Source organism: Acidaminococcus fermentans, assembly GCF_009696675.1.
Taxonomy (GTDB): domain Bacteria; phylum Bacillota; class Negativicutes; order Acidaminococcales; family Acidaminococcaceae; genus Acidaminococcus.
This window is the reverse complement of record NZ_VULN01000015.1, coordinates 1-56,373: the sequence shown is the minus strand read 5'-3', so window position 1 is coordinate 56,373 and position 56,373 is coordinate 1. Positions and strand designations below refer to the sequence as shown.

Genomic DNA, 56,373 nt, shown 5'->3' with positions numbered 1-56,373 from the left:
GGTGCTGGTGATTGCCAGTCTGTTCACCAGCCGGATCTATGAGCTCAGTTCCCTGTTCCTGGGCTTCTCCATTTTCTCCCTGCCCCTCATTATCAAGGAAGAAAAGGAATGCCTCCGGCGTACCAGCAGGATCATCTACATGATCCTGGGGATCGTGCTGGTACTGGTGATTGCTGCAGTGAACCCCACCGGTGGCCAGGGTACCAATGTGGAAATCGCCCATCTGACGCCCTTTTTGGGCGGATACATTTTCGTCTGTGCCATGATCGCCATCTGTGCCATGGTGCTGCCGGGGATTTCCGGATCCACCATGCTGCTTATTTTCGGGCTGTATGTGCCCATCATCAGCGCTATCAAGGAATTCCTCCACATGAACCTGTCCTATTTCCCGGTGCTGTGCATCTTCGGATTTGGGGTGCTGGCCGGGATCGTAGGGATCATCAAGCTGGTGAAGAACGCCCTGGACAACCACCGGGCCGCCATGGTGTACTTCATCCTTGGGCTGATGGTCGGATCCCTGTACGCCATTGCCCAGGGCCCCACCACCCTGAAAGTGCCCCAGCCTGCCATGACCTGGGAAACTTTCCACATTTTCTGGTTCCTCATGGGCGGCGTGTTCCTGGCAGCCCTCAATGGATTGAAGGCGTTTACGGAAAAGAAACTGAAGCCGGAGGAATAAAAAAGGGCTGTTGCATGAGCAACAGCCCTTTTTTGCTATTTTTGTTGACTCTTTCGTTAGTGTGTGCTAACATATCACGTATGAGGATTAGGTTTCATAAATAAATTGTGAAAAGAGGTAGCATCATGCCTTTGACATTTGCCGACGCTGGCAGGGACCTGACCGTCCTGCGGGTAGGCGGTTCCCCCAAGGTCCGTACCCACCTGGAAAACCTGGGCATCACCCAGGGTGCGGTGATCTCCATTGTCCAGCATACCCCCAGCGGGCTGATCCTGAACATCCGGGAATCCCGGGTGGCCATCAGTATGGAAATGGCCGCCAAAATCACAGTACAGTAACAGCAGGAGGAACATCAGAATGACAACTCTGAAAGACGCCTTGACAGGCAAAGATTACGAAGTGGTAAAACTCCATGGCACCGGAGCCATCAAGCGCCGGATCATGGATATGGGCATCACCAAAGGGACTCCGGTGCACATCCGGAAGGTGGCGCCTCTGGGAGATCCGGTGGAACTCAACGTGCGGGGCTATGAACTGTCCCTGCGAAAAGCCGATGCGGAAATGGTGGAAGTGAAAGAACTGTAATTTTTTATCTTTTTATTAGCTTTTTCTAACTGATTTTAAAATTAGTAATAGATGGGAAAGAAGGTCACGATTTATGGAATTCAAGATTGCCCTTGCCGGGAACCCCAATACCGGCAAGACCACCCTGTTCAACGCCCTGACGGGTTCCAATCAGTTCGTCGGGAACTGGCCCGGGGTTACCGTTGAGAAAAAAGAAGGAAAACTCATGGGCCATCCGGATGTGATCATCCAGGACCTGCCCGGCATTTATTCCCTCTCCCCCTACACCCTGGAAGAAGTGGTTTCCCGGACCTATCTGGTCAAGGAACGGCCGGATGCCATCCTAAACATTGTGGACGGGACCAACCTGGAACGGAACCTGTATCTCAGCACCCAGCTGGCTGAACTGGGGATCCCCATGGTGATGGCCGTAAACATGATGGACATGGTCCGGAAAAACGGGGACATCATCAATATCGACAAGCTGTCCCAGAAAATGGGCTGTCAGGTGATCGAAATCTCCGCCCGTACCGGGGAAGGGATCAAGGAAGCCGCAGACCTGGCCGCCAAGGTGGCCAAACACCAGCAGGTGATGGTGGCCAGACATTCCTTCGACGGCCCTGTGGAACACGCCCTGGCCCACATTGAAGAAGCCACCCAGGGAATGCTCCCGGCCCATCAGGAACGGTGGTATGGCATCAAACTGTTCGAACGGGATGAAAAAGTCCAAGAAGCCTTGAAGCTGCCCCAGTCCGTCATCGACCACATCGACGGGGACATTGAAGCGGTGGAACAGGAAATGGACGACGATGCGGAAAGCATCATCACCAACGAACGGTACAAATACATCAGCTCCATTATCCATGAATGCAACATCAAAAAGAGCAAAGGCAAACTGACCACCTCCGATAAAATCGACAAGATCGTCACCAACCGGTGGCTGGCCCTCCCTATTTTTGCCGCCATTATGTTCCTGGTCTATTACGTATCGGTGACCACCATCGGGACGGATGCTACGGACTGGGTCAATGACACCCTGTTTGGAGACATGATCATCCCGGCTGCCCATGATCTGATGGAAAGCCTGGAAGTGGCTGACTGGCTGGACGGGCTGATCGTGGACGGAATCATTTCCGGGGTGGGCGCCGTGCTGGGCTTTGTGCCCCAGATGGTGGTGCTGTTCATCTTCCTGGCCTTTTTGGAAGCCTGCGGCTATATGGCCCGTATCGCTTTCATCCTGGACCGGGCTTTCCGGAAGTTCGGCCTGTCCGGGAAATCCTTCATCCCCATGCTGATCGGCTCCGGCTGCGGCGTGCCCGGGATCATGGCTTCCCGTACCATTGAAAACGAATCCGACCGGCGGATGACCATCATGACCACCACCATGATCCCCTGCTCCGCCAAGATGCCCATTATCGCCCTGATCGCCGGGGCTTACTTCCACGGAGAATGGTGGGTGGCTCCTTCCGCTTACTTTGTGGGGATCTTCTCCATCATCCTTTCCGGGATCATCCTGAAAAAGACCAAACTGTTTGCCGGTGATCCGGCTCCCTTCGTTATGGAACTGCCCCCCTACCACATGCCCACCCTGGGGAACATCGGCCGCAGCGTCTGGGAACGGAGCTCCTCCTTCATCAAGAAGGCCGGCACTGTGATCCTGCTGTCCACCATCCTGGTGTGGTTCCTGTCCAGCTTTGGCTGGGACGACGGTGCCTTCACCATGCTGGAGGAAGATGCCCTGAACGAAAGTATCCTGGCCTTCATTGGTTCCAAAGTGGCCTGGATCTTCGCTCCCCTGGGCTGGGGTGACTGGAAAGCTGCTGTGGCTGCCTTCACCGGGCTGATTGCCAAGGAAAACCTGGTAGGGACCTTCGGGATCCTGTACGGGCTGGCAGATGCCGCAGAAGACGGCCAGGAATTCTGGGGCACCTTTGCCCAGGACTTCTCGGTGCTCAGCGCCTACTCCTTCCTGGTGTTCAACCTGCTGTGCGCTCCCTGTGTGGCTGCCATGGGCGCCATCAAACGGGAAATGAACAACGGCCGCTGGACCCTGATCGCCATCGGCTACCAGTGCGGTTTCGCCTACTGCATGGCCCTGATGTTCTATCAGTTCGGCAGCTTCGTTTCCACCGGCACCTTCACCCTGGGTACGGCAGCCGCCTGTGTGGTACTGGCCATCATGGTCTACCTGCTGTGCCGTCCGGCTCCCAAGTACAACGGAGAAATCCAGATCAAAGATGCGGCGGATGTAACGGAATAAGGTATAATGGGGGTGTGGGGATTCCACACCCCCGTTTTGTCAACAGTCAGCTGTCAACGGTCAGCGACCGAAGGAAGGCAGATGCAAAGCGTCTGCCAATGCATAAAAGGAGAAATGACCTATGGGTACATTTGTTGTGGGCCTGGTGCTCTTTCTCATCGTTGCGGCAGTGATCCGCAAGATGTACAAAGACCACAAGGCAGGGAAAAGTTGCTGCGGAGGAAACTGCGGAAGCTGTGGACTTTGCAGGGGGAAGAAATAAAAAACGGGGCTGTTGCATAAGCAACAGCCCCGTTTTTTATTTCACTCCCAAACTCTTCACCCAGTCCTTCACCTGGCTGTCCTGGATGGTGCCGGTAAAACAGCGTCCCTGGAGCCAGGTGCCTTTGCTGCCGGCCATTTCCTTCAGCTGGTCGGCGCTGCTGCCCAGGCCGGAACTGTAGGCGGTGGCAAAGGGGATCACCGCCTTGCCGGTAAAATCGTTGCTCTTTACGAAGGTATCCATGGGCCAGGCGGCAATGCCCCACCAGATGGGATAGCCCACGAATACGGTGTCATAGTCCTGCCAGTTGGCCGGTTTGGCGTTCTTCAGAGCCACGTTCCGCAGACTGGCGTCATCATGTTCCTTGTAGACCCGGGCGCTTTTGTTGTTGTAATCCAGATCTGCCGGCGTATAGGGCTTTTCCAGATCCAGCAGGTACAGATCCCCGCCGGTTTCCCCGGCAATGGTCTTGGCCACCTGTTCCGTCCGGTGGGTATTGGTGTAATAGACCACCAGCACCTTTTTGGCCTTGGCCGGGGCCTTTTCCGCAGCCGCCGTACCCGCTGCCTTGCCCCCGCCATTCTGGGCAGCCTGCTGTCCGCCGCAGGCCGTAACCGCCAGCAGAGACAGCGCCATGCAGACGATAGAGATTGCTTTTTTCCACTTCATATTGTTTTCCTCCTTACCTTCTCCACGTTATTTTTATTGTATACCGGCAGTCACTGCCATGAGAAGGAACGTTTTAGGATTCCTACACACCGAATCTTTTCATCCCCTCATTGATCACCTGAGCCATTTCCTGTTTCATATTCCAGTCGCCGTGGATTCCGTCCAGGGCCAGTTCCGTAGGCAGGTCTCCCCCATTTTCAAAGGAGGCCGCCACGTCGATATGGTCCCGGTTGCGGATGTAGGCATTCACCTGGGCAAAGGACTGACGCCAATTGTCGGCGGTGGGTTCGTCAAAAGCTTTCTGGATGTTGGCGGGATTGATGGGCGGCAGGGTGAGATAGATGGGACGGATACCCAGGGCTTCCGCCTTCCGGCCGATCTCGTCCAGATCATGGATCACTTCTTCTGCCGGCACCCCTGCCCGGAGGCTGTTGGTGCCTCCCAGGATCAGCAGGTACTTCAGAGGGAAGGACCGCACATCCCGTTCGAACCGCTCCACCATCATGGCGCTGGTATCCCCGCTTTCCGAAAGGTTCACTGTAGGAAAGGCCAGATAATGGCTGTAGCTGTAGGCATAATCCACGGGACTGAAAGAAAGATGTCCTCCTCCGTGGGAAATGCTGTCACCGTAGATGCCCACCCGGATTTTCCGGGAAGGCAGGGTGGTGAACTTCTGGGGCAGGCTCCACTGGCCCACCGGATTCCCCTCCTTGTCCATGCCCCGGACCCGCCAGTAATAGGTCCCCAGCCGGGGTGCCTCGTCATACAGATCCGTAAGAGAGGTGACCTGGGCAAAGACCCGATACCGGGAAGGTGCGGTCCCTTCCGTATTCTCTGGCATCCGGTCCGTTACTTCCACTTCGTACTGGACTGCTCCCGGGTTCCCGGTATAGGCATAGACAGGATAAAGCAGCAGGGAGCCATTGGTATCCTCCATCCGGCTCCGAGGCACCGGGGCATTCCGTTCCACTTTCCGCAGGCTGCTCTCAACGGCCGCCGGCTGGGAATAGTTCCCCAGAGGCCGGCCATCCAGGTCAAAAGCCCGTACCCGGTAATACAGGACGCCGGTCGTCTGTTTCTTCCGTAGTTCCTCCAGAGGCAGCAGGGCCTGGGCGGAATAGACCCGGCTGTTCCGATATAAGGCATGGTCTGCTTCCCGGGCGGGATCCAGATTTAGAGGAATCCCGTCCAAAAGTTCCAGTTCATACCGGACAGCATCCAACTGTTCCGGCCAGGTGAGTAGGCCCAGATTCGCCCGGGACGCTTCCACCATTGCCTGGCGGTTCATCGCTGCCACAGGGGAAAGCCCTGCTGCCCGGCGCACCGTACAGGAACTGACCAGGATCACCGGAACGGCCGCCAGTGCCAGAAGACTCATGCCCAGGGCCTTTTTTTCCAGGCCGGGCAGTATTTTTCTTTCCATGATGCTTTCCCCTTTCACAGCTTTACTCTGTTTGCTTTACATCCAGCGGCGCAGACCGCGGCCAATGGGATGCTTACTTCCATCCCTGTACTTTCCGGATCCACTCTTCCACTTTGTCCTGGCTGGTCACCTGACGGCTGCCGCCGGTGGAATCGAACTGGATGGTCAGTTCCGGACCGAAAGAAGCCCCTTTACAGGCTTTTTCCATATCCTTCAGGGCATGGCCGGGCCAGCCTCCGTGGGTGGCAAAAAAGGTCGCTTTCTTCCCGGTGAAATCCTGGCTTTCCAGGAAGGTCTTCATGGCCGGAGCCATGGTATACCACCAGGTAGGGGTGCCCACCGCCACCGTGTCGTAGTCCTTCAGGTGGAAATACAGAGGGGCCAGTTCCGGCTTGTACCCTTTGGCGATATCCTTTTCCGATTCCCAGACTACTTCATCGTAGCTTTGATTCTTGTAGGCACTCAGGGTATCGATCCTGGCAAGATCGGCCCCGGTTGCCTTCTGCAGTTCTTCCGCAATCTTTTTCGTATTCCCGTTGGACCAGGAATAATAGACAATCAGCATCTTGGACATATTTTTCCCGCTTTCCTTTATTCTTCTCCCTGCTGTCATTTTTCCATATGGTACAGCAGATAATCCACATTGGTGAGTTTCTCCTGCTCCCGGTGGAGCTTGGCCAGGATTTCCTTCCGGTACTGGCGGAGACACCGGCACTGGCACCGGTCATTCTTTTCCTGGAGGATCTTCCGGATGGTCTCTTCCGGACAGCCTGCCGCCTGGAGCTCTGCCTGGCTCAGTGCCGTCTTTTTGAGGCTTTCCGCCTCCTTCTCATTCATTTCCGTATACCTCTTTGGCATACCGGAACGCCGCCCAGGCTTTGGGCCAGCCGGCGTAGAACCCCAGCTGGGTGATGGCCTGGACCATTTCTTCCCGGGTCACCCCGTTCTTTTTGGCGGTGGCCATGTGATACTGGAGGGAGCTGTCCGTCAGCCCCTGGGCGATAAGAGCCGTCACCGTCACCAGGCTCCGGTCGTGGAGGCTCAATTTATCGTTGGCGCTCCACACTTCTCCAAAAAGGATGTCATCATTGTACCGGGCAAAATCCGGGGCAAAACTCCCCAGCTGATCCCGTCCTGCAGTCTGTACCACCTTGACCGGTTCTTTTTTCTGTTCCATGGCCAAAACCTCCCCTGTCTGCAATCCAATTCCGCTTATCGTCACAACCGCCAGAATCCCTGCTGTCATGTGCCAAAACCATTGTTTCCGTTCCATGGGGCCTCCTTTTATTTCAGTTTCCCGTATTCTTCTGGATCCACCCCTTCACACCATTCATTGCTGGTGCCTTCTCCGGGCACTTCCAGGGCAAGGTGCTGGAAGGCGGAATCCGGGGCCGCCCCGTGCCAGTGCTTCACTTCCGGAGGGATGTTCACCACGTCTCCGGCTTTCAGCTCCCGGGCAGGTTTCCCCCATTCCTGGTAATAGCCCCGGCCGGCGGTGACGATGAGGATCTGTCCCCCTCCTTTGGCTGCATGGTGGATGTGCCAGTGGTTCCGGCAGCCCGGTTCAAAGGTCACCACAGCAGTGGGCACCTGTTCCAGGGTCAGCATATTCAGATAACTCTTTCCATCAAAATATTGGGCATAGCCCGTATTTTCTTCCCCCAGGGCAAAGGGGCTCATTTTTTCCAGTTCTTCCAGATCCATAGGTTGATCTCTCCTTTCCTGTTCTTCCTGTATTGTATTCCAAACTCTTTAAGATGTATAATACTTATAGCAACTACTTACAAATGCGTTTTTTCTATTGCAGGAGGGAACCATGGAAATCCGTACCCTGAAATATTTTCTGGCGGTGGCCCGGGAACAGAACATGACCGAAGCCGCCAATGTGCTGTTCGTCACCCAGCCCACCCTGTCCCGGCAGATGGCGGACCTGGAAAAGGAACTGGGCAAAAAGCTCTTTGTCCGGACCAACCGGAGCACTACCCTGACGGAAGAAGGGATGCACCTGCGCCAGCGGGCAGAAGAGATCCTGGCCCTGGTGGACCAGACCAAAGAAGAGATCCGGGAAGACGACATGGACCTTTCCGGCTGCATCCGGATCGGTGCCGGAGAAACCCGGGCCATGCATTGGATCACCGACACTTTCGGGGAACTCCATCAGGAATATCCCAGTCTCACCATCGAACTGTTCACCAACAACGCGGACGGGGTCCAGGAACGGCTGGAACACGGGCTGCTGGATTTTGGTCTGTTCATCGAACCCTTCAACCCGGAAAAATACAACTTTCTCCATCTCCCGGAACCGGACCGGGTGGGCATCGTCACCAGTCTCCACAGTCCCTGGGCCCATCTGGAAAAAGTGACCCCCAAAGATCTCCTGGCCATGCCCCTTCTCATTTCCTCCCGGACCACCCAGAAGACCTTTGATTTTTCCCGCTGGTCCGGCGGTCAGGTGACCCTGGATAATCTCCAGGTGGCAGGCCGTTTCGACCTGATCGGCAACGCATCCCTGCTGGTCCGTACCGGTCAGATCAATGCTCTGGGTCTGGACAATCTGCTCCAAATCGAAACCCAGGGGCTGAAATTCATCCCTCTGGATCCGCCCCTATCCGCCGGCAGTCTGGTGGCCTGGAAGAAGTTCCGTCTCCTGTCCCGGTCCAGCCAGGTGTTCCTGGACCGGTTAAAGCAGAAACTTTCTGATTTTTCCCATTGACAAACGTATATGAAAAGTGTACCATTGAATCATATAAAGATAGAATTATTATTAAAATAATTTTATTTTTAAATTGGTATGTTGTGACTAACTGAAGGTTCTGACAAACTGATTTTCCAAGACAGAGGAGGTACGCGTATGTTATTCACCACCACACAGGAACATGAAGAATTCCGCGCCAAAGTACGGGGGTTTGCGGAAGCCAAGATCAAACCCATTGCGTTCATGCTGGACAAGGAAAACAAGTTCCCTGATGAACAGGTCAAAGAAATGGGCGAACTGGGATGGATGGGCATCCCCTTCCCCAAAGAATATGGCGGTGCCGGGCTGGACTACATCAGCTACGCCATTGCCGTGGAAGAACTGGCCCGGGTGGACGGAGGCGCCGGTGTTATCCTGTCCGCCCATGTGTCCCTGGGCTCCTATCCCATCTTCGCCTTCGGCACCGAAGAACAGAAACGGAAATACCTGGTGCCCCTGGCTTCCGGGAAAAAAATCGGGGCTTTCGGCCTGACGGAACCCAACGCCGGTTCTGACGCCGGGGAAACGGAAACCACCGCGGAATTCGATGGTACCCACTGGATCCTCAACGGGAACAAGATTTTCATCACCAACGCAGGGAAAGCCGATACCTATGTGGTGTTTGCCGTCACTGAACCGGGGAAAGGCACTCGGGGCATCAGCGCCTTCATCGTGGAAAAAGGCATGCCGGGCTTCACCTTCGGTGACCATTATGACAAACTGGGGATCCGTTCTTCTGCCACGGCGGAACTGATCTTCAACAATGTGAAGCTGCCCAAGGAAAATCTGCTGGGCAAACGGGGCCAGGGCTTCAAGATTGCCATGGCTACCCTGGACGGCGGCCGGATCGGGATCGCGGCCCAGGCCCTGGGAATCGCCCAGGGTGCCTATGAAGCGGCTTTGAACTACTCCAAGGAACGGATCCAGTTCAATGCTCCCATCTGCCAGAACCAGGGTGTTTCCTTCAAGCTGGCGGATATGGCCACCAAACTCCGGGTTGCCCGGTTCCTGGTATACAGCGCTGCGGAACTGAAGCAGGAACACCAGGATTACGGCATGGAAAGCGCCATGGCCAAGATGTACGCTTCCGATGCGGCAGTCTCCATCACCAACGATGCCCTCCAGATCTTCGGCGGCACCGGTTACCTGAAAGGCATGGATGTGGAACGTTTCTACCGGGATGCCAAGATTACCACCATCTACGAAGGCACCAACGAAATCCAGCGGGTGGTCATTGCCTCCCACATTACGGATAAGATGTCCGTGGCCAAGCATGGGGGCGCTCCCAAGCAGAATGCAGCCATTACCGGGGCCCGGAAGAAACAGATCTTCAAGGACGGCACCCCGGAAGAACAGGTGGCTGCCCTGGTGGAAGCCCTGAAGAACGACGGCTATGACTTTACCGTGGGCATCCCTCTGGATACTCCCATCTCCGATGCGGAACGGGTGGTCAGCGCCGGCAAGGGCATCGGGGAAAAGGCCAACATGAAGCTGATCGAAGAACTGGCCCGCCAGGCCGGGGCTGCGGTAGGTTCCTCCCGTCCTGTGGCGGAAACCCTCCAGTATGTACCCATTGACCGGTATGTGGGCATGAGCGGCCAGAAGTTCAACGGCAACCTGTACATTGCCTGCGGCATCTCCGGTGCAGTCCAGCACCTGAAGGGCATCAAGAACGCCACCACCATTGTGGCCATCAACATCAACGCCGGGGCCCCCATCTTCAAGAACTGCGACTACGGCATCGTAGGGGACGTGAAGGTGATCCTGCCGCTCCTGGCCAAGGCCCTGAACAACGGCCAGCCCAAGAAACCCGCTCCTCCCATGGTCAAGATGAAGAGACCTCTGATCCTGAAAGACATGCCGGAAGGCCGCTATGTCTGCAAGGGCTGCGGTTATGAATACAACCCGGATCTGGGCGACCCGGATGCGGATGTGAAGCCGGGAACCAAGTTCCAGGATCTGCCGGAAGACTGGGTATGCCCGCTGTGCAACTCCGCCAAGACTGAATTCGTACCCGTAAAGTGAGAAAAGGAGCATAACTATGGAATGTGTAAGAAAATTAACCAATGACTTATACTGGGTAGGGGCGGATGACCGCCGGCTGGCACTGTTTGAAAACATCCATCCCATTCCCCGGGGCGTTTCCTACAACTCCTATCTGCTGCTGGACGAAAAGACCGTGCTGTTCGACACTGCGGACTGGTCCGTATGCAAGCAGTTCCTGGAAAACGTGGAAGGGGTCCTGAAAGGCCGGAAACTGGACTACCTGATCATCAACCATGTGGAACCGGACCATGCGGCTTCCATCGAAGAAGTGCTGCTCCGGCACCCGGAAACCACGGTGATCAGCAATGAACAGGCCTTCACCCTGATGGACCAGTTCGGCTACCGGGTGGAAGGGGAAAAACAGATCGTGGTGAAAGAGGGCGACACCCAGAAGTTCGGGAAGCACACCATCGCTTTTGTGGCCGCTCCCATGGTCCACTGGCCGGAAGCCATGGTCTCCTTCGACCTGACCACCGGTACCCTGTTCTCCGCCGATGCCTTCGGTTCCTTCGGAGCCCTGGGCGGCCGGATCTTCAACGACGAAGTGAACTTCGACCGGGACTGGCTGGATGATGCCCGCCGGTACTACACCAACATCGTAGGGAAATACGGACCCTTCGTCATGGACCTTCTGGGCAAGGCCAGCCAGCTGGACATCAAGATGATCTGCCCTCTCCACGGGCCGGTATGGCGGAACAACATCAAATACATCGTAGACAAGTACATCCATTGGGCCACCTATGAACCGGAAGAAAAAGGTGTGCTCCTGGTCTATGCCTCCATGTACGGCAACACCGAAAGCACTGCTTCCGTACTGGCGGCCAAGCTGGCGGAAAAGGGCATGACCAACATCCATATGTACGATGTGTCCAAAACGGACATTTCCTACCTGATCTCCGATGCCTTCAAATACAGCCATCTGGTGCTGGCTTCCGTCACCTACAACCTGGGAATCTATCCCAAGATGCTGAACTTCCTGGAAGACATGAAGGCCCTGAACCTGCAGAAACGGATCGTGGGGATCATCGAAAACGGATCCTGGGCCTGCACCGTAGGCGGTCTCATGACGGAATTCCTGGAAAACAACATGAAGGCCATGACCGTCCTCCAGGACGGGGTGACCATCAACTCCCGGATGACCGGAGGCCAGGAACGGAGCATGAACGATCTGGTGGATGCCATTTTGAATTCCATGAAAGAAGCGTGAAAAAAGGGGCTGTTGCTTATGCAACAGCCCCTTTTTTTATTCCCCCAGCTTCAAACTGGGATCTGCGTTCAGGTCCAGGTTGGCGAAGTCCTGGTTCAGATACTGGTAGTAGCCCCGTACGCCGATCATCACCGCGTTGTCGGTGCAGAGTATGGGGGTGGGATGGACCAGTTCTGCTCCCGCTTCCCGGGCCCCCTGGGCCAGGGCTTCCTGGAGGCATTTGTTGGCGGACACCCCGCCGGCCAAGACAATCTTTTTCAGGCCTGTGGCCTGGATGGCTTCCTGGCTTTTCTTCACCAGCACGTCCACAATGGCCTGCTGGAAGGAGGCCGCCACATCTTCCCGGCGGAAGCCGCTTTTCCGCTGTTCTTCCGTATGGATGTGGTTGATCACGGCGCTTTTCAGGCCGCTGAAGCTGAAATCATAGCAGCCGGGCAGCAAAGGCCGGGGAAAATCCACCGCTGCCGGATTCCCGTTCCGGGCCAGCCGTTCGATTTCCGGGCCTCCCGGATAGGGCAGCCCCATGAACCGGGCGATTTTGTCAAAGGCCTCCCCTGCCGCATCGTCCCGGGTCTGGCCCAGGAGCCGGAAGGTGTTGTAATCTTCCACCACCAGAAGGGAGGTATGTCCCCCGCTGACCACCAGGGCCAGGAAGGGAGGCTTCAGATCCGGATCCGCCAGGAAATTGGCGAATACATGGCCTTCCAGATGGTTCACCCCGATGAGAGGCTTCCCGCTGCCCAGGGCCAGCCCCTTGGCGGCAGAAAGGCCCACCAGCAGGGCGCCCACCAGCCCCGGTCCGTAGGTCACGGCAATGGCGTCCACGTCCTGGAGGGTCATTTTGGCGTCGGTAAGGGCCTTGTGGATCACCGGCATCACATGTTCGATATGTTTCCGGGAAGCGATTTCCGGCACCACGCCCCCGAACTTCCGGTGGACCAGGATCTGGGTGGATACCACATTGGACAATACCTCCCGTCCGTTCCGGATCACCGCTGCCGCCGTTTCGTCACAGCTGCTTTCGATTCCCAATATATTGATTGCTTTTTCCGTCATAATCTCCTCGATTTACAGGTCCCGGCGCATAAGCACCGCCGCTTCCCCGTTGTCTCCATAATACCCCGGCCGCCGGCCGCATTCGGTAAAGCCCAGATGGTCATAGGTCCGCCGGGCCGGGGTGTTCCCTTCCCGGACTTCCAGGGTCATTTCCACCGCTTCCAGACGGAGGGCTTCCGCCACCATGGCTTCCACCAGGGCCAGCCCCAGTTTTTCTCCCCGGCGCCGGGGATCCACCGCCAGGCGCATGACTTGGGCTTCTCCCGCCACCAGCCAGAAGCCCCCGAAAGCCACCGGCACTCCTCCTTCTTCCAGGGCGATGTAATGGCTCAGCCGGCCTTCCAGTTCGTCCCCCCAGGTTTCTTCTGTCCAGGGTTCTCCGAAGGATCCTGCGTCCAGAGGCAGCAGCCAGGGCAGATCTTCCCGGGTCAGAGGTCTTACCGTCCTTCCGGATGTCTCTTTTCCCATAGTTCCTCCGCTTCCGACCGGCGAATGTAGAAAGGATCCATACCGAAATAGCTGTGGATGTCCCCTTCCGGCACATATTGGGCCGCACCCAGGATGGCCACGGAAGACCCTCTGGGCAGCCGGGCGCTTTCCGGGGCCAGGGTCACCCGGTCACAGGCTTCCGTCCCGGGCACCCGGTGGCATTCTCCCATAAGGATGGCCGGCTCCGAGCCCTCCTGGAGCTGGGCGGCCAGTTCTTTGGCAGGTGCAATCCGCACCGGTTCCATTTCTTCCAAATGGTCCCCGTTCCACCGGTAGCTGCCCACATACAGATTCCCCTTCTGGGCATCCAGCACCGGAGTCAACCGGACTCCAGCCACCGGCAGGTTATAGGCAATGGCTGCCAGGGTATCCACCGCCACCAGAGGCCGTTCCAGGGCGTAGGCCATGGCTTCTGCAGTGGCCATACCGATCCGCAGACCGGTGAAAGAACCCGGGCCCCGGCTTACCGCCAAAAGGTCCAGATCCTCTTTTTTCACCCGGGCCATGGCCAGCAGGGTTTCCAGCTGGGGCACCAGACCTTCAGAATGGGTAAGCCCCACATTCACATCCAGGCTCCCCAGGATTTTCTTTCCGTCACAGACGGCCACGGAACACACCCGGGTCGCCGTATCAATTCCCAATGTCAGCACGATTTCAACCTTCCCGGCCCTTGGGAGCAAGGAGCGCCCGGGCCAATTCCTCATACCGTCTGCCGTGAGGGAGCAGTTCCACTTCCCGTCCCTCACCCTTGCGGGTAAATTTCAGTTCCAGATTTTCTTCCGGCATATAGTCCGGAAACAGTTCCGCCCATTCGATGAATGTGACCCCGTCTCCCCCGGCATATTCAGAGAACCCGATGTCTTCCAGTTCTTCCGGCCAGTTGATCCGGTACAGGTCGAAATGCTTGATGTTCAGCGTCTTCCCATGGTACACATTCATCAGGGAAAAAGTAGGGGAGGTGACTTCCTGAGGATCCACTCCCAGAGCCGTGGAGGCTGCGGTCACCAGACAGGTCTTGCCGGTCCCCAGGTCTCCGTTCAGCAGGAACACATCCCCTTCCCGGCACAGAGCCCCCAGGTTCCGTCCCAGAGTCTCTGTGGCCGCCGTATCCGCACAATAGACAGTTTCCGCCATACACTCACCGTCCTTCCAGTTCATTGCAATTTATAATTATAGCATAAAAAAAAGAGGGACGCACCTGCGTCCCTCTTTTTTTGTCAATGGTCAATAGGGGAAAGCTCCCCCTTCCCGCTTATTTCACCACCGGTCCGGCGGAGGCGATGTCTTCGGTTACTTCTCCCTGGAATTTCTTGAAGTTTTCCTGGAAGAGACGGGCCAGTTTCCGGGCGGTTTCGTCGTAAGCTCCCTTGTCTTCCCATGTGCTCCGGGGATTCAGCACGTTGCTGGGCACATTGGGGCAGGATTTGGGGATGGAGACCCCGAACATGGGCATGGTGGTCCAGCCTTCCTTGCCCAGTTCCCCGTCCAGAGCCGCGTGGATCATGGCCCGGGTGTAGGCCAGCTTCATCCGTTTGCCAACCCCGTAGGGGCCGCCGCTCCAGCCGGTGTTCACCAGGTACACGTTGGTTTCATGCTTGGCGATCCGTTCTCCCAGCAGCTTGGCATAGGTCAGGGGAGGCAGCGGCAGGAAAGGCGCCCCGAAGGCCGTAGAGAAGGTGGCCTGGGGTTCCGTGATTCCCCGTTCCGTACCGGCCACCTTGCTGGTGTAGCCGGTAAGATAATGGTACATGGCCTGTTCTTTGGTGAGTTTGGAGATGGGAGGCAGCACCCCGAAAGCATCGGCGGTCAGGAAGATGATGTTCTTGGGATGGCCGGCCATGCTGGGCAGCTTGGCGTTGGGGATGTAGTTCAGGGGATAAGCCACCCGGGTGTTTTCCGTAATGCTGTTGTCGGAGAAATCCGGCACCCCGTTCTTGGGATCCACCACCACGTTTTCCATTACCGCACCGAACCGGACAGCCCGGTAAATTTCCGGCTGGCTGTCTTCCGTCAGGTCGATGCACTTGGCATAGCAGCCCCCTTCGATATTGAACACCCCGTTGTCTCCCCAGCCGTGTTCGTCATCCCCGATCAGGGAACGCTGAGGATCGGCGGACAGGGTGGTCTTGCCGGTACCGGACAGGCCGAAGAACAGGGCCACATCTCCTTTGTTCCCTTCGTTGCAGGAACAGTGCATGGTCAGGATGCCCTGACGGGGCAGCAGGTAGTTCATCACGGAGAAAATGGATTTCTTCAGTTCCCCGGCGTACATGCCACCGCCGATCAGGACCACTTTCTTGTCGAAGTTCAGGATGATGAAGGTTTCAGAATGGGTATGGTCCGTGGCCGGATCCGCTTCCACGCTGGGCAGGGAGATTACCGTGAAATCTTCCTGGACGGTGCTGGGTTCATCGGTCTTGATGAACAGCTGGCTGACGAAAACGGTCTGCCAGGCCATTTCGTTGATGAATTTCACCCGGATCTGGTATTTGGGGTCTGCCCCCGCCTTCACGTTCTTCACATAGACCTTGTGGGTCTTGATGAATTCTTCGCATTTGGCATAGAGCCGGTCGAAAGTTTCCTGGCTGCAGGGCTGGTTGTTGTTCCAGTTCACCACATCATGGGTCAGAGGGGTGTCCACAATGAATTTGTCCTTGGGAGAACGGCCCGTATGGGTCCCGGTGGTTACCCGCAGCGCACCCCGGTCGGAAAAGGTCCCTTCTCCGTTACGGATGGCTTCTTCAATCAATTCACGAACGCTCAAATCTCTTACAGTTTCTTTCGCTTCCGCTAACAATCCGGCACTGATCATTTGTTTTTTCCTCTCCTATATCCATCGATTGGACTCCATAGACGGAGGAGCCGCTTTATTGTATACATAGAACATTATAAGATATTTTGCCTGCCTTGACAACAGCGGTATTCAGAAAATTACAGCAGAAAAGGGCTGCTGCCCACGCAGCAACCCCTTTTCCTCAGTACAGAATCTTGTTTGCAATGACCATCCGCTGGATCTGGTTGGTGCCTTCGTAGATCTGGAGGATCTTGGCATCCCGCATTTTCTTTTCCATGGGATAATCTTTCATATAGCCGTAGCCGCCCATGATCTGGACCGCATCGGTAGCCACTTCCATGGCCACATCGGAAGCGAAGCATTTGCTCATGGCTGCTTCCTTGCCGAATTCCACGCCCTGGTCACGCATCCAGCAGGCTTTGTGGACCATGAGACGGGCGGTTTCCACTTTCATGGCCATATCGGCGATCATGGCCTGGACCATCTGGAAGGAAGCGATGGGCTGGCCGAACTGTCTCCGTTCCCGGGCGTAATGGGCGGCAATGTCCAGACAGGACTGGGCCAGCCCCACAGCCACAGCGGCCACGAAAGGACGGGCGCTGTCCAGAGTGTTCATGGCAATGCGGAAGCCCTGGCCTTCCCGGCCCACCCGCATGGATTCCGGAACCACCACATCTTCCAGGATCAGTTCACAGGTGTTGGAGGGACGGATCCCCATTTTGTCTTCTTTCCGGCCCACGCTGAAGCCCGGAGTGTCTTTGGGAACGATGAAAGCGGTCAGACCCCGGATGCCGCCGGTTTTCCGGGTGTTGGCGAACACCAGGAAGCTGTCGGCAATACCCCCGTTGGTGATGAACACTTTGTTCCCGTTCAGTACATAGTGATCCCCGTCTTTCACGGCTTTGGTGGCCACAGCCCCGGCATCAGAACCGGCTCCCGGTTCGGTAAGGGCGAAGGCGGCCAGTTTCCCGTCGTTGAGCAGGTCGCACTGATATTTTTTCTGTTCTTCATTGCCAGCCAGCAGAATGGGATAGGAAGCCAGTGCATTGGCGGCAATGGAGGTGGCGATGCCGGCGCAGCCTTTGCCCAGTTCTTCATAGATGGTGGCAATAGTAATGCTGTCCAGTCCAGGCCCGCCGTATTCTTCCGGAACAACCAGGTTCAGCAGGCCCATATCCCCTGCCTTCTTGAAGATTTCCGGTCTTGCATGATTTTCCCGGTCCATTTCTTCGGTATAGGGAACGATTTCCTTATCCACGAAATCCTTCACCATCGCCTGCAATTCCTGTTGCTCTTCGGTTAATGCGAAATCCATAAGGGTCCTCCTGTTTTATGGTTTATTCTCAATTTTAAGCCTAAATGTATGAATATTTTACCACTTTTTGGGTATTTCGTCAAAATGACCGACGACGAACATGGTCCCTGTTACATCGGCCATTTCCTTCCCGGTATGGTCATAGATCATTACCCGGGTCACCAGGGTGGAACGGCCGGCATGGATCAGGGAGGCTCTGGCCCAGACCTTTTCTTTGGCACTGGAATTGCTGATGAAGTTGATGGAACTGGACAGGGTGACCACCTTGCAGCCGATGCTGTAGCCCACCGCCCCCATGGCCGTATCCGCCAGGGTAAACAGGGCTCCTCCGTGGATCACTCCGTACCGGTTCCCGTGTTTGTGTTCCGGGTCCGCGTCCATGCTCAGTTCACAGTAGCCGCACTCCACTTTTTCCAGTTTCACGTCAGCCAGTTTCATGAAGCTGTTTTCTTCGAATTTTTTGACCATCCAGTTGGGGATTTCTTTTGCTGTCAGCACTGGTTCCACTCCTTTATTCCTGCTGTTTTGTCCGCTTTTTACAGTATATACACACGTACCCGCCGACGGCCCCATTCCAGCGCCTGTCCGCGGTTGTCAAAAGCCAGGTCGATCTTGTTGCCCTTGATGGCAGAGCCAATATCACAGGCAAGTCCTTCGCCGTAGCCCATTATGTACAGTCTTGTGCCCAGAGGGATCAGTACCGGATCCACTGCCACCACACCCCGGCGCATCATGGCACCTGTGTAGGTGACTCCTGTGACCCCGGGATCCTGAGGACTGTATCCTGTGGATTCCATGATCCAGATTTTCCGGAAATGACCGAAACTCAGGCCACTCTGTTTGCTCATTAAATTGTAAATGGACCAGGTCACATCCCCGGTCTGCGGTTTCCGATTCTTCTGTTGGAATTTTTTTACTGCAATCTGTGTCCCTGTTCCGAACTCTCCATCTATATCGCCGTTGTAGTAGTGCAGTTTGGACAACATAGCTTGTACTTCTTCCACCTTCTGACCCTTGGACCCCAGGACTGCCACCGGTTTTACGGCGGCAGCCCTGCCAGTCAGGGGCATCAGGAAGAGAAGCAGGAGCGCCAGCAGGAGACCAAAGGTCTTGCGTTGCACAGCGCGGCAGCCTCCTTTTCCATGGTCTTACAGGATGTTGTTTTTATAATCGGTGTACAGGCCTTCCAGTTCTTCCATCTTGGCATCCAGAGTCTTCTGGAGGTCGGAAGCCTTGTCAAAGTCACCGGCAGCAAAGGCTTTGGCAATCTGGGTGAACAGGCTGGTGCTGGTGTCCGTATCTTTGGCGATCAGGACCCGCAGTTCCTGGACTCTCTGCCACATGCCGTCATCCCAGGCGGTGCTGCTTTCGCTGGTCACCGGTTTCATGGCCACCACTTTGGCCCGGTAGTCAGGGATGATGTGTTTCAGCAGTTCGGTCTGCCAACGGATCAGGGCACCCTCTTCGAAGGATTTCAGGTAAACCGGTTTGATGATGTCGCCGGCAGTGAGCACGGCCACCTTTTCCGGATACTTGTCGAAAGCCTTGCAGTTTTCCCAAACCGTTGCAGGGGGAGCTCCGAAGTATTTGTTCCGTTCTTCTTCGGTGTAGTCTTCGAATACATCGTTTTCAGAACGGTATTCTCTGTCTTTTTCCAGATAGAAGCCGTCTTCACCGGACTTCTTGGACAGTTCCGCACACAGTTCATCCGTGCTCTTGCCGGAAGCCAGGGCAGCCTTGATGCCGTCCAGGGCAGCCATGTAGAAGCCTGCCAGAGCCATGTAGGTGTTGGTGAAGGGGTTGGGAGCCCGCATTTCGAAACGGGTGGCCTTGGGGTTGTCCAGGTCGCGGATCAGGCCGGCCAGGATGGTACGGTTCCGGGAGGGGACGTCCGGAGCGATGCCCAGGGAGGTTACGATGCAGATAGGAGCTTCGAACCCGGGTTTCAGCCGTTTGAAAGCGTCGGTGGTGCAGGAAACGATGGGGTTCAGCACTTCATAGTTCTTCAGGATGCCCATCAGTGCCCCATATCCTACAGCGGACAGGAAATCTTTGGTCATGTCGGCCGGGCTCATCAGGTTGTAGAATTTGCCATCCTTGGTGAGGCAGCCCAGGCCCACATGGGTGTGTTCGCCGCTGCCGGCAACCCCCACGATGGGTTTGGCCAGGAAGGAAACTTCCAGTCCGTTGGCACGGAACACTTCCTTCACAATGGTGCGAACCAGGATTTCGTTGTCAGCAGCCTGGAGGCCGTTGGAATATTTCCAGTCGATTTCCAGCTGTTCATTGACGTGGGTCATGTTGCCGTTGGCATCCAGCTGGCCCCGGACGCCGCCCACTTCTTTGTGGCCCATTTCCGGTTCCAGGCCATAGTAGCCCAGGATCTCCACAGCCTGTTCCAGAGCGGTACGAACGTTGCCCCGGGTACGGGCCCAGTACTGTTCCTGCATGATCTGAGAGGAGGACAGGGCTTCGGTGGAAACGTCTTCCGTAGGGGTCTTCACCCAGAATTCCAGTTCCGTAGCGGAAGTGGAAGTGATCTTTTCCACATCTTCCGGAGCAAAGGCCAGGCCGGGGACTTTCCCTTCGGCTTTCATGGCTTTCAGGATTTCATCGCCTACATAGCGGAGGGTTTCCTTCAGCAGGTACCGGGAATCCACAAATTCCCCATTGTGTTTCAGGAAGCAGGGAACACGCAGGGTGCCCACCATTTTCCCGGTCTCCGGATCGATGTGTTCCATGTTGTAGTCCACGAACCAGTTCACGGACAGGTCTGCCACCATGTCCACCCGGGCATCGTTCAGAGAGGCAACCCCGGGCAGCACTACGGAAGAACCGTCAGTCTGGGCGGTATGGCTGTAGAGCATGGTTTCCATGTTGTCCAGCAGTGCGCTGATGGGTACCTTTTCGTCGGTGTCGTTGCCGGCGAAGTCAATGCCCATGAAGGACACAAATTTAATCTCAGGATGTTGAGCGAGCAGTACGCGTAAGGTTTCCGGTTCCAATTCACTGGGTTTAATCACGTAAAGCAGATCTTTTTCGTACATAATCATGTACCCCTTTCCCCTCGAAAGTTCTTTTTGAATACCTGGCCTGGACTGGAACAGAGCTCCTGTTTGCAGGTGTGTCTCCATCCCTTTTGAATCTTGCCTTACCAAAACCTGTATCCTTTGGTCTTTGATTACGTGGTTTATTATAACACAAAAGTTTCCCATCGCCTAGAGGAAAATGGGATTTTCTCGAATAATTTTATTCATCAATATATGATTGTTCGAATTTACGTCTTTTCAAGAGAAATTTTACAATTTTTTCAGGATGAAAAGAGGTCGAATAGGGAGAACTCCGAACTTTAGTAGAGTAAAAAGGGGCTGCTGCAATGCAGCATCCCCGGTCGTGGGCCACTACTTCCCCACTATCTGCCGGTAATGCTGGCGGGCGTCACGGTAGGCGGCCAGGATGGCCTTTCCGGAGGAGCCGAAATACCGCCGGGTCACTTCCTGTTCCAGGAACTGGGATTCCTCCAGGATGGAATGGTTCAGGAACAGTTTCCGGATGAAGTTCCGGGTCAGCTCCAGGGTGGCGTTGCAGTCCACCTCCACGATTTCCCCGGTCTGTTCCACCACCTCAAAGGCCATGTAGAACACCCCGTAGATCTTGGTAATGGCATTGTCCATATTGGTCCGGGCTTCCCCGGTAAGGTAAAGGGTTCGTTTGTCCATGTGACTGTGCTCCTTTGGTTGCACTGGTACTGTAAAGGCAGCAGGCGTCAGCCCCGGCAGATATCCGCCCTTTTCAAGGGCGGGGAACCGTTGCGCTTGCGCAATGGTGGTGGGTTAGCAGCCGCTGGCTGCGTTTCCATTCGAAAAATTTGCCTGCAAATTTTTACATCCGGCCGCTGACCGCTGACAAATAAAGGGGTGCTGCACCCAACGTGCAGCACCCCTTTATTATACCAATTACGCCATCATTTTCAAAACATACCCGCAGATCAGTCCGGCGAAGTTCCCTATGGCAGCCCCCAGGACCCCCATCAGGACCCCGATGCCGGCATAGGATTCGTTGTAGGCGGACGCCACGATAGGTGCGGAGGCCGCCCCGCCGATGTTGGCCAGGGAGGCGGTGGAAACCATGCACAGATCCCAGTGGAACAGCTTGGACAGGATGTACATGCCGATCACATGGACCACCAGGATGAAGAACCCGTACACCACCCACATGGGAGCACTCAACAGGTCCGTTACGGAAGCAGTGGAAGCCAGCAGGGACACCACTGCATACAGGTACACACTGGAAAGTTCTTCCACAGCAGGGACCTTGCCCAGAGGGCTCATGGCACAAATCAGGCCCAGGACAGTGACGAACACGGTGGTCATGGTCCCTTTGTCGAACATGGCCAGTCCCACACCCTTCAGCATGGTGTTGAGAGAAGCCCCCACGCTCTGGGCAATGGCAGACACCAGCAGGGAAACACCGATCAGGAAGATCCAGTCAGCCGCCGATGCCTTTTTCTTTTCCTTGGCCACTTCCGCAGCTGCTGCATCAGCCACTGCCTGGAGTTTGGACGTATCCGCCTTCACCGAGTTGTTCCATTTGTCCGCATGTTTCACCATCAGGAGCAGCAGGGCGATCCACACGGAATAGCACACGGTATCCAGGGCCAGGGCGCAGCTGTAGGCACCCGCATCCACCGGCAGTGCCGCCTGCATGGCCGCCATGTTGGCGGAGCCCCCTACCCAGGAAGCGTACAGGGCCGCCACAGCGCCCCAGGTGTCATGGCCCAGGAAGCCTTTGAAAATGGGGTAGCCCACCACAAAGCCGATGAACAATGTCACGGAGCAGCCCAGGAAGATGGCCACCATCCGGCCTCCCAGTTTGGCCAGTTTCCGGAAGTCGCACCGAAGCAGCATCACAAAGATCATGGCATACAGCAGGTTGTTCTTCAGGGCCTTGTAGGCTGCGGACACTTCCTTGGAATGGTACAGGCCCATGGTGCAGAAAATCATGTTCAGCACATAGATCCACACCAGAGGGGGCACCAGGTTGAAGATCTTCCACTTGGTATACTTTTCCAGTGCCAGCAGGACCCCTGCCAGGCACATGAGGAAGGCAATGTAGGTAAAACCGTTGGTGATGACCATAGAAATCTCCCCTTTCTTTTCCCCGTCAGGAGGCTAGTCGTCCAGATACCGGATGCCCCGGACCCCGGTGACACCCAGCCCCGGCCCGTCGCTGACCGTGATTTCCTTTTCGTTGAAGACGGCGCCGCCTTCCACCGGATCTTCGGAACAGAGCACCGGCCCGTCCAGATCCACCCGGGTAATGATTTTCCGGGCACAGGCCAGGTGCACCGCCGCATTGACGCTGACCTTGGCCTCCAGCATGCATCCGATCATGCACTCCACCCCGCAGACTTCCGCCAGGGTGGCGATTTTCAGGGCGTTGGTAAGACCGCCGCATTTCATCAATTTGATGTTGATCAGGTCCGCCGCCTGCATCTGGACGATTTTCAGAGCGTCCTCTACGGAGAACACCGCTTCGTCGGCCAGTACCGGCACATAGGACCGTTCCGTGACGTATTTCAGCCCTTCCAGGTCGTGGGCCTTTACCGGCTGTTCCACCAGTTCGATATCCAGGCCCTTTTCCTGCATCTGGTTCAGCAGGCGTACTGCCTGTTTGGGGCTCCAGGCCTGGTTGGCATCGATGCGGATCCGGATGTCCGGCCCCACAGCCTTCCGGATGGCGGCCAGCCGGGCCACATCCAGGGACGGATCGATGCCCACCTTCACTTTCAGGGTGTCATAGCCCCGTTCCAGGGCATTCACTGCATCCCGGGCCATTTCTTCTGGGGGATTCACGCTGATGGTGATGTCCGTAACGATCTTGTTCCGGGCGCCTCCCAGCATTTTGTACACCGGAATCCCGTACTTCTTGCCGTACAGGTCCCACAGGGCCATGTCCGCCGCAGCCTTGGCACTGGAATTCTTCACGATGCAGTCCTGGACCGCCCGGGTGATATCTTCGAAGTCATCCACGTCCCGGCCCACCAGGGTCTTGCTGATATGATCCTGGAAGGCGCCAATGATGGCTCCGGTGGTATCTCCGGTAATGACTCCCGTTGGGGGCGCTTCCCCGAATCCCACCTCACCGGTATCCGTGTGGATCTCCACAATGATATCCTCCACACTGTTGACCTGCCGCAAAGCGGTTTTGAACGGTACCCGAAGGGGAACGGAAATCCGTCCCAGGCGAACTTTCGTGATTTTCATTGGCTTTCCCTCCTTAATTGCACAACCATTGTTCTTCATTGAAAGCCAGCGAGACTGGCTTCCTCCGGCCGCTGACCGTTGACAGCTGACCGCCTTTATTTCGCCAGCCGGTACAGAGCCTCCGCATAGATCTTGGCGTTGAGCACCAGTTTGTCGATTTCCCAGTATTCATTAGGCAGGTGTTCCCGCACTGCATCCCCCGGGAAAATAGGCCCGAAGGCCACAATATTGGGGATGCTCTTGGCGTAGGTGCCGCCTCCGATGCAGATGGTCTTCGGTTCAAAGTCCGTCAGTTCTCCGTACACCTGGAGCAGGGTCTGGATGTAGTCGGTTTTGGGATCCACATACAGGGATTTCTTGTGGGTTTCGCCGACCTTCCGGAACCCGGCTTCTGCGAACTGGGCATCCAGTTTGGGAGCACAGTCCTCATAGGATTTGGTCACCGGATACCGGTAGTTGATCTTCAAGGTCAGTTTCCCAGCGTCTCCGGCAATAACCCCCAGGTTGAAGGACAGCTTCCCGGAATCCGGATCCTCCAGGCAGATGCCCAGGGATTCCCCGTGGATCTCCGTACCGATCTTTTGACCCAGGAACGCCAGTGCCTGATGGAGATCATCCCCAAAGGGCAGTTCCGCCAGAGCAGCCAGGAGACGGCCGATGGCATTTTCTCCCTTTTCCGGAGAAGCTGCATGGGCCTGGACTCCCTGGGCAGTGACTTTCAACCCTTCCGGGATTACTTCCCACTGGACCTTGGGATCCTTTTCTCCATATTTTTCCAGGATCTTGGCGGCTTCTGCAGGCGCGCACTGGATGGTGGCGGAAGCCAGGGCCGGCACCACGTTGAAGGCGGAGCCCCCTTTGATTTCCTTCAGAACCAGACCACCCTCCTGGGTGTAGGCCCGTTCAAAGGTTACGTTGATGATGCCTTTTTCCCCGTTGATCACCGGGTATTCTCCATCGGGGGTGAACCCGCACACAGGGATTTCCCCGCCTTTTTCCAGGTAATGCTTCATGTCCTGGCTGCCGGTTTCCTCGTTGGTACCAAAGAGGATCCGGATCCGCCGTTTCAGGGGAGCCCCGCTGTCCTTCAGGGCCTTCAGGGCATAGAGGGCGGCGGTGGTGGGGCCTTTGTCATCCATGGTGCCCCGGCCGTAGACGTTTTCTCCGTCCGCTTCCCCGCTGTAGGGATCCTTCGTCCAGCCGTCCCCTTCCGGCACCACATCCAGATGCCCCAGGACGGCTACCATTTCCGGTCCTTCCCCGTATTCACACCAGCCCATATAGTTGTCCACATTTTCCGTGCGGAAGCCCATTTTGGCCGCTTCTTCCAGCATATAGGCCAGGCATCGGGCCGGACCTTCCCCGAAAGGCTTGCCGGGCACAGCCGGTTCCTGGACACTTTTGATCCGGACGGCTTCCTGCAGGGTTTTCACCATGGCTTCCCGATTGTTGTCTACCAGTTTTGCTAAATTCATTGTACGACCTCCTGATGTTTTTCCCTCAGAGCCTGCTGCCGGGGTACAAAAAAGCCCAGCAAAGGCGCAGCAAAACCACTCTGCCCCATGCTGGGTCTCACAATGCTCCCTGAGCTATTGGCCATAGCCCACACAAAATGAAACAGCATTCTCTATGGGTCTTACAACTTAAGTTTACCGTATCCGCCCGTCTACTGTCAATGAAGTATTCCGATTTTTTAACATTATATAGTATGCTGTATACATGTTGACTGTCTTTTTGTTCACCGGTATAATGGGTACTGGTAGTGACGGAAAAGCCTGATTTTTCCGTCGAAATTCCGGAACTGTTCAAAGGAGGTCTTTTTATGCAAACGAAGCACCATCTGAAATGGCTGGCGGCCCTGGGGCTGTGTGCCGCCGTGCTCATGCCCCAGTACGCCCTGGCCCGGAAGGCCATGGATCCCAAGGCGGCCAAAGCCCTGTCCGCCCAGCTGGATGAAATGGTGGGCCATGACGGCACCCATGTACCCGGCCTGGGAGTGGAAGTGTACAAGAACGGAAAGAAAGTCTACACCCATTTTGCCGGACACCGGTATTTTGCAGAAAAGCCCGGCCAGAAAGACCTGCCCATCACTCCGGATACCCGGTTCCGGGCGGCCTCCGTCTCCAAGATGTTCACCGGCTTTACCATCATGCAGCTGGTGGATGAGGGGAAGCTCCGGCTGGACCAGGATGTAAGCGAGATCCTGGGCTTCCCTCTCTGGAATCCCAACTATCCGGACACCCCCATTACCGTCCGGATGCTCCTAAGCCACACCTCCAGTCTCCGGGACGGGAAGCTCTATGCCATTCCCCCGGAATACTCCGTCCGGGAATTTTTCGTGAAGGACGGGAAGTTCTATGAAAACGGGGACCATTTTGCTCCCGCCGGCCAGGCTCCCCGGGAATACTTCAAGTACTCCAACATCAACTACGGCCTTCTGGGTACCATCATCGAAAAAGTCACCGGGGAACGGTTCGATCTGTACCAGAAAAAGCACATCCTGAAGGACCTGGACATCAAGGCGGACTACACTGTGGGGAACCTTTCCAAAGGAGCCTTCAAAAACCTGGGGGTGATCTACCAGAAGAACAGCAATGGGAAATGGGATGAACAGGGGCCCTGGATCCCTCAGATTGATGACTACCAGGGGAAACAGCCTCCCAAAGACCAGGTGAAGGTCCAGAACCCGGACCACCGGGACCTGGATGCCTTCTACAGCCTGAAGGACTACCAGCCCGGCACCAACGCCACCTTCTTCTCCCCGCAGGGGGGCCTGCGGATCTCCTACGACGAACTGGGCCATGCCCTCCAGATGGTCCTGAACAACGGGAAGTACAAAGGTAGACAGGTGCTCCGGCCCGGGGCCCTGCGGGAAATGATGACCACCCAGTGGACCTGGGATCCGGCCAGGAAGAACGGGAACACCTACGGAGGCTCCATCGAGGCCTACGGCCTGGCCATGTATCCCATCAAGGGCAGCGGCACCTCCCGGGTGGTGAAAGACCATGAACTGGACCTGTGGGGCCACACCGGGGAAGCCTACGGCCTCCTGTCCGGCCTGTTCGTGGTCCCCGGCACCAAAAACGGGTTCATCTACATGATGAACGGAGAAGCGGTGGCCGAAGACGAGGACCCCAGGAGCGAAGGAAAATTCAGCGGGAACTATGTGTGGGAAGAGAATATCATGAATGCCATTTGTGACAAGGCGTTCTTTTGAAAAAAGGGACTGTGAAAAAATGATTTCTCATTTTTTCACAGTCCCTTTTCCAATTCCCCCTCATACTCCTCCAGCACCTGCTCAAAGGCTTCTTTTGTCAGGCACTGGTTGATGGCGTTCCGGTAGTGGGCGCTGTGAGAGAGACCAGTGAAGTAGCAGGCTCCATGGTGGCGCATTTCCCGGATGGCCACTTTTTCTCCCTTGAAGGCAATCAGGTCCCGGAGATGGCGCCGGACCATGGCAAACCGTTCCTCCAGGGTCACGGCTGGAATGGGTTTCCCGGCCAGGGCCGCCTTCACTTCCCGGAAGATCCAGGGATTTCCCTGGGCTCCCCGGGCGATCATGATTCCGTCACAGTGGGTGGTCTCCCACAGGGCCAGAGCATCCCGGGCGGTGAACACATCTCCGTTCCCCAGTACGGGAATGGACACGGCCTCCTTGACCTGGCGGATAATGTCCCAGTCCGCCTTTCCGCTGTAGAACTGCCCCCGGGTACGGCCATGGACTGCCACTGCCGCCACGCCGGCCTTTTCTGCCAGTCGTGCGATCTCCACCGCATTCCGGTGTTCCTCATCCCAGCCGGCCCGGAACTTCACCGTCACCGGCAGGTCCACCGCATCCACCAGAGCCGCCAGACAGGCATAGGCCCGTTCGGGGTCCTTCATCAGGGCGGACCCTTCCCCATTGGCCACGATTTTGTGCACCGGGCAGCCCATGTTGAAGTCGATGATGTCCGCCCCGTGTTCCGCCACGATTTTCGCACCCCGGGCCAATTCCTCCGGCACCGAACCGAACAGCTGGATGGCCACCGGATGCTCCCGGGGATCCACTTCCAACATGGCAAAGGTCTTGGGGTTCCTGAACAGCAAAGCCTTGGCGCTGACCATCTCCGAAACCGTGTAATCCGCCCCCAGCTCCCGGCAGATCACCCGGAAAGGAAGATCCGTAACCCCGGCCATAGGGGCAAGGGCGATGGGGAGCCGGGTCGGGAGGAGGGTTTGCAGCGTTTTTTCGATGTGAGTTGTCATTTAGGAGTGCTCCTTTACTGATTGTCAATGGCCGAATGAAAGCAGGAAGCAGCAATTCACTGCTTCCTGCTTTTGAATCTGTTCCTTGTAAAGAACTGTCTGAAAGAAAGCCAAGGCGAAAACTCAATAACAACTGAGTTTCCACTTACAGACAGGAACAGTCATTCCGTTTTCAATTTTTCAAAGCCAACGAAAGTTGGCTTCCTTCGGCCATTGACCATTGACAGCTGACCGCGACCCGCGACCGCCTTTATTTATTCATCTCATGCAGAATCCGCAGGCCTTCCAGGGTGAGGAAGGGTTCTACTACGTCCACCTGGTCGGATTCGCTGGCCATCAGTTTGCCAAAGCCTCCGGTGGCTACTACAAAGGCCTGGCCTCCCAGTTCTTTTTTCATCCGGGTGATCAGGCCGTCCATCTGGCCCACAAAGCCGTAAATCACGCCGGACCGCATGGCGTGAATGGTGTCCCGGCAGATTGCCTTGGGGGGCTTGATCAGTTCGATCCGGGGCAGCTTGGCCGCTTTCTGGAACAGGGCTTCAGTGGAAATGCCAATGCCCGGGGCAATGGCGCCACCCAGGTATTCCCCGGCAGGGGTCAGGGCGCAGAAGGTGGTGGCGGTGCCGAAGTCGATGATGATCAGATTCCCCTTGTCCCCGTACATGTTGTGGGCAGCCACTGCGTTGACGATCCGGTCGGCCCCGATCTGGGAGGGATCATCGTAATCCAGTTTCAGACCGGTTTTGATTTCGCTGGTGACCACAAAGGGAGTGATGCTGAAGAAACGCTTGCACATGTTGCACAGGGGTACCAGAAGAGGCGGCACTACGGTGGAAATGATGATGTTTTCGATATCCTTCATATCCATACCGCTGTAGGCAAACATGCTGCCCAGGATGATGCCGAATTCATCGGAAGTCCGGGAGCGGCTGCTGGAAATTCTCCAGTGTGCCTGCCAGGTATTGCCGTCGTGAACCCCTACTACGATGTTGGTGTTGCCAACATCCATGACCATTAACATGGTGAAAACCCTCCATATCGGTTTCTAGAATGACCGGCCTGGGAATCCCTCAGAAGCACCCTGCAGCAGGGCTCCCGGCATTCTCTCTCCGTACAGGTCCGGTCCATAAACGACTTTATTATAGGGGCAACGGGGGGAGTTGTCAAGGAAAAGGGGGTAATGCTGTATGTTCCATACAGCATTACCCCCTTTGTCAGCGGTCAACGGTCAATTGACCGTCTTTACTCCCACATCCCCCCTGCCTTCAGGGCCCGGCGGATGCGGGTGCCCAGGAAGGCGGTGATCAGGGCTTTTACGATGTCCAGGGGCAGGAAGGGGGCCACGGACAGAGCCAGGGTCTTTTCCCAGGTCATGGGCTTGTGGAGGAAAAAGGCGAAGCTCAGTTTAAAGCCGATGGCTCCGATGATGTAGCACACCACCGTCACCCCGGCCAGGGCCAGGAAGTTCTTCCACAGGCTGTCCCCGGCCCAGGATCCCCGGCTGACCTTCCCGGCCAGCCATGCCACCACCGGGAAGCTGAGGATGAAGCCCCCGGTGGGCCCTGCCAGCATGACGATGCCGGCCTGGCCCTGGTTGAATACGGGCAGCCCCACACAGCCCAGGACCATCCATACCAGCACGCTGGCCAGTCCCCACACCGGTCCCAGCAGGAACCCGGCCAGGAGCACCATCAGAGTCTGGAGGGTCACCGGCACCGGTCCCAGGGGAATAGTCACATAGGAACTGAGGATGATCAGGGCGGTGAACAGCCCGGCTCCCATCATGTTTCTGGTCCGGTTCATGCGTATTTCCCCTTTCCCTGGGCCGGACGAATGGAAACATCCCCGGCCAGGACGGTTTCCACCGTACCGTCCTCTTTCTTCACCTGGAGAGCCCCGGTATCATCGATGTCCAGGGCCGTCCCCACATAGGTCTTGTCCGGTGCGATCACCTTCACCTGTTTTCCCAGGGTGATGGAATATTTCCGCCACTGGTCCAGGATGGGGCCGAACCCTTCCCGGCAGGCAAGGTCATAATAGTATTCCAGATAATCCAGCACCTTGGCCAGGAGAGCCACCCGGTCCACCGGTTTTTCCGCTGCATCGGCAATGGAAATGGCGGCGGCCCGGAGTTCTTCCGGCACCATCTCTTTGGGCACGCACACATTGATGCCGATGCCCACCACCAGATAGTTGATGTGGCCGAATTCCGCACTCATTTCCGTAAGGATCCCCACCAGCTTCTTCCCGTTCAGCAGCACATCGTTGGGCCACTTGATCCGGGCATCCACCTGGCAGACTTCCCGGATGGCCCGGACCACCGCCACGGCGCTGAGCAGGGTCATTTTGGGGGCTTCCTGGGGCAGGAAGGCGGGCTTCAGCAGCAGGGAGAACCACAGGCCCTTGCCTTTGGGACTGAACCAGCCCCGGGCCAGCCGTCCCTTGCCCCCGGTCTGTTCTTCCGCCACACAGACGGTTCCGTCGGCGGCGTTTTTGTCCGCCAGCTTCTTCAATACTTCGTTGGAGCTGGTGACGCTTTCCTCATAACAGATGGACCGGCCCACGAACCGGGTATGGAGATGGGCCATGATTTCCGAAGGCAGCAGTTTGTCCGGCACGGAAGTGAGCACATAGCCTTTTTTGGTGAACGCTTCGATGCCGTAGCCTTCCTTTTTCAGGGTCTGAATATGCTTCCAGATGGCCGTCCGGGTAATTCCCAGCTGTTTGGCCAGTTCCTCGCCGGAAACCGGTTCCGGCGCTTTTTTACGAAGGATGTTCAGGATTTCAGTACGCATGACAGTCTTCCTTTCGTTCCCTGTTGGGAGAAGTATGTTAACGCAATTGCTTGGATAAAGGGCTGTTGCCTGAGCAACAGCCCTTTCTTGTCAGCAGTCAACAGTCAGCGGTCAGCGGCCGTTGACAGGCTGCTACCAAGGCAACAGCCTTTTTACGCCTGAGGCACTTCTTTCGGTACCGGCGCCATCACGGGTTCTTCGGCCGGTTCTTCGGCTGGGACCGGTCCGATGGGGGCCGGGGTACCGTCGGCGGGCTTCTTGGGTTCTTCCTGAGGCGGCACTTCGCCTTTTTCCAGGATATGGCCGTATTTCAGCAGTTCCTGGATCTCGTGGCCTTCCAGGGTCTCCCGTTCCATCAGGTTCTGGGCGATCAGGTGCAACTTGTCCATATGGTCGGTGAGCAGCTTCACGGTGCCTTCGTAGGCTTCGTCGATGAACCGGCGGATTTCCCCGTCGATCTGGGCTGCCACTTTTTCACTGTAGTCGTTCTGCCGACCGATGTCCCGGCCCAGGAACACCTGTTCCTGCCGGTGGCCGAAGGTCACAGCCCCCAGCACATCGCTCATGCCGTATTCGCAGGTCATCCGCCGGGCCAGTTCCGTAGCCCGCTGGAGGTCGCTGCTGGCCCCGCTGGAAATCTCATGGAGCACCAGGGCTTCCGCCACACGGCCCCCCAGGAGCACCTTCAGCTGATCCAGCATTTCACTGCGGGTGGCATAATACCGGTCTTCCGTAGGCAGGCTCAGGGTATAGCCACCGGCACGGCCTCTGGGGATGATGGTCACCTTGTGCACCGGATCCGTATGGTCCAGCAGCATCCCCACCAGGGTATGGCCCCCTTCATGGTAGGCGGTGAGCTTCTTCTCTTCGTCGGTGATCACCCGGCTCTTCCGTTCCGGACCCATCATCACCCGTTCCGCGGCTTCTTCCAGGTCGCTCATGGTGATGGTCACCTGGTTGTGCCGTGCGGCCAGCAGGGCCCCTTCGTTCACCAGGTTGGCCAGGTCAGCCCCGGTAAAACCCGGGGTCTGCCGGGCAATGACTCCCAGATCCACAGAAGGATCGATGGGTTTGCCTTTGGTGTGGACCCGGAGGATGGCCCGGCGTCCCCGGATATCCGGCTTGTCCACCACAATCTGCCGGTCGAACCGGCCCGGACGCAGCAGTGCCGGATCCAGGATATCCGGACGGTTGGTGGCGGCAATCATGATGATCCCTTCGTTGGCACCGAACCCGTCCATTTCCACCAGCAGCTGGTTCAGGGTCTGTTCCCGTTCATCATGGCCCCCGCCCAGGCCGGCGCCTCTCTGGCGGCCTACGGCATCGATTTCGTCAATGAACACAATGCAGGGAGCGTTTTTCTTGGCCTGGTCGAACAGGTCACGGACACGGGAGGCCCCCACCCCCACGAACATTTCCACAAAGTCAGATCCGGAGATGCTGAAGAAAGGCACCCCCGCTTCCCCGGCCACGGCTTTGGCCAGGAGGGTCTTCCCGGTACCGGGAGGTCCGTAGAGCAGCACCCCTTTGGGGATCTTGGCTCCCAGCTGGTTGTACTTCTGGGGGGCCTTCAGGAATTCCACCACTTCTTCCAGTTCCTGTTTGGCTTCATCAGCCCCGGCTACATCCTTGAAGGTGACCCGGCTCTTGCCGTCCCCATAAAGCTTGGCCTTGCTCTTGCCGAAGCTCATGACCCGGCTGCCGCCCCCCTGGGCGTTGTTCATCATGAAGAACCAGAGGATCACGATGACCACCATGGGCAGGAGAGAAGTCAGGATATTGCTGAGCATGGAAGGCTGGGGCGGCAGTTCCGCCTTGATTTCCACATCCCGGGCCCGGAGGGTATCCACCAGTTTGTCATCCCGGGGCGCAATGGTGGTGAAGTCGGCACCGTTTTTCAGCTTGCCTTTGATCACCGAATTGTCCACAATGGTTACACTCTTCACTTCATCCTGCTGGACTTCCTTGATGAAGTTGCTGTAGCTCATTTCGTTCTTGGGAGTGCTGGAGGCATTGTAATAATCGTAAATCCAGACCCCTACAATGACAATGAGCAGGTAAAATACCAGATTACGGATAAACTTACTCACACTAGAGCTCCTTTCCTGTCTGAACCATTCCGGGAAGGACCGGCAGACATGGAATTATTTTTCATAGACGGACCGTTTCAGGATACCGATATAGGGCAGGTTCCGGTATTCTTCGTCGTAATCCAGGCCGAAGCCCACCACGAATTCATCGGGAATCTCGAACCCGGCATAGTCCGGCAGCACCTTCACCAGCCGGCGTTCCTTCTTGTCCAGCATGGCTGCTACTTTCAGGGTCTTGGGGTTCCGGTTCCGGAACAGTTCTCCCACTTCCTTCAGGGTGAGTCCGGTGTCGATCACATCGTCCACAAGCAGCACGTTTTTGCCGGCGATGTTCCGGGAGGTATCATAGTCGATGTCCACTTTGCCGGAAGATTTGGTGCCGGAACCGTAGGAAGAAGCCTTGATGAAGTCGATCCGCACCGGCACGGTAATGTGCTGGGTCAGTTCCGTAAGGAAATAGGCAGCCCCCTTCAAAAGGCCGATGACCACCAGTTCTTCTCCGGCATAATCCTTGCTGATCTGGGCGCCCATTTCAGCGATCCGGGTTTTTAAGGTTTTCTCATCAATCAGGACTCTTTCAAGATTTTCGTTCATTTCTCTGACGCTCCTTTTGTGCTAGCTTGGCGGCCCGTTCTTCTTCCCGGGACCGCTGGTTTTTTCCCACCATCAGCCGGCCGTTCAGATAGATCAGCCGGACACCGCCGGGGACATCTAGGGACTTGTTGCCCACGCCCCGTTCAATCATTTCCAATATTTTGCGGACATGATCATAACTCATTTCCGCTCCGCCCACCCGACGGACCAGGATCCGGATCACCCGGCTCTGGAGAGCCAGGGGCAGGGCGGCAAAATCCTTCTCCACCTTGATATCCCAGGTGTCGAACACTTCCCGGCCATAGGCACCGATGTAACGGCCGGCCAGTTTTTCCAGATAGGCCTCATCACTGGCAGCCAGAGCTGCCGCCTGGGCCAGTTGCTTCCGGATCTGGGGATTCTGGGTCTCCAGAAGGGGCAGCAGGGTCTTCCGGACCCAGTTCCGCTTCAGGCTCTGGTCCTCATTGGAACTGTCCTCACACCAGGCAAGGCCCATTTCCTCACAGTAGGCTTCCGTATCCCGCCGGGTGATTTCCAGAAAGGGACGGGCCAGATATCCGCTTACCGGCAGCATTCCCCGCATCCCCCGGGTACCGGCGCCCCGGACCAGATTCAGGAGCACGGTTTCCGCCTGGTCATCCTGATGATGGGCCAGGAAAATGGCAGCGGCACCGGTTTCCTGCCGGACCTTTTCCAGGGCTCCATACCGGAGCTTCCGGGCCGCCTCCTCCAGGGAAAGCCCTTCCCCTTCCGCCAGGGACCGGACATCCACATCCACCCGCCGGAAGGCCAGGCCCCGGTTCCGGCAGTACTCTTCCGCCTGCCGGGCATCCTGTTCCGCTTCCTCCCCCCGGAGATGGTGCTGGACATGAACTGCCAGCACATCCACCCCGTCTTCTTCTCCCTGGGAGGCCATCACATCAGTGAGGCACAGGGAATCCGCTCCGCCGCTTAAGGCGGCGATGACTTTCGTCCCCGGTTTCCACAGGGGGGACTGGGCCACCAGCTGCCGCAGGCTGTTTTCCAAAATACTCAACGTTTTCACCTTCTAATTAAAAAAGGTACTTCCGAGGAAGTACCTTTTGTGTTCATCAATCTCCTCTGCGAGCACCACGGCCGCCCCGTTTGGACTCCGTATTCCGTTTCAGATCCAGCAGACGATCATCGCTTTCCTTCAGGAACCGGGAAAGCTTGTCCTCGAAGCTCATGGGACCCTGGGCCCGGGGAGCTCCATGGAAGGGTTTGCTCTCGAACCGCTTCTTCCCTTCGAACCGTTTGTTTTCGAAGTGTCTGTTTTCAAAATGTCTGTTTTCTCCCGCCGGTTTCCGTTCCGGTGCAGGAGCAGGAGGCATCAGGGCTTTCAGGGACAGGCCGATTTTCCCCTTGTCGTCAATGGAAACCACCTTGACGGTAACCTTATCCTTTACCTTGAGGAAATCATGTACATCTTTGACGAAGACATTGGAAACCTCAGAAATGTGAATCAGACCAACCTTATTTTCGGGCAATGACACAAAAGCACCAAAATTCGTAATCCCGGTGACAATACCATCAACAACTGCGCCTTTTTCCAAAGCCATAAGTCAAAGACATCCTCCTTTAATCAGTGGGTATTACGTTAACCATTATACCGTTGTTAACGAATTTTCGTCAAGAGGGAAAAGGGGCTGCCGCATGCGCAACAGCCCCTTTTGTCAATGGTCAACAGACATCTTTATGCTTCCTTCCCCTCATACTCATACCCCGCCTTCAGGATGGCGCTTTTGAAGTCGTTTTCGGGGACGTTCCGGGTTTCGGTGACTTCCACGGTGCCGGAGGTGTGGTCGGCTTTGGCGCTGGTGACCCCTTCCAGGCCTTCCAGGGCTTTCTTTACCCGGCCTTCGCAGTGGGCGCACATCATGCCCTTCACTTTCAGAGTCACGGTGGTGCCGTCTGCAGCTGGTACCGGGCAGGCAGCAGGCTGAGGCGCCAGGTCCGCTTTTTCCACCACAGCCGCAGCCGGGTTCTTCCGTTTCTTGTCATGGCTGGCATCATGGAGCTTGAACAGGTTCAGCCGCAGGGCATTCATGCACACGGTGAAGCTGGAAATACTCATGGCCGCCGCCCCCACCATGGGGTTCATCTTGTAGCTGAACAGCCCGGCTGCCAGAGGGATGCAGATGACATTGTAGAAGAAGGCCCAGAACAGGTTCTCGTGGATGTTGGTCACGGTGCCCCGGCTCAGCCGCACCGCTGCGGATACGTCCGTGAGCCGGCTGTTCATCAGCACGATGTCGGCAGAATCGATGGCCACGTCCGCTCCGGCACCGATGGCGATACCGATGTCTGCCCGGGTGAGAGCCGGCGCATCGTTGATGCCGTCCCCTACCATGGCCACCAGGCCTCCGGCTTTCTGGAGTTCCCGGATCACCGTTTCCTTGCCTTCCGGCAAGACCCCGGCCACCACTTTGTCCACCCCGGCCTGACGGCCGATGGCTTCGGCAGTCCGCTGGTTGTCCCCGGTGACCATGACCACTTCGATGCCCATGTTCTGGAGTTCCTTGATGGCCTTGGCGGAATCTTCCTTGATCACGTCAGCCACGGCGATCATCCCGGCCAGCTTCCCGTCTTTGGCGAACACCAGGGGTGTCTTGCCCTGACCGGCCAGTTCCGCTCCTTTGGCTTCCATGGCGTCATCCAGGGCCCCCAGGCTCTTCAGAAAGCTCAGGCTTCCGCCAATGAGTTTCTTCCCTTTCTGGATCACCTGGAGTCCGTTCCCGGGCAGAGCCTGGAAATCATCCACAACGTCTGCTCTGAGACCTTTGGCTTCCGCTTCTTCCACTACGGCTTTGGCCAGGGGATGTTCGGATTTCTGTTCCAGGTCATAGGCCAGCTGGAGCAGGCTTTCTTTGGTATAGCCTTCCGCCGGCACCACATCGGTTACCTTGGGCTGGCCTTTGGTAATGGTCCCTGTTTTGTCCAGAGCCACCACTGCCACTTTCCCGGCGTTTTCCAGGGAAGAGGAGGTCTTGAACAGGATGCCGTTCTTGGCCCCTACCCCGCTGCCCACCATAATGGCTACAGGAGTGGCAAGCCCCAGGGCGCAGGGGCAGGCGATGACCAGCACGGCGATGCCCCGGGCAATGGCGGAGCCCAGAGGAGCTCCGGCGATCAGCCAGCCGAGGGTGGTGACCAGGGCGATGCTGATGATGGCCGGCACGAACACGGCGGAAACCTTATCGGCAATCCGGGCAATGGGAGCCTTTGTGGCCGCCGCATCGCTGACCAGTTTGATGATCTGGCTCAGGGTGGTGTCTTCCCCTACCCGGGTGGCTTCACATTCCAGGTACCCGGACTGGTTGATGGTGGCGGTGGAAACCTTGTCTCCGGGCTTCTTGTCCACCGGCAGGCTTTCCCCGGTCAGGGCGCTTTCGTTGACGGCGGAATTGCCCTTGACCACCACCCCGTCCACCGGGATGTTTTCTCCGGGACGGACGGCGAAAATGTCCCCTTTCTGGACTTCATCGATGGAGACGGTGACTTCCTTCCCGTCCCGGATCAGCACAGCGGTCTTGGGAGCCAGCTTCATGAGCCCTTTCAGGGCATCGGTGGTCCGGCCCTTGCTCATGGCTTCCAGCATCTTCCCCAGGGTGATCAGGGAAGGGATCATGGCTGCGGTTTCAAAGTACAGGTCGTGCATGTACATGTGGTGGAGTTCTTCGAAGGGCGTTCCGTGGGCGGTCAGGAAGGTGATATCATAGAACACCGCCAGGCTCCACAGGAAGGAAACGGAAGAACCCAGGGCCACCAGGGTATCCATATTGGGAGCCCCGTGGAACAGGGTCTTGAAACCGCTGGTGTAAAAGTCCTTGTTGATGTACATGACGATAATGGCCAGGAGCATCTGGGTAAGCATCAGTCCCAGATGGTTCCCGTCCAGCAGAGCGGGCACCGGCCACCCCAGCATGTTGTGGCCCATGGTGATGTACATGAGCAGGAACAGGAACCCCAGGGAGGTAACCAGCCGCCGGCGGAGCCGGGGCGTCTCATGGTCCTTCAGGGCTTCTTCATCGGCGGCCAGCTTTTCCGCCACTCCCTGTTTGGCCTGGGCGGCTCCTTTGACGGAAGCCCCGTAGCCTGCGTCCTCCACGGCCTTGATAATATCCCCATCGGAGGCGGTCCCTTCCACCCCCATGCTGTTGGTCAGGAGGGAAACCGATACCCCGGTGACCCCGGGAACCCCGGCCACCGCCTTTTCCACATGGGCCTGGCACGAAGCACAGGTCATGCCTGTTACTATATATTGTTTCATAACCGATCCTCTCTTTCTATACCCTACCAGGGTATCCTTCTTTCATGGTCATATCATACTCTGTTGGGGGATATTTGTCAAGAGAAAAAGGGGGGTGTGAAAAATTCACACCCCCCTGTCACTGGCCTCTTGTCACTGGTCACTGGATAAAGAAAGGCAGCCGGGCTGCGGCTGTCTTTCATTGTATGAAGCTGGCTCGGACGCGCCTTTGGCTTGTCCTTGCTCTTCAGAAGAACTCACAACAAGCAACAGATTAAAAGAAAAGCAACGTCTTTTTTATTCGAAAGAACCCGTCAGCCACGGATTCTTTCCATTGGCCAGAGACCAGTGACAACCAGTTAAATCTGTCCCAGCGCTTTCAGGATCACTTCGGCGATGGCGGCGGACCCTACGTAGGTGCCGATGAAGATCACGCAGGCCAGGACCACGATCCGCCAGCCGGTTTTCTTGAAGGCGTCCATGTCCTTGCCGATGGAGATCCCCGCGTAGGCCAGGATGGGGGTACACAGGGCCAGGAAGCCCACTTTCTTCATATACATGTTGACCACTTCAGAGCCCGGGAACCCGGGATAGGTCAGGATACAGCCCAGGGTGGTAATGTAGGCCACCGCCGGGATCCCTCCGGGGATCACCCGGGCGGCCACGATCCCTGCCAGGGAAATGGCGATGAGGATCACCATGCCGGGGACTGCGTCCATAAAGGGAATGTTGCTGGACAGGGTATTGGCCACCAGGGACAGGAAAGCCGTGATAATGAGGACCAGCGTGGTTTCAGGCAAAGTAAACGATCTCATTTTCCTTCCTCCTCCTTGGTCAGCACATGACCGTATTTGATGATGCAGCATTTCTTGTAGAGCCATTCCGTCAAAGGCAGGGCCAGGAACACGGCCATGTATACCCCGTCCAGACCGGAAAGCATGTTGGAGGCGGTGGCGAAAGCGGCCAGTTGGTCAGCCATTTCCGGATACATCACCGTCAGGGTCCCCAGGGAAGCGGACATCATGCTGGCGCTCCCCACCCCGGAGGCCATGGCCAGGGAATAGGGATGGAAGATCTTTAAAGCTGCCAGGAAGGAAGCCATGATCCCGAAGAACACAGTGCCGCACACGGTACCGGCAATGTACACGCTCATGACCCCCCGGCCTTCCGGAGTATCCAGGCCGTATTTTTCACCGATGAGAGCCACGTTGGGTTCCCGGGCGATGGAATGGGCGGCCCCGATGGTCTCCCGTTTCAGCCCGAAGGCCACCGCCAGGGGAACCCCCAAAAATACCGTCCCCAGGTTCCCGAATTCCTGGAGGATCAAAGCCGGGCTGGCACTGATGATTTTCGGCAGGGTGGGCCCCACCAGGGTCCCATACCGGGCCATAAGCAGCATCAGGGTAATGCCCACCAGGGAGCCTGCGTCTTCCATGTCCTTCTGTTTGGTCAGTTTAAAGAAGTTGGGAGTGGTCAGGATCCCCAGGATCAGGGCATAGAGCATGGGGACAAACACCACTTTCCCCGGGCCCAGATTGAAGGATTTGATACCGATCAGTTCGGCGATGACCACCAGGGCCAGGGCCGTAATGTGCAGTTTCCAGTTAATCATGGTCGGGTTCCTCCTCGCTGAAATAGCCATCCAGTTTGGCAATGTATTGTTCTTTGGTAAGCGCCGGCTTGAAATCGGCCAGGATCTTCTTGGCTTCCTTGGCATCATCGCTCAAAAGGTCGATGACCATGCCGGCAAAGGCTTTCCCGGGCAGGAGCGCCGCCGCATGGAAATCCACCACCTTGAAATCCGGTCCGTGGAGCAGTCCGTCCACCCCGCCGATGAAGGGATGGATGGCGGGCATCAGATGGGACACATCCCCCATGTCCGTGGAGGCGCTGAAGTGGCCGGAGTTGGTGATTTCCACCTCCGGGAAGGCGTCCTGGGCATTGTGGACGAACAGTTCATTCATTTCCGGGTTGCAGATGAGAGGCAGCTGGCCGGGCAGGGTGTCGATGTTCACCTTGGCCCCGATAGCGGCGCCCCCCGCCCGGAGAGCCGCATCCACCTTGGCGTTGGTCCGGTCGATGGCGTCCATGGATTTGGCCCGGACATAGGTTTCGATCCGCACATCGTCAGGCACATTGTTCACCAGGTCTCCCCCTTTGGTAATGATGGGATGGACCCGGATGGCATCGTCATCCCGGAAGGTTTCCCGGAGGGCATTGATCCCCATGATCCCCAGCATGGCGGCGTTCAGGGCGTTGATACCCTGGTCCGGAGCGTCGGCGGCATGGGCGGCCTTCCCCACATACTGGATGGTCTTGCCGATGAACCCGTTGCTGCTGGTACCGATGGCCACCACCGGTTTGGGGGTCCGTTTCTGGGAATGGATCATCATGGCCATGTCGATGTCATCGAATTCCCCTTCATAGATCAGTTCGCCTTTCCCATGGAGGAAATGAAGCTTCCCTTCTTTCCGGAGCTTTTTCCGGTAGGCGATCTGGACGTATTCTTCCGCCGGGACCCCGAAGAACACCACATTCCCGCACAGGTCCTTCATGACCCCGGTTTTGGCAAGGCCGTAGGCAGCGGCCAGCATGGAAGACTGCTGCATGTGGTGGCCGCAGGCGTGGGCAGCCCCGGTATCCGGATCCGCTTTGGGATGTTCCGGGCAGCCAATGGCATCCAGTTCCCCCAGGATGGCGATGGTGGGACCGGGCTTGCCCCCTTTCAGGACCCCTTTGACAGCAGTAATGGCCATTCCCTTCCGGTAGGGGATCCCCAGTTTGTCGAACTGGGCCGCCAGTTTGGCGGAAGTCTTGAATTCCTTGAACCCGAATTCCGGTTCCGAAGCCACATCCGCTGCATAGGCCTGCAGCTCCTGAGCAGAATCATCAATCATCTTGAACACTTTTTGTTTCAGTACTTCCTTATCCGTAATCTCCACTCCCCTAACGAAAAATTATTGTACGCACTTATCATACTCTTGTTTTGTTATTTTATCAACATTTTTGTTTTATTTTACATAAGTAACCGTTTTTGTTACGTTTTAGGTGTAAAAGAGAGGGTGCTGCAGAGCAGCACCCTCTTTTTTTGTCAATGGTCAATTGTCAATCGTCAATGGCCGAATGATAAAATTTGCAGGCAAATTTTTTTGAAGGCGAAAGATGCCTTTGACAGCTTTACCCGATCAACAGCACACTCAGATCATTTACATTGGTCCCGGTGGCTCCGGTGATCAGGAGACCCTTGGTTTTTTCCAGGGCATGGTAGGCGTCGTTTTTGTCCAGTACATCGGAAATGGCAATGCCTTCTTCCGCCAGCCGGGCTTTGGTGGTTCCGTCTCCGTAGCCTCCGGCGGCGTCGGTGGGGCCGTCGGTGCCGTCGCTGCCAAAGGAGAACACCGCCACATTGTCCAGGCCGGCAATGCCGTCAGCGGCGGCAAGAGCGATTTCCTGGTTCCGTCCTCCCTTGCCCCGGCCGTGGAGATGGACCACCGTTTCTCCCCCGGCCAGCACCGCCAGCTTCTTTCCGCTGGCTGCGTACTGCCGTCCGATAGCCGCCAGGAAGCTGCCTGCCTCCTTGGCCTGGCAGTTCAGGCTGGTGGTCAAAAGCCAGGTCTCATACCCCAGCTTTTCCGCCGCCTTCTGGCCTGCCGCCGCCAGTTCCGTCACACTGCCGGTAATCACCGTTTCCACATTGTCCAGGGTCTTGGGGGTCTCTTCCCCCAGGGCCTTTTCCGCATCTGCCGGCAGCATGATTTTGAACTTCCGGATCACCTCCAGGGCTTCCTCACAGGTGGAGGAATCCGGATAGGCCGGCCCGGAGGCGATCATGTCCAGGGGATCCCCGATGATGTCGCTGAGCACAATGGCATACACCTGGGCCGGAGCGCAGAGCCGGGCGAATTTCCCGCCCTTTACAGAGCTCAGCCGTTTCCGCACCGTGTTCATGGATACGATATCCGCCCCGCTGGCCAACAGGTCCGAGGTAATGTCCTGGAGTTCCTTCAGGGAAATCAGAGGCTTTTCGAAAAGAGCCGAGCCCCCGCCGCTGATCAAAAACAGCACCGTGTCTTCCGCCGTCAGATCCTTGACCAGGTCGATGGCCCGCTGGGTAGCCTTCAGGGAGTTCTCATCCGGCACCGGATGGCCGGCTTCCCAGATTTCCAGAGGGGCCAGTTCCCCCTTGCTGTGGCCGTATTTGGTGATCACGATCCCGCTGGAGATCCGTTCGTCCAGGATCCCCACCGCCGTTTTGGCCATCTGCCAGGCGGCCTTCCCAATGGCCACCACCACGATTTTCCCCCTGCCGAACTCCTTATGTTCCAAAGCTTTTGCTACCGCCGCATCAGGAAGCGAAGCCCTAATGGCCTCCTCCATTATGGTCTCTGCATCTGTACGTAATGTCATGGTGTTTTCCCCCTCAAAATATTGCGAACTGGTTTCATTATAGCATATTCTTGCACCGGCCGCCGGCCCAATGGTACAATGAGGACAAAACAGCTGCAAAAGGAGCTTTTTCATGACCCTGTACAATGATTTCATGGCCTGGGTACCGGCCCTGGTGATCCTGGCCGTTACCATCCTGTTTTACATCGGCTTCCGGATCGTCAGCATCCGGGTGATCCGGTTCATCCTGGACAAACTGCCCTTTGCGGCAGATGAAAACATTTCTGCCGCGGTGTACCGGCCCGGGCGCATGGCCATTGCCGTCTTCGGGGGCTATACGGCCCTTGCCAATTCTCCCTGGGAGAGACTGGCCCAGACGGCCCTTGTATCCAATACGGTTTCTTCCCTGCTGGTGATTGCCTTTTACTGGATCCTGTACAATTTCAGTTCCACCACCAGCGTCCTGTTCGACCACTTTTTCAGCAAATCCGGCAAAAAGCTGGATCCGGCCATCAGCGGACTGTTTTCGTCCTTCTTCCATGCCCTGATCCTGTTTTTTGCTCTGGCCACCGTGCTGAGCACCTGGGGGGTCAACATCAGCGGATTCATTGCCGGGCTGTCCATCGGCGGCCTGGCAGTATCCCTGGCGGCCAAGGACTCCCTGGCCAACATTTTCGCCTGTCTGGTGATCCTCATGGATCAGCCCTTCCACGTGGGAGACTGGATCATCTGCAACAATGTGGAAGGCATCGTGGAATCCATTTCCTTCCGGAGCACCAATGTGCGGACCTTTACCCAGGCTCTGGTGTACATCCCCAATTCTCTCATTATCAGCACCCCCATCCAGAATTTCACCAACCGGCACATGCGCCGGCTGGAAATGACCCTGGGGGTCACCTATGACAGCACCCGGGAGCAGATGGAGGAACTGGTCCGGAAAATCAGGGAATTTCTCCAGGAAGACCCGGACATTGTGGACGAAGGGATTACCGTGGCCTTTTCGGAAATGGGAGCCAGCAGCCTGGACATCAGCATCGTCTGCTACTGCCGGCACACCAGCTACGATAAATTCATGAAGAGCAAAGAACGGATCAACCTGGAACTGATGAAGCTCCTGGAAGAAACCGGCACCAGCGCCGCGTTTCCCAGTACAAGCGTGTATATTGAAAAAGGACCGGCCGCCTGAGCGGCTGGTCCTTTTTGGTCGGTCTTACAGCCCTGCCTTCCTCACCAGTTCGATGATGTACTTCGTTGTCTTGTCGAAGTCTTCGTCTACGGGGATGGTGTAGTCGGCGTATTTCAGGTAGAGGGGCAGCCGTTCTTTGTACAGCTGGGTGAGCCGGTCTTCGGCGGAATTCAGCAGAGGACGGGTCACTTTGTCCACGCTGCCGGCAATGGCCGCCAGGTCCCGGTTCAAAAAGAAGATCTTCCCGTTCTGCTGGAGGTAAGCGATGTTCTCCGGCCGCTTCACCACCCCTCCCCCGCAGGAAATGATAATCCCGTCCAGAGCGGCCAGGGTCTTCACCGCCTCTGTTTCCGCTTGGCGGAACACGTCCTCCCCTTCCTGGAACAGGTCCTTGATGGTGCGTCCGGTCTGTTCCACCACCTTGTCGTCCGCATCCAGCACCGGCCGTCCCAGGGCCTTGCTGAGTTTCCGGCCGATGGTGGTCTTGCCGGCGCCGGGCATGCCGATGAGTACAATATTAGCCATGAAAAGTTGCCTCCAGTTGTTTCATGATGGCAGGGATCAGGGCCGGATCCAGGGTCTTTCCCTGCCAGATTTCTTCCGAAGCCACCGCCTGGGCCACCAGCATGTACAGGCCGTTGCAGGTTTTGGCTCCCGCCTTCCGGCCATCGGCCAGGAACCAGGTTTCTTTCGGGTTGTAGATAATGTCCACGGCAGCGGCGAACCGGCCGGTGAATTCCGCCGGTACCGGACTGGCCTCCACCTTGGGATACATGCCCACCGGGGTGGTATTGATGATCACCTGGCCTCCCTCACTGCCCTCCAGGGCTTCCTCATAGGTCTCCAACCGGGTGTCCGGCCGCTGGGCCAGGAAATGAGCCAGGGCCTGACCAGCTTTCTCCCTGTCCCGGACCAGGATCCGGATGGAGGCCGCTTTCCGGTCCGCCAGTACCTGGAGGACCGCCTTGGCGGCCCCTCCGTTCCCCAGCACCGTCACATCCCGGCCTTCCAGCCCGATGCCGGCGGCCTGTAACATCCGGTCAAAGCCCAGGTAATCGGTATTGTACCCTTTCACCCCGTCCGGAGTAAAGGACAGGGTGTTCACCGCCCCGATTTTTTCCGCTTCCGGGGCAATGGCGGTCAGATAAGGGATTACCGTTTCTTTGTAGGGAATAGTCACATTGCTGCCCCGGAGCCCCTCCGGGTTCTCCCGGACAAAGCAGGGGACTTCTTCCGGTTCCTGTTCCAGCAGCCCATAGGTATCCCCGGTCCCCAGGGCCCGGAAAATAGCCTGATGGATCTGGGGAGACAGACTGTGCCCCAGCACCCGTCCCAAAAGTCCGAATTTCATCCTTTTACTGCTCCTTTCCGTGGTCTGCAGGATAGTTCCCCAAAATCTTGCATTCCGTGGTGTCTTCCGGCAGATCAGCCAGGGCCTGACGGACCGCCGGGTCCGTCAGGTGACCGGTAATGTCCATATGGAAATAATATTCCCAGGGCCTTCCCGGTATAGGCCGGGATTCGATGTTGGTCATGTTGATCTGGTACCGGGCAAAATGGGAGAGCACCCGGTACAACGACCCGGGCTGATGCTTCAGGCTCACGATCAGGGTGATCTTGTCCGCTTCCGGCACCAGCTCCCGCTCCCGGCTGATCACAATGAACCGGGTGTAGTTGCTCTGGTTGGTGTTGATGCCCCGGGCCAGGATGGCAAGGCCGTACTGTTCCGCCGCCTGGGCCCCGGCCACCGCCGCCATGTACCCGGTCTTTTTTTCTGCCACCAGTTCCGCCGCCTTGGCGGTGTTGAAATAGTTGAACTGGCGCATGGCCGGATGCTCCTTGAAAAAGGTCCGGCACTGGGAAAATCCCTGGGGATGGGAATACACTTCCCGGATGTCTTCCAGTTTCGCTCCCGGCCAGGCCAGAAGGCAGTGCTCCACCTTCACGATCTTTTCCCCTACAATAAAGGCGCCGTACCGGCGGACCAGGTCGTACACCTCGGTGATCCCTCCGGTGGAAGAATTTTCAATGGGCAGGACCCCATAGCGGATCTCCCCCTTCATCACGGCGTTGATTACATCTTCAAACAGCATATAGTTCCGTGCTTCCACCGGCCGTCCGGCGAAATACTGCCGGAGGGCCAGGTGGCTGTAGGCCCCAGGGACGCCCTGATAGCCCACAGGAATGGTTTGTTCTCCCATGCTCTACCTCCGCTGTGCCACAAGCTGCAGATCCAGCAGGGTCCAGGCGGTCACCGCCTCGATCACCGGCACCGCCCGGGGCAGGATGCAGGGATCGTGGCGCCCGGTAACTTCCAGGGTGGTGTCTTCCCCGGTAACCACATTCACCGTATGCTGGGTCTTTCCGATGGAAGGGGTGGGTTTGATCACCACCGTAAACAAAAGGGGCATGCCGTTGGTGATGCCTCCGGTGACTCCCCCGTTGTGGTTGGTGGTGCACACCACTTTCCCGTCCCGGTATGCCATGGGATCATTGGCCTCACTGCCCCGCATGGTCCCCAGGGCGAATCCATCCCCAAAGGCAATGCCCTTCACCGCCGGTACGGAAAAGAGGGCATGGCTCAGCCGGCTTTCCACGGAATCGAAATAGGGTTCTCCCAGGCCGACAGGCAGGCCCACTGCCATGCATTCAATGGTGCCCCCTACGGAATCCCTGTCCTTCTGGGCAGCAGTGACCTGGGCGGCCATGGGCTCCCGTACCGCCGGATCCAGCACCGGCAGGATCTCTCCGGAAAGGGCCCGGAAGGTTTCCGGATCTTCTCCCAGAGGATTGAACCTTCTGTCCCGGATCCCGGCCAGAGACGCCACATGGGCCCCGATAAACATGCCCTCTTTGGCCAGCAGCTGCTTGGCCACTGCCCCGGCAAACACCAGAGGCGCCGTCAGCCGTCCGGAAAAGCTGCCCCCGCCCCGGTAGTCGTTGCAACCGTGAAATTTCACATATCCTGCATAATCCCCATGGCCCGGCCGCATGATTTCCTTCATTTTGCTGTAATCTTTGGAATGGGCGTTGCTGTTGGGAATCCGGGCGCACAGGGCCATGCCGGTGGTCTTCCCGTTGAAGAACCCGCTTTCAATGATAAAGCTGTCACTTTCCTTCCGGGGGGTGGCCAGTTTGCTGGTTCCCGGTGCCCGGCGTTTCATTTCCTTTTCAATGGCTTCCAGATCCAGTTCGATCCCGGCCGGCAGCCCGTCCATCACCACGCCGATGGAGGGTCCGTGGGATTCCCCGAAAATGGTCAGCCGGATCTGTTCACCCATTACACTGCTCATACTGTCCTCCTGCTGCTGCAAAGTCCTGCCAGAATTCCGGATAGGATTTGGCCACACATTCCGTCCCCACCAGAGTGAGAGGTTCCCGGCACAGGATGCTGGCCACCGCCAGGCTCATGGCGATCCGGTGGTCGTTCCAGCAGTCCACGGTGCCTCCCGTAAGTTCCACCACCCCGTCGATGGAAAGGCCGTCCGGCCGTTCCGTAATTTTTGCGCCCAGTTTGTTCAGTTCCGTGGCCATTGCCTTCAGCCGGTCACATTCCTTCAGCCGCAGCCGTTCCGCATGGATGATCTCCGTATGGCCTTCGCTGAGAGCGGCGGCCACGGTCAGCACCGGGATGATGTCCGGGCAGTCGGCGGCATCGATGGTGGTCCCCACCGGGTCCGCCGGCCGGCTGATCAGTTTGTCTCCTTCAAAGACCACCTGGCCGCCCATTTTCTGGAGAATGGGGATGATGGCCTTGTCTCCCTGGAGAGACTCCGGATCCATCCCCAATAGGGTCATGGTCCGGCCCAGCATCCCGGCCGTAAGCCAGAAGGCGGCCTGGGAATAATCCCCTTCCACTGCCCCTTCCCGGGGCCGGTACTGCTGGTTCCCGGGGATCCGGTACTGCCGGTAGTCCTGGTGTTCAATGCTGATGCCGTACTGCTTCAGGGCGGAAAGGGTCAGGGCAATGTAGCTCTGGCTTTCCAGCTTCCCGGTGATTTCCAGGGTGGAATCCCCCGGCAGGAGCGGCAGAGCAAAAAGCAGGCCGCTGATGAACTGGCTGCTCACATCTCCGGGCAGGGAAAAAGGGCCGGGACGGAGCGGCCCCTGGACCGTCAGAGGAAAATTGTCCTCAGCGCTTCCCTTTTGGAACACCAGCCCCTGCTGGCGGAAAATGGCTTCGTAGGGTTCCAGGGGACGGCTGCCCAGCTTCCCGGCCCCCACAAAGGTAAAAGGTTCCTGGCACAGGGCAGCCAGCGGGATCAGGAACCGGAGGGTAGACCCGGATTCCCCGCAGTCCAGCACCGTCCCTGTCTGATGGGGCCGGCAGCCTTCCACGGTAAAGTGGGCCCGTCCTCCTGTTTCTTCCTGGGAAGTGATTTTTGCCCCCAGCTGCCGGAGACAGGCACAGGTGGCCAGGATATCCTGGCTGAGGCTGACCCCTTCCACCTGGCTGGTGCCTCCTGCCAGGGCCGCACAGATCAGGGCCCGGTGCCCCATGCTTTTGGAAGAAGGCACCCGGAGCGTCCCTGAAAGAGAACCAGGTTCGATACGCAGTGTGGTCATGGTCTCATCCTTTCACATAGGGTCTCAGATCGGCAAAGTCCACCTTTTTCAGCAGGCTCTTTCCGATTTCCGGAACGATCACCAGAGTCATCTGGTTCCCCCGTTTTTTCTTGTCCATGGTGATCCCTTCCAGGATATGCTGATCGCTGATGGGATCTTCCGTGGGAATGTTGTATTTTTCCAGGAGATGACGGATCCGGTCTGCGGTACCGGGCTGGGTGATCCCCATTTTTTCCGTGTTCCGGGTGAGCCGGACCATGCCGATGGCCACCCCTTCCCCATGGGTGTATTTTTCATAATGATAATACCGCTCCACCGCATGGCCGATGGTATGGCCGAAGTTCAACACCATCCGGGCGCCCACGTCCCGCACGTCCTCTTCCACCACCTTCACCTTGATCCGGCAGCAGGCGGCGCTGATTTCTTCCGCATGGGCCAGGATGTCCTCATCCCCGGAGAAATTTTCCAGGGCCGCAAACAGCTCCGGATCCCCGAAGGCGGCACATTTGATTACTTCTGCCAGGCCATCGTGGAGATACCGCCGGTCCAGGCTCCGGAGCAGTTCCGGATCCATCAGCACCCCTTTGGGCTGGTAAAAGGCCCCTACCAGGTTCTTTCCTTCCGGCAGGTCCACCGCCACCTTGCCTCCCACGCTGCTGTCGATCTGGGCCAGAAGGGTGGTGGGCACCTGGATGAAGTCCACCCCCCGGAGGAAGCTGGCGGCGGCAAAGCCCCCCAGGTCTCCCGGCACGCCGCCCCCCAGAGTGATTACCAAATCGCTGCGGGTCATACCGAAATCCGCACAGGCCCGGACCATGTTCCCGTAGGTGTCCAGGTTCTTGTGGTCTTCTCCCGGTTCCATCACCACCCGGCGCACCTGGAACCCCTGGGCCAGGAGCTGCTGCTCCAGGTCCGCTCCATACAGGCTGTCCACCGTCCGGTCCGTGATCACCGCCGCCTTGTTTCCCCGGGCCAGTTCCCGGATCTTTTTCCCGAATCCGGTCCAGGAATGAGGTGCGATTTCGATGGTATAGGAGTCTTTCCCCAAATCAACGAAGATTTTTTCCATAAAACATGTCCCTTCTTTTCTTTTTGGCCTGATCCATCATCTGCTCCAGTTCTTCCCGGTCATCCTGCTGGAGGGCGCTTTTCCAGTGTTCCAGCTGCATTTCCAGCTTGTTGATCTCCCGGAGCACCGGTTCCTTGTTCAACAGGAACAGGTCGCTCCACAGCTTGGCGTTGATATCCGCCACCCGGGTGGCATCCCGGAAAGACCCGGCCACAAAGTACTTGGTGTTTTCCTGCATGGAATCGCTGTTGATCAGGGAAACCGCCATCACATGGGGCAGATCGCTGGTGTAGGCGATGATGCTGTCATGTTCCTCCACCGACAGTTCCACCACCCGGGCACAGCCCAGTTCATAGGCCATGTTCCGGAGCCATTCCCGGTGTTCCGGCCGGTTGTTGTCCCGGTGGATCAGGATGAAATTGGCTCCCTGGAAGATCTGGGAGGTGCTTTGGCTGTATCCCTTGCCTTCCCGGCCTGCCATGGGATGGGTGGGGACGAAATCCATCTCCGGTCCCAAAAGAGCATCCACCTGGTCCGGGATACTGCCTTTGATCCCCATCACATCGGTCAGGAGTACATTTTTTTTGAAATACCGGACATGGTCCTTCACAAAGGGTACAAAGGCGCCGGGGTACATGCAGCAGATGATCACATCCGCCTCCCGGAGGAGCTCCGGATCCTCATCGGCCAGTTCCGTTACATACCCTTCGTCCAGGGCCATCAGAGAAACGATGTGGTTCCGGTCCATGCCGATGATCCGCTTCACCTTCTGGCTTTTCAGGGCCTTGGCGTAGGAGCCTCCGATGAGCCCCAGCCCTACAATGGCAACAACAGTATCCTGCAGTTTCTTCATGATGTCTTTCCCGCTTCCGTCTTACAGATCCCGGCCCACCGCAGGAGCCAGTACCTTCAGGTCCTTCATCAGCTGGTCGAATTCCGGCAGGGACAGGCTCTGGGCCCCGTCACACCAGGCGTGCTGGGGATCGTTGTGGGTCTCGATGATCAGCCCGTCAGCCCCGGCGGCAATGGCAGCCTTGCTCATGGTGGGCACCATCCAGGCCTTCCCGGTGGCATGGCTGGGGTCCACGATCACCGGCAGATGGCTCAGCCGCTTCACCGCCTGGACGGCGGACAGGTCCAGGGTATTCCGGGTATAGGTTTCAAAGGTCCGGATCCCCCGTTCGCAGAGGATCACATTTTCGTTCCCTTCGGACATAATGTATTCTGCACTCATGAGCCATTCCTCGATGGTGGCGGACAGACCCCGCTTCAGCAGAATGGGCTTATTGATTTTCCCCAGTTCCTTCAGCAGGGTGAAGTTCTGCATGTTCCGGGCCCCTACCTGGATCAGATCCACTTTTTCCACAAATTCATCGATTTTGTCCGCGGACATGATTTCCGTTACAATGGGCAGATGGTTGGCGGTGCCGGCTTGACGGATCATATCCAGGCCCTTGTCCCCCAGCCCCTGGAAGGAGTAGGGAGATGTACGGGGTTTGAAGGCCCCGCCCCGGAGCATGGCCGCCCCGCTCTTTTTCACGGCGGCGGCAATGGTATCCATCTGTTCCTGGCCTTCCACAGAGCAGGGACCGGCGATCACCGCCAGCTTTTTGCCCCCCACTTTCACGCCGCTTACATCGATGATGGAATCATCCGGGTGGAACATCCGGTTGGCCCGTTTGAAAGGTTCCTGTACCCGCATGGCCTTATCCACCCAGGGATTCACCATGAAATCTTCCGGATCCAGGATACTGGTATCCCCTACGATCCCCAGGACTTCCTGGTTTTCCCCGATGCTGTCATGGATGGTGAAGCCTCTTTGTTCCAGGCTCTTTTTCAGTTTTTCAGACGCTTCTTTGGGTGCACCCTTCTTCATTACAATAATCATGTTGTTTTCCTCCTGTCCTGCTTTCCTACTATCCTACTTTTTTTCTGACGGGGGCCTCTCCACAAAAAAAGCAGACTCGCAAGGAGTCTGCTTCAGGGTTTCACTTCACGGAAACCGCCGGAAGGCCGGAGCCTCAGTCTCTCTTCACGATGGGCAAACTGTTCAGTTCATGGCAGCCAAAATAACCAAAGCCAAAATAATAGCTCTGGGTAAAGGTAAAGCCATATGCAGTTTCCCATTTCAGAGAAGAAAGAGTCATCTGTCAACCCGCCTTTAACCATTGGAATGAATCTATAATACTCCCGTTTACAAAATCCGTCAATAGAGAATTAATTGGAGCCAGATTGAAACGGGAATGTGTAATGGGTGTTACAAGAGCTGTTACCTCTCCAACGCCACATCCAGATCTTCCAGGGCATGGCCGGTGGCGTCGGAGAAACGGACCCGGAGATTGCCGAACCGGGGCAGGTTCTTTTCCGGGATGGTCACCACATGTTCTTCCGCCAGGGCTTCACTGCCGTCATCCTGGGTACCGGTGGGATCCTGGATGGCCACAGTCACATTCAGCAGCCGGCCGAACAGTTCCGCCTTGGTAATGGCCAGCTTCCCGTTCTGGCCGTTGGTGTTCATAGCCGCATAGAGCACCAGCTGGTTGGCATAGGAGGGGCCGGAATACCGGCGCCGGGCCTGGAGGACCTTTTCCTGCTGGGTGGTCAGCTTTTTCACGCTGGCCAGTTCCGGAGCGTCCGCTCCCCCCTTGGGAGGGATGAAGGCGGTGCACACCAGGCCCGGTACGGTCTTTTCACTGTCATGTTCCCAGTCCGTGTGGGCATCCGCCGCCTGGAACAGCACCCGGCCGTCCTTCACCACCCGTTCCGATACAAAAAGTTCTCCATCCGCCAGTTTGGGCCGTTCCGCAGCATAAGCCGGAGCCGCACAAAGGGCTGCCAAAAGGGCCACCGCCATGGTTTTTTTCCACATCATAGGTTTTCACTCCTTATGGGTGCCAGGCACCCGGATTTTTCTCTTCCCTATTATACACTGTTTTTGACCGAAGAGTCAGGGGGAATTCAGGGAGCAGGTGGGGAAATCCGTAGGGGCCGCACAACCGGCGGCCCGCCAGGTCCTTCCCTCTTCCCTCTTCACTGATTCTAATGTAACCCGATTGCATTCAGTTGGATTTTTATCTATAATAGGGACAGGTTGACAATCGATTATGAGGGAGGTTTTTTCAATGAGCGAATGTGATCACTGCGATCATTCCCACTGCTCCGGCTGCGAATCCAATCCGAAGCAGAATCCCCAGGATGCGGCCATTGCCGATTTCCTGGCCCATGTAAAACATAAAATCGTCGTCATGAGCGGCAAAGGCGGCGTGGGCAAAAGCACGGTTTCCGTAGATTTGGCCCTGATTCTCAGCCAGCGGGGCTACCATGTGGGCCTGATGGACGTGGATCTCCACGGCCCCAGCGTGGCCGGCATGCTGGGCTTCATGGACAAGCACGTCCAGGTGGAAGGAGAAAAGCTGATTCCCTTCCGGTACAGCGACCATCTGGAATTTTTGTCCGCCCAGGGCTTCCTGGCCCAGCAGGACGATGCCCTGATCTGGCGGGGTCCCCTGAAGGTGGGGGCCATCCGGCAGTTCATGAGCGACACCAAATGGGATCCTTTGGACTACCTGATCATCGACTGCCCTCCGGGCACCGGGGATGAACCCCTGACCGTGGTCCAGACCATCAAGGATGCGGAAGCCATCATCGTCACCACCCCCCAGAAAGTGGCCCTGGCCGATGTGCGGAAATCCCTCAGCTTCTGCCAGCTGGGCCATATCCCTGTCCGGGGCATCATCGAAAACATGAGCGGATTCGTCTGTCCCCACTGCGGACAGGAAGTGGACATTTTCAAAGCTGGCGGCGGCAAGGCCCTGGCGGAAGAAAAAGGCCTGCCCTTCCTGGGCCGGATCCCCATCGATCCCCAGGTGGTGGCCGCCGAAGACGAAGGCAATCCCCTGGAAAACATCAGTGAAGCCAGCCGAAAGGCGCTGGATGCCATTGTGGATAAAGTGGTGGAACAGGATAAGTAAGAAAAAGGGAGCTGTTGCATGTGCAACAGCTCCCTTTTTTCACTTCTTCACCATAAACAGCGGGATCTCATTCTTCCCTACCATATTATGCTCGTCCCGCGCCACTTTTTCTATGTATTTGATATCGCCCAGGTTCTCTTTTTCCTGTGCCAGGGCGTCGTTTTCCGCTTTCAGCTGCTGGACTTTGTTTTCTGTCCGTATCCTTTCCTGACGGAGCTGGTAGATCCAGTATCCCCGCTGGAGAGCTGTACCCAGCAGCGCCACCGGAGGCAGGACGACCAGCAGGATAAGCAGGGTACGTCCGATAACCGCCCAGTCCAAACGCTTTTTCTTTTTAAGGCCCATTTTCTTGCCTTTCCACCTCTGGAAGGAAATTCTCTCCTGCAGAGGATAAAAAAAGCAACCTGACACCGGGAGCATCAGGTTGCTGGATCTGCCAATTATTTGTTTACGGCATCCTTAAAAGCCTTCCCGGCTTTGAAAGCAGGAACGTTGGCTTCTGCAATTTCAATGGTTTCGCCAGTGCGAGGATTCTTGCCGCTGCGGGCATTCCGAACGCGAGCTTCAAAAGTACCAAAGCCGATCAGCTGTACTTTATCTTTGTTGGCAACAGCTTCTTTAACAGTATCGATGAAAGCGTTCACAGCCTTTTCAGCATCTTTTTTGGGCAGTGCGGTTTTGGACGCAACTTCAGCAATCAATTCACTTTTGTTCATGAGATAAATCCTCCTAAATAGGTATTGCGCCTGCATGGCTGGCGCCTGACTATGGTCATATTAGCACAATCATAGGAAAAATGCACGTGTTTTTTGGGAAAATCTTGAAAACAAGGGGCCAGAGCAGGGGCCGCAGCCCCGGTCGCGGGTCACGACTCGCGACCTGTGCCCCCATGTTGGTCAGCTGACCGCTGACCGTCCCCTACTGCTCTCTTTGCCTCCTGCCACCGGTGTTCCAGTTCTTCCAGAGTCAGGTCTTTCCATTCTTTTCCTTCCTGCTTCACCTGGGCTTCCAGCTGCTCAAAACGGCGCTGGAATTTGTTGTTGGCCCGGTTCAAAGTGGTTTCCGGTTCCAGGTCCAGTTTCCGGGCATAGACGGCCAGGGCAAAGAGCAGGTCCCCCAGTTCCTCTTCCGTCCGGTCCCTGTCCCGGCTCGCTGCAGCCTCCTGGAGCTCGTCTTTCTCTTCTTCCACCTTCTGCCATGCAGCCGGGGCATCGGGCCAGTCAAACCCGGTTTTGGCGGCTTTGGCGCTGAGTTTGTAGGCCCGCATCAGGGCTGGCAGCCCCTTGGCGATGCCATCCAGGGCATGGGTCCGTTCAGTCTTTTCCTGAGCCTTCAGGGTCTCCCAGTTGGCCATCACTTCCCCGGCCCCTGTGACCTTGGTATCGCCGAAAACATGGGGATGCCGGTGGACCAGCTTCTTCACCACATCATCGATTACATCCTGCATGGCAAAGAGCCCCTCTTCTTCCGCCAGCCGGGCGTGGAACACCACCTGGAGGAGCACATCCCCCATTTCTTCCCGCATGCCGGCTACATTGCCGTCGTCGATGGCTTCCAGCATCTCATAGACTTCTTCCACCAGTTCCCGGCGCATGGAAGTATGGGTCTGGACCCGGTCCCAGGGACAGCCTCCCGGCTCCCGGAGTACCCGGACCAGTTCCATGAGAGGCCGCAGATCCAGGACCCCCGGCTGGTGGATCCCTTTTTCGTGGAGTGTTTTCATCGTTTTTCCTCTTTCTTTCTTTTCAGTTCCCGGAGTTTCAGTTCTCCTGTGGCCAAAAGGCACAGGCCATAGACCAGTGCCCCCGCAAGGATCTCCAGGGCCAGCCGGACCACATTTCCCAGGGGAAGCCGGGCCAGGACGGGCCCCATGACCCACAGGGCGGCTCCCATCAGGGCGGCGGAAACGCCGATCCGGAGGCAGTTCTTTCCGGGCAGGGTGAGCCCGTCACTGTGGTGCATCCACAGCAGGTTCCCCAGACCGGCCACAGCCAGGTTGGCATCGGTGGCCCAGGCGGCCCCCTGGATGTTCCACACCGGATTGGCGGTGAGGGTCCACAGGAGCCCCACTTTTACAAAAAGACTCAGGAACATGTTCACCATGGGAACCCGGGTGTGGCCCAGGCCCTGGAGGATGGCAGTGGACACCTGGTGGAGCCCCAGGAACAGGATGGCCGGGGCCAGGGCCGTAATGACCCGCCCGGCATGGATAGTGCCGTAGAGCACCTGGGAAATGGGGTTCCCCAACAGGTACACCCCTACCGCCGCCGGCACATTCAGCAGCAGGAAGAACCGGAAGGCCCGGCGGGTCTTGCTCACCATCAGGGGCCGGTCCCCCAGTGCCTTGGCTTCCGCCACCGCAGGCACCACCGAAGCCGCCAGGGAGTTGGTGGGAATGGTGCCCATGTTTACCAGGGGCATGGCCATGCCGGACAGATAGCCCAGGGCCCGGGTGGAATCCGCCACCGTAAAGCCCGCCGCCAGCAGCCGGTCCGGCACCAGGATCATTTCGATGCCGCTGACCACCGGCACCATCAGATTGGCACAGGTCACCGGCAGGGCCAGGGACACCAGCTGCCAGGCGGTCCGGGTCAGGGAGGGTCTTTCTTCTGACAGGGCCGTCACCGGTTCCTGCTGCCACCGTTTCTGCTGCCGGTGGACGAAGTACAACAGAGCCCCCAGGCTCACCACCGCTCCCGGCACGGCCCCAAAAGCCGCTCCGGCAGCTCCCCAGGGAAGACCCCAGGGAAGCAGGGCCCAGGCCAGGAGCACCATGGTCACCACCCGGGTGAACTGTTCCAGGATCTGGGACACCGCAGTAGGAGTCATTTCCTGGAACCCCTGGAAGTAGCCCCGGAAGCAGGCCACAGGAATGGACATGCCGATGGCGGGCACCAGTGCCAGCATGGCGTACCGGGCCCGTCCGTCCTTGACGATGCCCCCGTCCATGAGCCAGGGGATCAGGGCCCAGGCCAGAGCGGCAAAAAACACTCCGGCCAGGGCCATGAGCCCGGCGGAAATCCCCAGGATCCGCCGGGCCCCCTGCCGGTCTCCGGCGGCTGCCCGGCGGGAAATCAGGATGGACATGGCTGCAGGGATCCCTGCAGAAGACAGGGCCACCAGCAGCAGATACAGGGGATAGGCGATCTGGTACAGGCCGATGCCTTCACCTCCCAGCAGCCGGGACAGCAGGATCCGGTTCACCGAACCCAGGATTTTCACCATAAGCCCTGCCGCCGTCAGGATCAGGGTCCCTTTCATAAACCGGTCCGCCATCACGGCCTCCTTTCTTCACTCTTCACGAAAAGTGTCAAGGTATTTAGACACATAGAACCGTGACATTTTTCTACCCTGCTAATTGTTTGTATTTTTCATTCGGGGTTACATAATCGATACCCGAATGAATACGATTAGCATTGTAATCAATAATATATTCA

55 protein-coding genes and 1 pseudogene (1 of these 56 only partly in view) are annotated in these 56,373 nt (G+C 57.1%); 11 read left to right on the top strand and 45 right to left on the bottom strand.

All coding sequences use genetic code 11. The features are described from left to right. The 5 genes from FX155_RS09920 to FX155_RS09900 all read left to right on the top strand — a co-directional run. Positions 1-679 carry the 3' portion of a DUF368 domain-containing protein gene (locus FX155_RS09920; RefSeq protein WP_022487312.1) on the top strand. It extends 218 nt beyond the left edge of the window, so the window shows 679 of its 897 coding nt (coding positions 219-897); its start codon lies beyond the left edge, outside the window; it ends in the stop codon at positions 677-679. A gap of 125 nt (positions 680-804) precedes the next feature. Continuing rightward, positions 805-1,017, top strand: a complete 213-nt coding sequence (locus tag FX155_RS09915) for a FeoA family protein (protein ID WP_022487313.1) — start codon at positions 805-807, stop codon at positions 1,015-1,017. A gap of 19 nt (positions 1,018-1,036) precedes the next feature. Continuing rightward, positions 1,037-1,264 carry a FeoA family protein gene (locus tag FX155_RS09910; protein WP_022487314.1) on the top strand — a complete coding sequence of 76 codons (228 nt, stop codon included), beginning with the start codon at positions 1,037-1,039 and terminating at the stop codon, positions 1,262-1,264. Between the two features lie 73 nt (positions 1,265-1,337). After that, complete coding sequence (gene feoB, locus FX155_RS09905; protein WP_022487315.1) at positions 1,338-3,503, top strand: ferrous iron transport protein B; 2,166 nt, start codon at positions 1,338-1,340, stop codon at positions 3,501-3,503. 121 nt (positions 3,504-3,624) lie between these two features. Next, positions 3,625-3,765, top strand: a complete 141-nt coding sequence (locus FX155_RS09900; protein ID WP_022487316.1) for a FeoB-associated Cys-rich membrane protein — start codon at positions 3,625-3,627, stop codon at positions 3,763-3,765. Positions 3,766-3,801: 36 nt separating this feature from the next. Here the strand turns inward: FX155_RS09900 and FX155_RS09895 are convergent, their stop codons facing one another. The 6 genes and pseudogenes from FX155_RS09895 to FX155_RS09870 all read right to left on the bottom strand — a co-directional run bounded on the left by FX155_RS09895 (position 3,802) and on the right by FX155_RS09870 (position 7,561). Then, a complete protein-coding gene (locus FX155_RS09895; RefSeq protein WP_154488563.1) occupies positions 3,802-4,434 on the bottom strand; it encodes a flavodoxin in 633 nt (210 codons plus the stop codon). Between the two features lie 82 nt (positions 4,435-4,516). Then, positions 4,517-5,857 carry an SGNH/GDSL hydrolase family protein gene (locus FX155_RS09890; protein WP_154488562.1) on the bottom strand — a complete coding sequence of 447 codons (1,341 nt, stop codon included), beginning with the start codon at positions 5,855-5,857 and terminating at the stop codon, positions 4,517-4,519. A 73-nt stretch (positions 5,858-5,930) separates the two neighbouring features. Next, complete coding sequence (locus FX155_RS09885) at positions 5,931-6,431, bottom strand: flavodoxin (protein WP_154488561.1); 501 nt, start codon at positions 6,429-6,431, stop codon at positions 5,931-5,933. Between the two features lie 35 nt (positions 6,432-6,466). Beyond that, positions 6,467-6,694 (bottom strand): hypothetical protein, encoded by a 228-nt coding sequence (locus tag FX155_RS09880; protein WP_022487320.1) that lies wholly within the window; start codon positions 6,692-6,694, stop codon positions 6,467-6,469. Positions 6,695-6,698: 4 nt separating this feature from the next. Continuing rightward, positions 6,699-7,034 (bottom strand): annotated as a pseudogene (locus FX155_RS09875) (carboxymuconolactone decarboxylase family protein); the annotation flags it as partial. Positions 7,035-7,141: 107 nt separating this feature from the next. Beyond that, positions 7,142-7,561 carry a cupin domain-containing protein gene (locus FX155_RS09870; protein ID WP_022487322.1) on the bottom strand — a complete coding sequence of 140 codons (420 nt, stop codon included), beginning with the start codon at positions 7,559-7,561 and terminating at the stop codon, positions 7,142-7,144. Between the two features lie 112 nt (positions 7,562-7,673). Between FX155_RS09870 and FX155_RS09865 the strand changes: the two genes are divergently transcribed. From FX155_RS09865 to FX155_RS09855, 3 genes are all read left to right on the top strand, one after another. Continuing rightward, complete coding sequence (locus FX155_RS09865; protein WP_154488560.1) at positions 7,674-8,570, top strand: LysR family transcriptional regulator; 897 nt, start codon at positions 7,674-7,676, stop codon at positions 8,568-8,570. 138 nt (positions 8,571-8,708) lie between these two features. After that, complete coding sequence (locus FX155_RS11700; protein WP_154488559.1) at positions 8,709-10,616, top strand: acyl-CoA dehydrogenase family protein; 1,908 nt, start codon at positions 8,709-8,711, stop codon at positions 10,614-10,616. 16 nt (positions 10,617-10,632) lie between these two features. Continuing rightward, entirely contained in the window at positions 10,633-11,844 is a 1,212-nt protein-coding gene (locus FX155_RS09855; RefSeq protein WP_154488558.1) for an FprA family A-type flavoprotein, read from the top strand. A 36-nt stretch (positions 11,845-11,880) separates the two neighbouring features. Here FX155_RS09855 and tsaD read toward each other — a convergent pair whose 3' ends face one another. The 13 genes from tsaD to pepV form a co-directional block, all read right to left on the bottom strand. Then, a complete protein-coding gene (gene tsaD / locus FX155_RS09850) occupies positions 11,881-12,900 on the bottom strand; it encodes a tRNA (adenosine(37)-N6)-threonylcarbamoyltransferase complex transferase subunit TsaD (protein ID WP_154488557.1) in 1,020 nt (339 codons plus the stop codon). Between the two features lie 12 nt (positions 12,901-12,912). Beyond that, a complete protein-coding gene (rimI, locus tag FX155_RS09845; RefSeq protein ID WP_022487327.1) occupies positions 12,913-13,368 on the bottom strand; it encodes a ribosomal protein S18-alanine N-acetyltransferase in 456 nt (151 codons plus the stop codon). Further along, a complete protein-coding gene (tsaB, locus tag FX155_RS09840) occupies positions 13,338-14,039 on the bottom strand; it encodes a tRNA (adenosine(37)-N6)-threonylcarbamoyltransferase complex dimerization subunit type 1 TsaB (RefSeq protein ID WP_302575224.1) in 702 nt (233 codons plus the stop codon). The genes rimI and tsaB overlap by 31 nt, the downstream gene beginning before the upstream one ends. Before the next feature lie 4 nt (positions 14,040-14,043). Then, the gene (gene tsaE / locus FX155_RS09835; protein WP_154488555.1) at positions 14,044-14,523 is read right to left on the bottom strand and encodes a tRNA (adenosine(37)-N6)-threonylcarbamoyltransferase complex ATPase subunit type 1 TsaE; all 480 of its coding nucleotides are present in this window, start codon (positions 14,521-14,523) and stop codon (positions 14,044-14,046) included. Positions 14,524-14,641: 118 nt separating this feature from the next. Further along, complete coding sequence (pckA, locus tag FX155_RS09830; RefSeq protein ID WP_154488554.1) at positions 14,642-16,201, bottom strand: phosphoenolpyruvate carboxykinase (ATP); 1,560 nt, start codon at positions 16,199-16,201, stop codon at positions 14,642-14,644. A 163-nt stretch (positions 16,202-16,364) separates the two neighbouring features. Beyond that, a complete protein-coding gene (locus FX155_RS09825; protein WP_022487332.1) occupies positions 16,365-17,498 on the bottom strand; it encodes an acyl-CoA dehydrogenase family protein in 1,134 nt (377 codons plus the stop codon). A 57-nt stretch (positions 17,499-17,555) separates the two neighbouring features. Next, positions 17,556-17,996 (bottom strand): PaaI family thioesterase, encoded by a 441-nt coding sequence (locus FX155_RS09820; RefSeq protein ID WP_326831135.1) that lies wholly within the window; start codon positions 17,994-17,996, stop codon positions 17,556-17,558. A 38-nt stretch (positions 17,997-18,034) separates the two neighbouring features. After that, positions 18,035-18,619, bottom strand: a complete 585-nt coding sequence (locus FX155_RS09815) for a 3D domain-containing protein (RefSeq protein WP_022487334.1) — start codon at positions 18,617-18,619, stop codon at positions 18,035-18,037. A gap of 27 nt (positions 18,620-18,646) precedes the next feature. Then, positions 18,647-20,545, bottom strand: a complete 1,899-nt coding sequence (locus tag FX155_RS09810) for a glutamine synthetase (protein WP_154488570.1) — start codon at positions 20,543-20,545, stop codon at positions 18,647-18,649. Positions 20,546-20,899: 354 nt separating this feature from the next. Then, entirely contained in the window at positions 20,900-21,217 is a 318-nt protein-coding gene (locus tag FX155_RS09805) for a DUF3870 domain-containing protein (RefSeq protein WP_022487336.1), read from the bottom strand. A gap of 237 nt (positions 21,218-21,454) precedes the next feature. Continuing rightward, on the bottom strand, positions 21,455-22,636 hold the full coding sequence (locus tag FX155_RS09800) for a DUF819 family protein (protein ID WP_022487337.1): 1,182 nt from the start codon (positions 22,634-22,636) through the stop codon (positions 21,455-21,457). Between the two features lie 33 nt (positions 22,637-22,669). After that, positions 22,670-23,764, bottom strand: a complete 1,095-nt coding sequence (locus FX155_RS09795) for a dipeptide epimerase (RefSeq protein ID WP_022487338.1) — start codon at positions 23,762-23,764, stop codon at positions 22,670-22,672. 95 nt (positions 23,765-23,859) lie between these two features. Beyond that, positions 23,860-25,239 carry a dipeptidase PepV gene (gene pepV / locus FX155_RS09790; RefSeq protein WP_022487339.1) on the bottom strand — a complete coding sequence of 460 codons (1,380 nt, stop codon included), beginning with the start codon at positions 25,237-25,239 and terminating at the stop codon, positions 23,860-23,862. Positions 25,240-25,586: 347 nt separating this feature from the next. Between pepV and FX155_RS09785 the strand changes: the two genes are divergently transcribed. After that, complete coding sequence (locus tag FX155_RS09785) at positions 25,587-26,981, top strand: serine hydrolase domain-containing protein (protein WP_154488553.1); 1,395 nt, start codon at positions 25,587-25,589, stop codon at positions 26,979-26,981. A 35-nt stretch (positions 26,982-27,016) separates the two neighbouring features. On the opposite strand, the gene dusB is transcribed toward FX155_RS09785, so the two are convergent. The 13 genes from dusB to FX155_RS09720 form a co-directional block, all read right to left on the bottom strand. Continuing rightward, on the bottom strand, positions 27,017-28,009 hold the full coding sequence (dusB, locus tag FX155_RS09780; RefSeq protein ID WP_022487341.1) for a tRNA dihydrouridine synthase DusB: 993 nt from the start codon (positions 28,007-28,009) through the stop codon (positions 27,017-27,019). A 250-nt stretch (positions 28,010-28,259) separates the two neighbouring features. After that, positions 28,260-29,030 carry a type III pantothenate kinase gene (locus FX155_RS09775; RefSeq protein WP_154488552.1) on the bottom strand — a complete coding sequence of 257 codons (771 nt, stop codon included), beginning with the start codon at positions 29,028-29,030 and terminating at the stop codon, positions 28,260-28,262. A 221-nt stretch (positions 29,031-29,251) separates the two neighbouring features. Beyond that, positions 29,252-29,812 carry a biotin transporter BioY gene (locus tag FX155_RS09770; RefSeq protein ID WP_022487343.1) on the bottom strand — a complete coding sequence of 187 codons (561 nt, stop codon included), beginning with the start codon at positions 29,810-29,812 and terminating at the stop codon, positions 29,252-29,254. Beyond that, a complete protein-coding gene (locus FX155_RS09765; RefSeq protein ID WP_022487344.1) occupies positions 29,809-30,804 on the bottom strand; it encodes a biotin--[acetyl-CoA-carboxylase] ligase in 996 nt (331 codons plus the stop codon). The genes FX155_RS09770 and FX155_RS09765 overlap by 4 nt, the downstream gene beginning before the upstream one ends. Before the next feature lie 152 nt (positions 30,805-30,956). Beyond that, a complete protein-coding gene (gene ftsH / locus FX155_RS09760; protein ID WP_022487345.1) occupies positions 30,957-32,894 on the bottom strand; it encodes an ATP-dependent zinc metalloprotease FtsH in 1,938 nt (645 codons plus the stop codon). 54 nt (positions 32,895-32,948) lie between these two features. Next, on the bottom strand, positions 32,949-33,488 hold the full coding sequence (gene hpt / locus FX155_RS09755) for a hypoxanthine phosphoribosyltransferase (RefSeq protein ID WP_154488551.1): 540 nt from the start codon (positions 33,486-33,488) through the stop codon (positions 32,949-32,951). Beyond that, complete coding sequence (gene tilS / locus FX155_RS09750; RefSeq protein ID WP_288219215.1) at positions 33,472-34,533, bottom strand: tRNA lysidine(34) synthetase TilS; 1,062 nt, start codon at positions 34,531-34,533, stop codon at positions 33,472-33,474. Before tilS ends, hpt begins: the two co-directional genes overlap by 17 nt. A gap of 46 nt (positions 34,534-34,579) precedes the next feature. Beyond that, a complete protein-coding gene (locus tag FX155_RS09745) occupies positions 34,580-35,068 on the bottom strand; it encodes a S1 RNA-binding domain-containing protein (protein WP_022487348.1) in 489 nt (162 codons plus the stop codon). Positions 35,069-35,202: 134 nt separating this feature from the next. Beyond that, on the bottom strand, positions 35,203-37,779 hold the full coding sequence (locus FX155_RS09740) for a heavy metal translocating P-type ATPase (RefSeq protein ID WP_022487349.1): 2,577 nt from the start codon (positions 37,777-37,779) through the stop codon (positions 35,203-35,205). 338 nt (positions 37,780-38,117) lie between these two features. Beyond that, on the bottom strand, positions 38,118-38,573 hold the full coding sequence (locus FX155_RS09735) for a hypothetical protein (RefSeq protein ID WP_022487350.1): 456 nt from the start codon (positions 38,571-38,573) through the stop codon (positions 38,118-38,120). Beyond that, positions 38,570-39,370 carry a DUF3100 domain-containing protein gene (locus tag FX155_RS09730; RefSeq protein ID WP_022487351.1) on the bottom strand — a complete coding sequence of 267 codons (801 nt, stop codon included), beginning with the start codon at positions 39,368-39,370 and terminating at the stop codon, positions 38,570-38,572. Before FX155_RS09730 ends, FX155_RS09735 begins: the two co-directional genes overlap by 4 nt. Next, positions 39,363-40,700 carry an amidohydrolase gene (locus tag FX155_RS09725; protein ID WP_326831134.1) on the bottom strand — a complete coding sequence of 446 codons (1,338 nt, stop codon included), beginning with the start codon at positions 40,698-40,700 and terminating at the stop codon, positions 39,363-39,365. The genes FX155_RS09730 and FX155_RS09725 overlap by 8 nt, the downstream gene beginning before the upstream one ends. Positions 40,701-40,935: 235 nt before the next feature. Next, on the bottom strand, positions 40,936-42,165 hold the full coding sequence (locus tag FX155_RS09720) for a glycerate kinase type-2 family protein (protein WP_154488549.1): 1,230 nt from the start codon (positions 42,163-42,165) through the stop codon (positions 40,936-40,938). Between the two features lie 112 nt (positions 42,166-42,277). Here FX155_RS09720 and FX155_RS09715 point away from each other — a divergent pair, with 112 nt between their 5' ends. Continuing rightward, entirely contained in the window at positions 42,278-43,330 is a 1,053-nt protein-coding gene (locus FX155_RS09715) for a mechanosensitive ion channel family protein (protein WP_022487354.1), read from the top strand. A gap of 24 nt (positions 43,331-43,354) precedes the next feature. Here FX155_RS09715 and FX155_RS09710 read toward each other — a convergent pair whose 3' ends face one another. The 9 genes from FX155_RS09710 to FX155_RS09670 form a co-directional block, all read right to left on the bottom strand. Beyond that, entirely contained in the window at positions 43,355-43,855 is a 501-nt protein-coding gene (locus tag FX155_RS09710) for a shikimate kinase (RefSeq protein ID WP_154488548.1), read from the bottom strand. Further along, entirely contained in the window at positions 43,848-44,681 is an 834-nt protein-coding gene (locus FX155_RS09705; RefSeq protein WP_154488547.1) for a shikimate dehydrogenase family protein, read from the bottom strand. Before FX155_RS09705 ends, FX155_RS09710 begins: the two co-directional genes overlap by 8 nt. Positions 44,682-44,685: 4 nt before the next feature. Continuing rightward, positions 44,686-45,531 carry a prephenate dehydratase gene (gene pheA / locus FX155_RS09700; RefSeq protein WP_022487357.1) on the bottom strand — a complete coding sequence of 282 codons (846 nt, stop codon included), beginning with the start codon at positions 45,529-45,531 and terminating at the stop codon, positions 44,686-44,688. A gap of 3 nt (positions 45,532-45,534) precedes the next feature. After that, a complete protein-coding gene (gene aroC, locus FX155_RS09695; RefSeq protein ID WP_154488546.1) occupies positions 45,535-46,623 on the bottom strand; it encodes a chorismate synthase in 1,089 nt (362 codons plus the stop codon). Further along, positions 46,604-47,896 carry a 3-phosphoshikimate 1-carboxyvinyltransferase gene (gene aroA / locus FX155_RS09690; protein WP_154488545.1) on the bottom strand — a complete coding sequence of 431 codons (1,293 nt, stop codon included), beginning with the start codon at positions 47,894-47,896 and terminating at the stop codon, positions 46,604-46,606. Before aroA ends, aroC begins: the two co-directional genes overlap by 20 nt. 4 nt (positions 47,897-47,900) lie before the next feature. Continuing rightward, positions 47,901-48,965, bottom strand: a complete 1,065-nt coding sequence (aroB, locus tag FX155_RS09685) for a 3-dehydroquinate synthase (protein ID WP_022487360.1) — start codon at positions 48,963-48,965, stop codon at positions 47,901-47,903. Then, positions 48,946-49,818, bottom strand: coding sequence for a prephenate dehydrogenase (locus tag FX155_RS09680; protein WP_022487361.1), 873 nt, complete (start codon positions 49,816-49,818; stop codon positions 48,946-48,948). Before FX155_RS09680 ends, aroB begins: the two co-directional genes overlap by 20 nt. A gap of 21 nt (positions 49,819-49,839) precedes the next feature. Next, positions 49,840-50,853 carry a 3-deoxy-7-phosphoheptulonate synthase gene (aroF, locus tag FX155_RS09675; RefSeq protein WP_022487362.1) on the bottom strand — a complete coding sequence of 338 codons (1,014 nt, stop codon included), beginning with the start codon at positions 50,851-50,853 and terminating at the stop codon, positions 49,840-49,842. 381 nt (positions 50,854-51,234) lie between these two features. Continuing rightward, positions 51,235-51,837 carry a hypothetical protein gene (locus FX155_RS09670; protein WP_022487364.1) on the bottom strand — a complete coding sequence of 201 codons (603 nt, stop codon included), beginning with the start codon at positions 51,835-51,837 and terminating at the stop codon, positions 51,235-51,237. A gap of 250 nt (positions 51,838-52,087) precedes the next feature. On the opposite strand from FX155_RS09670, the gene FX155_RS09665 reads away from it, so the two are divergent. Continuing rightward, positions 52,088-52,936 carry an Mrp/NBP35 family ATP-binding protein gene (locus FX155_RS09665; RefSeq protein WP_154488544.1) on the top strand — a complete coding sequence of 283 codons (849 nt, stop codon included), beginning with the start codon at positions 52,088-52,090 and terminating at the stop codon, positions 52,934-52,936. A 39-nt stretch (positions 52,937-52,975) separates the two neighbouring features. Here FX155_RS09665 and FX155_RS09660 read toward each other — a convergent pair whose 3' ends face one another. From FX155_RS09660 to FX155_RS09645, 4 genes are all read right to left on the bottom strand, one after another. Next, positions 52,976-53,281: an FtsB family cell division protein gene (locus FX155_RS09660; RefSeq protein ID WP_022487366.1), complete on the bottom strand. Its 306-nt coding sequence runs from the start codon at positions 53,279-53,281 to the stop codon at positions 52,976-52,978. Between the two features lie 95 nt (positions 53,282-53,376). After that, positions 53,377-53,652, bottom strand: coding sequence for an HU family DNA-binding protein (locus FX155_RS09655; RefSeq protein WP_012938958.1), 276 nt, complete (start codon positions 53,650-53,652; stop codon positions 53,377-53,379). A gap of 149 nt (positions 53,653-53,801) precedes the next feature. After that, positions 53,802-54,659 carry a nucleoside triphosphate pyrophosphohydrolase gene (mazG, locus tag FX155_RS09650; protein ID WP_022487367.1) on the bottom strand — a complete coding sequence of 286 codons (858 nt, stop codon included), beginning with the start codon at positions 54,657-54,659 and terminating at the stop codon, positions 53,802-53,804. After that, entirely contained in the window at positions 54,656-56,212 is a 1,557-nt protein-coding gene (locus tag FX155_RS09645) for a putative polysaccharide biosynthesis protein (RefSeq protein WP_154488542.1), read from the bottom strand. The genes mazG and FX155_RS09645 overlap by 4 nt, the downstream gene beginning before the upstream one ends. Positions 56,213-56,373: the final 161 nt, after the last annotated feature.

Bases quoted from the DNA above. Each gene is read 5' to 3' on its own strand.
- pepV (WP_022487339.1), bottom strand. From the start codon at position 25,239: ATGAATTTAGCAAAACTGGTAGACAACAATCGGGAAGCCATGGTGAAA.
- FX155_RS11700 (WP_154488559.1), top strand. From the start codon at position 8,709: ATGTTATTCACCACCACACAGGAACATGAAGAATTCCGCGCCAAAGTA.
- FX155_RS09795 (WP_022487338.1), bottom strand. From the start codon at position 23,764: ATGAAAATCACGAAAGTTCGCCTGGGACGGATTTCCGTTCCCCTTCGG.
- FX155_RS09730 (WP_022487351.1), bottom strand. From the start codon at position 39,370: ATGATTAACTGGAAACTGCACATTACGGCCCTGGCCCTGGTGGTCATC.
- rimI (WP_022487327.1), bottom strand. From the start codon at position 13,368: ATGGGAAAAGAGACATCCGGAAGGACGGTAAGACCTCTGACCCGGGAA.
- FX155_RS09710 (WP_154488548.1), bottom strand. From the start codon at position 43,855: ATGGCTAATATTGTACTCATCGGCATGCCCGGCGCCGGCAAGACCACC.
- FX155_RS09645 (WP_154488542.1), bottom strand. From the start codon at position 56,212: ATGGCGGACCGGTTTATGAAAGGGACCCTGATCCTGACGGCGGCAGGG.
- FX155_RS09915 (WP_022487313.1), top strand. From the start codon at position 805: ATGCCTTTGACATTTGCCGACGCTGGCAGGGACCTGACCGTCCTGCGG.
- FX155_RS09665 (WP_154488544.1), top strand. From the start codon at position 52,088: ATGAGCGAATGTGATCACTGCGATCATTCCCACTGCTCCGGCTGCGAA.
- FX155_RS09785 (WP_154488553.1), top strand. From the start codon at position 25,587: ATGCAAACGAAGCACCATCTGAAATGGCTGGCGGCCCTGGGGCTGTGT.
- FX155_RS09705 (WP_154488547.1), bottom strand. From the start codon at position 44,681: ATGAAATTCGGACTTTTGGGACGGGTGCTGGGGCACAGTCTGTCTCCC.
- FX155_RS09885 (WP_154488561.1), bottom strand. From the start codon at position 6,431: ATGTCCAAGATGCTGATTGTCTATTATTCCTGGTCCAACGGGAATACG.
- tsaD (WP_154488557.1), bottom strand. From the start codon at position 12,900: ATGACGGAAAAAGCAATCAATATATTGGGAATCGAAAGCAGCTGTGAC.
- FX155_RS09715 (WP_022487354.1), top strand. From the start codon at position 42,278: ATGACCCTGTACAATGATTTCATGGCCTGGGTACCGGCCCTGGTGATC.
- aroB (WP_022487360.1), bottom strand. From the start codon at position 48,965: ATGGAAAAAATCTTCGTTGATTTGGGGAAAGACTCCTATACCATCGAA.
- pckA (WP_154488554.1), bottom strand. From the start codon at position 16,201: ATGATCAGTGCCGGATTGTTAGCGGAAGCGAAAGAAACTGTAAGAGAT.
- hpt (WP_154488551.1), bottom strand. From the start codon at position 33,488: ATGAACGAAAATCTTGAAAGAGTCCTGATTGATGAGAAAACCTTAAAA.
- FX155_RS09800 (WP_022487337.1), bottom strand. From the start codon at position 22,636: ATGGTCATCACCAACGGTTTTACCTACATTGCCTTCCTCATGTGCCTG.
- aroF (WP_022487362.1), bottom strand. From the start codon at position 50,853: ATGATTATTGTAATGAAGAAGGGTGCACCCAAAGAAGCGTCTGAAAAA.
- dusB (WP_022487341.1), bottom strand. From the start codon at position 28,009: ATGACAACTCACATCGAAAAAACGCTGCAAACCCTCCTCCCGACCCGG.
- FX155_RS09895 (WP_154488563.1), bottom strand. From the start codon at position 4,434: ATGAAGTGGAAAAAAGCAATCTCTATCGTCTGCATGGCGCTGTCTCTG.
- FX155_RS09880 (WP_022487320.1), bottom strand. From the start codon at position 6,694: ATGAATGAGAAGGAGGCGGAAAGCCTCAAAAAGACGGCACTGAGCCAG.
- aroA (WP_154488545.1), bottom strand. From the start codon at position 47,896: ATGACCACACTGCGTATCGAACCTGGTTCTCTTTCAGGGACGCTCCGG.
- FX155_RS09855 (WP_154488558.1), top strand. From the start codon at position 10,633: ATGGAATGTGTAAGAAAATTAACCAATGACTTATACTGGGTAGGGGCG.
- FX155_RS09900 (WP_022487316.1), top strand. From the start codon at position 3,625: ATGGGTACATTTGTTGTGGGCCTGGTGCTCTTTCTCATCGTTGCGGCA.
- FX155_RS09825 (WP_022487332.1), bottom strand. From the start codon at position 17,498: ATGGATTTCGCATTAACCGAAGAGCAACAGGAATTGCAGGCGATGGTG.
- FX155_RS09740 (WP_022487349.1), bottom strand. From the start codon at position 37,779: ATGAAACAATATATAGTAACAGGCATGACCTGTGCTTCGTGCCAGGCC.
- feoB (WP_022487315.1), top strand. From the start codon at position 1,338: ATGGAATTCAAGATTGCCCTTGCCGGGAACCCCAATACCGGCAAGACC.
- tsaE (WP_154488555.1), bottom strand. From the start codon at position 14,523: ATGGCGGAAACTGTCTATTGTGCGGATACGGCGGCCACAGAGACTCTG.
- FX155_RS09890 (WP_154488562.1), bottom strand. From the start codon at position 5,857: ATGGAAAGAAAAATACTGCCCGGCCTGGAAAAAAAGGCCCTGGGCATG.
- aroC (WP_154488546.1), bottom strand. From the start codon at position 46,623: ATGAGCAGTGTAATGGGTGAACAGATCCGGCTGACCATTTTCGGGGAA.
- FX155_RS09865 (WP_154488560.1), top strand. From the start codon at position 7,674: ATGGAAATCCGTACCCTGAAATATTTTCTGGCGGTGGCCCGGGAACAG.
- FX155_RS09735 (WP_022487350.1), bottom strand. From the start codon at position 38,573: ATGAGATCGTTTACTTTGCCTGAAACCACGCTGGTCCTCATTATCACG.
- FX155_RS09910 (WP_022487314.1), top strand. From the start codon at position 1,037: ATGACAACTCTGAAAGACGCCTTGACAGGCAAAGATTACGAAGTGGTA.
- FX155_RS09720 (WP_154488549.1), bottom strand. From the start codon at position 42,165: ATGACATTACGTACAGATGCAGAGACCATAATGGAGGAGGCCATTAGG.
- pheA (WP_022487357.1), bottom strand. From the start codon at position 45,531: ATGGGAGAACAAACCATTCCTGTGGGCTATCAGGGCGTCCCTGGGGCC.
- FX155_RS09655 (WP_012938958.1), bottom strand. From the start codon at position 53,652: ATGAACAAAAGTGAATTGATTGCTGAAGTTGCGTCCAAAACCGCACTG.
- mazG (WP_022487367.1), bottom strand. From the start codon at position 54,659: ATGAAAACACTCCACGAAAAAGGGATCCACCAGCCGGGGGTCCTGGAT.
- FX155_RS09745 (WP_022487348.1), bottom strand. From the start codon at position 35,068: ATGGCTTTGGAAAAAGGCGCAGTTGTTGATGGTATTGTCACCGGGATT.
- FX155_RS09805 (WP_022487336.1), bottom strand. From the start codon at position 21,217: ATGGACAAACGAACCCTTTACCTTACCGGGGAAGCCCGGACCAATATG.
- FX155_RS09770 (WP_022487343.1), bottom strand. From the start codon at position 29,812: ATGAACCGGACCAGAAACATGATGGGAGCCGGGCTGTTCACCGCCCTG.
- FX155_RS09680 (WP_022487361.1), bottom strand. From the start codon at position 49,818: ATGAAGAAACTGCAGGATACTGTTGTTGCCATTGTAGGGCTGGGGCTC.
- FX155_RS09660 (WP_022487366.1), bottom strand. From the start codon at position 53,281: ATGGGCCTTAAAAAGAAAAAGCGTTTGGACTGGGCGGTTATCGGACGT.
- FX155_RS09810 (WP_154488570.1), bottom strand. From the start codon at position 20,545: ATGTACGAAAAAGATCTGCTTTACGTGATTAAACCCAGTGAATTGGAA.
- FX155_RS09765 (WP_022487344.1), bottom strand. From the start codon at position 30,804: ATGCGTACTGAAATCCTGAACATCCTTCGTAAAAAAGCGCCGGAACCG.
- FX155_RS09670 (WP_022487364.1), bottom strand. From the start codon at position 51,837: ATGATGTGGAAAAAAACCATGGCGGTGGCCCTTTTGGCAGCCCTTTGT.
- FX155_RS09870 (WP_022487322.1), bottom strand. From the start codon at position 7,561: ATGGATCTGGAAGAACTGGAAAAAATGAGCCCCTTTGCCCTGGGGGAA.
- FX155_RS09775 (WP_154488552.1), bottom strand. From the start codon at position 29,030: ATGTTAATGGTCATGGATGTTGGCAACACCAACATCGTAGTAGGGGTT.